At 53.9% G+C, this 57,671-nt stretch carries 43 protein-coding genes and 1 tRNA gene (2 of these 44 running past the window's edge); 16 read left to right on the top strand and 28 right to left on the bottom strand.

Annotated features, from left to right (window positions below; genetic code table 11):
* Both PSR63_RS05575 and PSR63_RS05570 read right to left on the bottom strand, forming a co-directional pair.
* Positions 1-1,608, bottom strand: partial view of a hypothetical protein gene (locus PSR63_RS05575; RefSeq protein ID WP_274331456.1) — the 5' portion only. The gene continues 54 nt to the left of window position 1, outside the view; the window shows 1,608 of its 1,662 coding nt (coding positions 1-1,608); the start codon lies at positions 1,606-1,608; the stop codon falls past the left edge of the window.
* Positions 1,605-2,933, bottom strand: a complete 1,329-nt coding sequence (locus PSR63_RS05570; RefSeq protein ID WP_274331454.1) for a MotA/TolQ/ExbB proton channel family protein — start codon at positions 2,931-2,933, stop codon at positions 1,605-1,607. Before PSR63_RS05570 ends, PSR63_RS05575 begins: the two co-directional genes overlap by 4 nt.
* A gap of 642 nt (positions 2,934-3,575) precedes the next feature.
* Here PSR63_RS05570 and PSR63_RS05565 point away from each other — a divergent pair.
* From PSR63_RS05565 to PSR63_RS05550, 4 genes are all read left to right on the top strand, one after another.
* Positions 3,576-3,914, top strand: a complete 339-nt coding sequence (locus PSR63_RS05565) for a hypothetical protein (RefSeq protein WP_274331452.1) — start codon at positions 3,576-3,578, stop codon at positions 3,912-3,914.
* Positions 3,915-3,969: 55 nt separating this feature from the next.
* Positions 3,970-5,346 (top strand): helix-turn-helix domain-containing protein, encoded by a 1,377-nt coding sequence (locus tag PSR63_RS05560; protein WP_274331450.1) that lies wholly within the window; start codon positions 3,970-3,972, stop codon positions 5,344-5,346.
* A gap of 437 nt (positions 5,347-5,783) precedes the next feature.
* Complete coding sequence (locus PSR63_RS05555; protein WP_274331449.1) at positions 5,784-8,906, top strand: hypothetical protein; 3,123 nt, start codon at positions 5,784-5,786, stop codon at positions 8,904-8,906.
* A gap of 29 nt (positions 8,907-8,935) precedes the next feature.
* Positions 8,936-12,046 (top strand): cytochrome c biogenesis protein, encoded by a 3,111-nt coding sequence (locus PSR63_RS05550; protein WP_274331447.1) that lies wholly within the window; start codon positions 8,936-8,938, stop codon positions 12,044-12,046.
* A 55-nt stretch (positions 12,047-12,101) separates the two neighbouring features.
* Here PSR63_RS05550 and PSR63_RS05545 read toward each other — a convergent pair whose 3' ends face one another.
* Both PSR63_RS05545 and aroC read right to left on the bottom strand, forming a co-directional pair.
* Positions 12,102-13,328, bottom strand: coding sequence for a hypothetical protein (locus tag PSR63_RS05545; protein WP_274331445.1), 1,227 nt, complete (start codon positions 13,326-13,328; stop codon positions 12,102-12,104).
* 45 nt (positions 13,329-13,373) lie between these two features.
* Entirely contained in the window at positions 13,374-14,519 is a 1,146-nt protein-coding gene (gene aroC, locus PSR63_RS05540; protein ID WP_274331443.1) for a chorismate synthase, read from the bottom strand.
* Between the two features lie 205 nt (positions 14,520-14,724).
* Here aroC and PSR63_RS05535 point away from each other — a divergent pair, with 205 nt between their 5' ends.
* Together PSR63_RS05535 and PSR63_RS05530 are read left to right on the top strand one after the other, a co-directional pair.
* On the top strand, positions 14,725-15,756 hold the full coding sequence (locus PSR63_RS05535; RefSeq protein ID WP_274331442.1) for a bile acid:sodium symporter family protein: 1,032 nt from the start codon (positions 14,725-14,727) through the stop codon (positions 15,754-15,756).
* Positions 15,757-15,951: 195 nt separating this feature from the next.
* A tRNA-Glu gene (locus PSR63_RS05530) sits at positions 15,952-16,024 on the top strand.
* Positions 16,025-16,139: 115 nt separating this feature from the next.
* Here the strand turns inward: PSR63_RS05530 and PSR63_RS05525 are convergent.
* The 4 genes from PSR63_RS05525 to PSR63_RS05510 form a co-directional block, all read right to left on the bottom strand.
* Positions 16,140-17,030: an endonuclease/exonuclease/phosphatase family protein gene (locus PSR63_RS05525; protein WP_274331440.1), complete on the bottom strand. Its 891-nt coding sequence runs from the start codon at positions 17,028-17,030 to the stop codon at positions 16,140-16,142.
* 185 nt (positions 17,031-17,215) lie between these two features.
* Positions 17,216-18,343 (bottom strand): AAA family ATPase, encoded by a 1,128-nt coding sequence (locus PSR63_RS05520; RefSeq protein WP_274331439.1) that lies wholly within the window; start codon positions 18,341-18,343, stop codon positions 17,216-17,218.
* Positions 18,340-19,080, bottom strand: coding sequence for an RNA ligase family protein (locus PSR63_RS05515; RefSeq protein ID WP_274331437.1), 741 nt, complete (start codon positions 19,078-19,080; stop codon positions 18,340-18,342). Before PSR63_RS05515 ends, PSR63_RS05520 begins: the two co-directional genes overlap by 4 nt.
* A 117-nt stretch (positions 19,081-19,197) precedes the next feature.
* On the bottom strand, positions 19,198-19,365 hold the full coding sequence (locus tag PSR63_RS05510) for an SEC-C metal-binding domain-containing protein (protein WP_274331435.1): 168 nt from the start codon (positions 19,363-19,365) through the stop codon (positions 19,198-19,200).
* A 323-nt stretch (positions 19,366-19,688) separates the two neighbouring features.
* Here PSR63_RS05510 and PSR63_RS05505 point away from each other — a divergent pair, with 323 nt between their 5' ends.
* Positions 19,689-20,519: a glycerophosphodiester phosphodiesterase gene (locus PSR63_RS05505; protein ID WP_274331433.1), complete on the top strand. Its 831-nt coding sequence runs from the start codon at positions 19,689-19,691 to the stop codon at positions 20,517-20,519.
* A 12-nt stretch (positions 20,520-20,531) separates the two neighbouring features.
* On the opposite strand, the gene PSR63_RS05500 is transcribed toward PSR63_RS05505, so the two are convergent.
* From PSR63_RS05500 to gcvT, 16 genes are all read right to left on the bottom strand, one after another.
* A complete protein-coding gene (locus tag PSR63_RS05500) occupies positions 20,532-23,492 on the bottom strand; it encodes a PAS domain S-box protein (protein ID WP_274331431.1) in 2,961 nt (986 codons plus the stop codon).
* A 128-nt stretch (positions 23,493-23,620) separates the two neighbouring features.
* A complete protein-coding gene (locus tag PSR63_RS05495; protein ID WP_274331429.1) occupies positions 23,621-24,298 on the bottom strand; it encodes a M48 family metalloprotease in 678 nt (225 codons plus the stop codon).
* 299 nt (positions 24,299-24,597) lie between these two features.
* On the bottom strand, positions 24,598-26,220 hold the full coding sequence (gene serA / locus PSR63_RS05490; RefSeq protein ID WP_274331428.1) for a phosphoglycerate dehydrogenase: 1,623 nt from the start codon (positions 26,218-26,220) through the stop codon (positions 24,598-24,600).
* Between the two features lie 54 nt (positions 26,221-26,274).
* Positions 26,275-27,360, bottom strand: a complete 1,086-nt coding sequence (serC, locus tag PSR63_RS05485; RefSeq protein ID WP_274331426.1) for a 3-phosphoserine/phosphohydroxythreonine transaminase — start codon at positions 27,358-27,360, stop codon at positions 26,275-26,277.
* Positions 27,361-27,649: 289 nt separating this feature from the next.
* On the bottom strand, positions 27,650-28,390 hold the full coding sequence (locus PSR63_RS05480; RefSeq protein ID WP_274331425.1) for a tetratricopeptide repeat protein: 741 nt from the start codon (positions 28,388-28,390) through the stop codon (positions 27,650-27,652).
* 169 nt (positions 28,391-28,559) lie between these two features.
* Positions 28,560-29,051 (bottom strand): hypothetical protein, encoded by a 492-nt coding sequence (locus PSR63_RS05475; protein ID WP_274331424.1) that lies wholly within the window; start codon positions 29,049-29,051, stop codon positions 28,560-28,562.
* 254 nt (positions 29,052-29,305) lie between these two features.
* A complete protein-coding gene (locus PSR63_RS05470; RefSeq protein WP_274331423.1) occupies positions 29,306-29,692 on the bottom strand; it encodes a hypothetical protein in 387 nt (128 codons plus the stop codon).
* Between the two features lie 68 nt (positions 29,693-29,760).
* Complete coding sequence (locus PSR63_RS05465) at positions 29,761-30,801, bottom strand: DUF1559 domain-containing protein (RefSeq protein ID WP_274331422.1); 1,041 nt, start codon at positions 30,799-30,801, stop codon at positions 29,761-29,763.
* Between the two features lie 132 nt (positions 30,802-30,933).
* Positions 30,934-31,674 (bottom strand): hypothetical protein, encoded by a 741-nt coding sequence (locus PSR63_RS05460; protein ID WP_274331420.1) that lies wholly within the window; start codon positions 31,672-31,674, stop codon positions 30,934-30,936.
* Positions 31,675-31,713: 39 nt separating this feature from the next.
* Positions 31,714-32,286 (bottom strand): RNA polymerase sigma factor, encoded by a 573-nt coding sequence (locus tag PSR63_RS05455; protein ID WP_274331418.1) that lies wholly within the window; start codon positions 32,284-32,286, stop codon positions 31,714-31,716.
* A gap of 253 nt (positions 32,287-32,539) precedes the next feature.
* Positions 32,540-33,226, bottom strand: a complete 687-nt coding sequence (locus PSR63_RS05450; RefSeq protein WP_274331416.1) for an FHA domain-containing protein — start codon at positions 33,224-33,226, stop codon at positions 32,540-32,542.
* Between the two features lie 372 nt (positions 33,227-33,598).
* The gene (locus PSR63_RS05445) at positions 33,599-34,339 is read right to left on the bottom strand and encodes a lipoate--protein ligase family protein (protein ID WP_274331414.1); all 741 of its coding nucleotides are present in this window, start codon (positions 34,337-34,339) and stop codon (positions 33,599-33,601) included.
* 143 nt (positions 34,340-34,482) lie between these two features.
* A complete protein-coding gene (gene gcvPB / locus PSR63_RS05440; protein ID WP_274331412.1) occupies positions 34,483-35,943 on the bottom strand; it encodes an aminomethyl-transferring glycine dehydrogenase subunit GcvPB in 1,461 nt (486 codons plus the stop codon).
* Complete coding sequence (gene gcvPA / locus PSR63_RS05435) at positions 35,936-37,309, bottom strand: aminomethyl-transferring glycine dehydrogenase subunit GcvPA (RefSeq protein WP_274331410.1); 1,374 nt, start codon at positions 37,307-37,309, stop codon at positions 35,936-35,938. Before gcvPA ends, gcvPB begins: the two co-directional genes overlap by 8 nt.
* Positions 37,310-37,423: 114 nt before the next feature.
* On the bottom strand, positions 37,424-37,819 hold the full coding sequence (gene gcvH, locus PSR63_RS05430) for a glycine cleavage system protein GcvH (protein ID WP_274331408.1): 396 nt from the start codon (positions 37,817-37,819) through the stop codon (positions 37,424-37,426).
* 73 nt (positions 37,820-37,892) lie between these two features.
* Positions 37,893-38,996: a glycine cleavage system aminomethyltransferase GcvT gene (gene gcvT / locus PSR63_RS05425; RefSeq protein WP_274331407.1), complete on the bottom strand. Its 1,104-nt coding sequence runs from the start codon at positions 38,994-38,996 to the stop codon at positions 37,893-37,895.
* A 671-nt stretch (positions 38,997-39,667) separates the two neighbouring features.
* Between gcvT and amt the strand changes: the two genes are divergently transcribed.
* From amt to PSR63_RS05410, 3 genes are all read left to right on the top strand, one after another.
* Positions 39,668-43,510, top strand: a complete 3,843-nt coding sequence (gene amt / locus PSR63_RS05420; protein ID WP_274331406.1) for an ammonium transporter — start codon at positions 39,668-39,670, stop codon at positions 43,508-43,510.
* Positions 43,511-43,888: 378 nt separating this feature from the next.
* Complete coding sequence (locus tag PSR63_RS05415; RefSeq protein WP_274331404.1) at positions 43,889-44,734, top strand: glycosyltransferase; 846 nt, start codon at positions 43,889-43,891, stop codon at positions 44,732-44,734.
* Positions 44,735-44,754: 20 nt separating this feature from the next.
* Positions 44,755-45,930 (top strand): glycosyltransferase 87 family protein, encoded by a 1,176-nt coding sequence (locus tag PSR63_RS05410; protein WP_274331402.1) that lies wholly within the window; start codon positions 44,755-44,757, stop codon positions 45,928-45,930.
* A 179-nt stretch (positions 45,931-46,109) separates the two neighbouring features.
* Here the strand turns inward: PSR63_RS05410 and PSR63_RS05405 are convergent, their stop codons facing one another.
* Positions 46,110-46,607 (bottom strand): DUF1569 domain-containing protein, encoded by a 498-nt coding sequence (locus tag PSR63_RS05405; protein WP_274331400.1) that lies wholly within the window; start codon positions 46,605-46,607, stop codon positions 46,110-46,112.
* A gap of 327 nt (positions 46,608-46,934) precedes the next feature.
* Between PSR63_RS05405 and PSR63_RS05400 the strand changes: the two genes are divergently transcribed.
* The 4 genes from PSR63_RS05400 to PSR63_RS05385 all read left to right on the top strand — a co-directional run bounded on the left by PSR63_RS05400 (position 46,935) and on the right by PSR63_RS05385 (position 50,588).
* Entirely contained in the window at positions 46,935-47,840 is a 906-nt protein-coding gene (locus tag PSR63_RS05400) for a hypothetical protein (protein WP_274331398.1), read from the top strand.
* A 560-nt stretch (positions 47,841-48,400) separates the two neighbouring features.
* Complete coding sequence (locus tag PSR63_RS05395) at positions 48,401-49,039, top strand: sulfotransferase domain-containing protein (RefSeq protein WP_274331396.1); 639 nt, start codon at positions 48,401-48,403, stop codon at positions 49,037-49,039.
* A gap of 178 nt (positions 49,040-49,217) precedes the next feature.
* Positions 49,218-49,991: a hypothetical protein gene (locus PSR63_RS05390; RefSeq protein WP_274331395.1), complete on the top strand. Its 774-nt coding sequence runs from the start codon at positions 49,218-49,220 to the stop codon at positions 49,989-49,991.
* A gap of 186 nt (positions 49,992-50,177) precedes the next feature.
* Positions 50,178-50,588: a hypothetical protein gene (locus tag PSR63_RS05385; RefSeq protein WP_274331394.1), complete on the top strand. Its 411-nt coding sequence runs from the start codon at positions 50,178-50,180 to the stop codon at positions 50,586-50,588.
* 181 nt (positions 50,589-50,769) lie between these two features.
* Here the strand turns inward: PSR63_RS05385 and PSR63_RS05380 are convergent, their stop codons facing one another.
* The gene (locus PSR63_RS05380) at positions 50,770-53,190 is read right to left on the bottom strand and encodes a hypothetical protein (protein ID WP_274331392.1); all 2,421 of its coding nucleotides are present in this window, start codon (positions 53,188-53,190) and stop codon (positions 50,770-50,772) included.
* A 652-nt stretch (positions 53,191-53,842) separates the two neighbouring features.
* Complete coding sequence (locus PSR63_RS05375; protein ID WP_274331391.1) at positions 53,843-54,460, bottom strand: hypothetical protein; 618 nt, start codon at positions 54,458-54,460, stop codon at positions 53,843-53,845.
* A gap of 497 nt (positions 54,461-54,957) precedes the next feature.
* Between PSR63_RS05375 and PSR63_RS05370 the strand changes: the two genes are divergently transcribed.
* Entirely contained in the window at positions 54,958-56,580 is a 1,623-nt protein-coding gene (locus tag PSR63_RS05370; RefSeq protein WP_274331389.1) for a hypothetical protein, read from the top strand.
* Entirely contained in the window at positions 56,558-57,100 is a 543-nt protein-coding gene (locus PSR63_RS05365; RefSeq protein WP_274331387.1) for a hypothetical protein, read from the top strand. The genes PSR63_RS05370 and PSR63_RS05365 overlap by 23 nt, the downstream gene beginning before the upstream one ends.
* A 57-nt stretch (positions 57,101-57,157) precedes the next feature.
* Here the strand turns inward: PSR63_RS05365 and PSR63_RS05360 are convergent, their stop codons facing one another.
* A protein-coding gene (locus PSR63_RS05360) for a hypothetical protein (protein ID WP_274331385.1) crosses the window boundary here: on the bottom strand, positions 57,158-57,671 show its 3' portion. Its footprint extends 35 nt past the window's final position; only the last 514 of its 549 coding nucleotides appear in the window; its start codon lies beyond the right edge, outside the window; the stop codon is at positions 57,158-57,160.

The following is a 57,671-nucleotide window of genomic DNA, read 5'->3' as shown; positions in this document are numbered from 1 at the left end:
TACCACAGGCTCGCCGCCTTGCTCGACGGTGACTTGCAAGATGGGCTTCCAGTAGAAGTTGCGACCAGCCATGCCCCAGCTGTCGATGCGTGTATGAATCAAGCGAACGAGCTTGTCGACCGCCGCTTCCATGTCTCCGTTTACAGGGACCGTTTCAGCGGGACCAAGTACGCCACGCTCTTGCACCAAGGTCATCTGTGCTCCGCTTACTACCAGCGTGACCGGCCGTGTAATCGCCGTGTTTCGAGGTCCTGCCGTCGGTAAAGCCCAGTTGCCGCCTCGTGTGGCTGCGATCGGCTTGGCAGACGAGCGGTTACCACCTGTTCCGCCGGAAGCATCCTTCATGTCGGGACCATTTGGCTGAGCATACTGAGCGCCGTGCTTGCCTTCACCGGTACGTTGTTCTGGAGGAGCCTGCTGAGGATAAAAGCCTTGACCCGATTGTTGATTAGGTGCCCTCTGCTGGGCGTCATTAACCGGAGTGGTCGCTCGGCCGGTTCCCATTTGACCGGAACCACCATAGGTTTCGGCCGGCATTTCGCCGGTACCGTTGCCACGTTCTACGAATCGGTTCTCGAGAAATGCCTCTTCGTCACCCCCGCTACCGACAGCTTGGAAGCCACCGTTGCGTGTTGCCGCGAGGTATTGATCTTCGACGCGGCCGTACTTCTTCGGAGCAGCCATGATCAGAGCGATCTTGCGACGTCGAGCCAGTTCAACCGTTTCAATCAAACGTTTGGCCAAGAAGCGATCGGCAGGCGGATAGGCTAGTTCGGTATCTTCGTCGACCAGCTCATAGCCGAATTCGTCGTCCCAGCCGTTCAGGGCTTCCCGCGCGGCTGCATACGACTCGGCACCACCGGGGCGAACAATCAACAGCGGGTAAGGATTGCCTTGTCCTGGCACGCCTTGCGATTGACGGTACTCACGAATGGTCCGCAGGGATGCTGCCAATGGATTGCCGGGTCCGAGAGGTTCCTGGAAATCGGTACCTGTCAAACCGATCCCTTCTGGTTGGATGATCACGCGATCGGCTGTGCATTCGATGTAGATAGGCTGGCGGCGTGTTCCGCTCTGTCCGTCGTAAGGAACCAAAGCATAGGCTGGTTTGCGTCCCTTGATTTCTTTGCGAACCTTGTCGAGTTCTGCCTGAGCCTCAGCAATCTGTTGATTCAATCGCTGCTTTTGTGTCTCAAAGTCATCGGCACTACCGGTGACGTTCTCGGTTTCCCCTTCCAGCACCGCAATGTCGCCGCGGAGCTTGCGGATCTTTTCGGTCAGGCGGTGACTATGGTCTTCCAGGCCAGAAAGCTGTAGGCGAGCATCTTCCAACTGCTTGAGTCGTGTGAGACGCAGTTGCTCGAGCTCCTGCATCTTCTCGGTGTAGTCTTCGACCGGCTGCGGTTCTGGCGCAGGAGCAGGAGGCTCTGGCTCTGCCGGAGCAGGCACCGAGAGCGCCGGTAGATCGACCGCCACCGCTTCCGTACGAGCCTGGAGGACCATCACCACGAAGAGCACAATCAAGGCTCCCATGGTGCAGATCAACACGGCCAGGAAGGGGAATAGCGAGATCTCGACCGTATGTCGTGCTGAACGACGTCGACTCACGCGGCTTGACCTTTGTCCTTGCGATCGAGTTGAACCGAAGTATGTCCGCTGCCGGACATCCGCGAGTTAAGCAGGTGAATCGTCGCGGCCAGGCTCTGGACGGTCTCTTCAAAGTGCTGCTTACCGGCCAGCGTTTCCAGATTGCGATTGAGGGAGTGTTCCAAGTTGGCGACTTCGCCGGTTGCTTCGACCACTTTCAGTAGGATCGTCCCTTGCTCCGTCAGTTGTTCATGCTGAGCATGGATGGAAGAACTGACTTGGTACAAAGCATCGACAACGCCGTTGAGCTGTTCGGCCGAACGCTGAATCGTATGCTGCTGGGCAGCCGCGAAGGCGTCGGCGTGCGTTTTGAGCGATTCGGTCATGGCATTGTGCAGTGCCGTTTCCATTTGTTCGCTGCTGGCGGAGATCAACCGCTGCCAATGTTGATGAGCGGAGGAGACCGTGTCTCGCCAGAGCTCTGTCTGACGCACGACAAGGTCTTGCGTGGTCTGGATGGTTCGTTCGGCCATCTTCTTAACCGCGAGAACACTTGGATCGGTGGCGCTGCCTTCGGTTTCAAATCGTGCGGTCAACTCGTCAGCCGCCATGGAATCGACGTTGCTCAGCAGTTCCGATTCGACACGGCCAAGGACGAACTGAGCGAACATCAGTCCAATGGAAAGGGTTAATGCAAGCGCGGTGGTATCAAACGCCACGCTGAGTCCCTGAAGCAGGCTCTCCATCGCGACCTTGGGTTCATTCACCAGCGCTTCTGGCGATAGGTTGCCCAGTGCCAGCGTGATACCAATAACGGTACCCAAGAAGCCCAGCATCGGTGTGGCCCAGATCACGATGCGAACCATTGAATAGTCGTGTTCACACTTCTCTTGATCGATATCGGCCAGGTATTTCAGTTCATCCTGTAGATTCGAGGCTGTCTGGCTGGCATGAACATGTTGCAAGCCTTTGGAGAGCCGCTGAAACAAAAGTGTCGGGTGAAATGACTCCGGCAATTGTTGTAAGGCATTGAGCAGCAGCGGGGCCTGTTCGATCTTATCGCGGCCATTCTCTTGCGGCGGCAAATCGACGTGACTCAGCGAGCGGAACTCGCCGATCAACTGGCCGGCCTTCAATAACAAGGCAGCGACACCCACCATAAACATGCCAACTTCGACATACTCGACCGGGTGTGCGGTGACGTAGCGAAGCAGGGGATGGTGGGGGATGATGCCAAAATGGATAGCACCGTAAAACAAGACCGTCAGAGCCGAACCGATAAGAATCGGCCAACCCAGCTTGGCGGCGATGGACTGAGAAATTTTGGGGGCGTCCGTCTCTTGCACAATCGAACTCCTTCTCGATGGCACCGCACTTCCCGGGGTAGGGGGCGGAACAAAAGGGAAACTCGCGTTAATCGTTAGAATCGACATTTCGACCCCTAACTAATCAGACAAAATCGCAACTCGATTTCGAAGGCTGTTAGTCTGGGGAGATACGGAGGGTTGCGATAATGCGATAGATTTTTCGAATTTCGCCCCAAAAGAGCTTCAATAGGGATGCCTTGCGTGCCGATAACTTTATCCGTCGAGGCAATCAACGCTTTCGATAACTACCGCCCACAGGCGGACTTGCTGAAATGCAATCGCGCAATAGCGCGTCGAATTAAATCCCGGGGGGGAAATGAATGTTCGGCCGACGGACTTGTCCGTCGGCCGATGTTCTTTCTTGACCAAAAAATTTTCGGGTAGCCGCCAACACGCTTCTCCCGCGGCAAAATCGATGTTTGTTGGTTCTCTAGGCACTGATAAACTACCCGAATGCTGGGCGAAAACAGGTAATTCATTCCATCCCTTCCCCCGAAGTGGTGGTCGCAGCCCGTTAAATCTCCCTAACTAACCATCAGATAAATAGTTGCATCTCGGAATTGGGCTTCTAGAATAAATCTTGGAGGAACGATTCCGTAAATCGCGTAATCTAGGTGATTTATGTGGAAGCCGCTTCTCTCGGCGATCGTTGTATTGGTCGCTGTAACGCTGAGCGTTGAACTTTTCCGCAGTACTCCGTCTGCAATGGCCCAGAAGCATGTTGGGCTACCGGTCTCCAATGGCCTGATTGTCCATGCGGCCAAGACAGAGGACGGCGGACAGCACGTGATCATGGTAGATCCGGAAGCCCGGGTTATGGCCGTTTATCACGTGGACGGAAGTACGGGGAAAGTTTCCCTGAAAAGCGTTCGCAACTTACAATGGGATTTACTCATCGAGGAATTCAACGGGGGCACGCCAAGCCCACGTGAGATTCGTACACTGCTCAACCAATCGTAGCGACGAAGTCTGAGGTCTTAGGCTTCCCGCTAGGTTGAACCTTTTGGGAGCCATCATGGCCGACTATCTTCCGCTTTCTGAATTCGCTGCCAAGTTAGGCGTATCTGAAGACACGATTCAAGATCTGCGCGAGCGCGGCAAGGTTCGTGCATTCCGCGATGGATCGAGCTGGAAGTTCAAGGAAGACGAACTCGAAAAGGCCCGCGGCATCTTGGCCGAGGAAGGACTCGGTGGAGGTGACAGCGAGAGCCAGGAATTCGAACTTAGCGGTATCACCGATTCGGATGAAGGTTCGTCCGGTTCGATGGACAGCATTCTGATTTCCGATACCGGTGAAGGTGGCGATAGTGGTTCGTCCCATATCATCGGACAAGACTCGGACAGTTCGCTCAGCCTTGATAGCGATATTGGCATAGACGACGCTTCGAGCAGTAGCGTCGATCCTGCTGGTGAGTCCAGTCTGAGCAGCTTGAGCCTGGGTGAAGGCTCGGACATTCTCGAAGGTTCTTCGATCAACAAGCCCCTCGACGACGATGGCTTCAGCCTCGAAGACGATGAACTGACGCTTAGCGAAGAAGGCAGTGATGCCAACATCGATTTGGGCGGCGAACCATCGGATCCGGAAGGAACCGGCAGTGGTTTGAGCCTGGGGCTTGAAGATGAGTCGCTGGATCTTGGTACCAGCGGCATCGGCATGGACGACAACGATAGCAGCGGTGAACTGACGCTCGATATCGAAGATGACGAAGACAGCAGCATGGATCTGTTGGCCTCGGAAGACGATCTTGGTCTGGCCGAAGAACCCGCGGCCAAGTCAAAGGACGATAGCGAAATTAGCCTGATTGATGATGACGGCGGCGACAGCGGGCTAGGTTTGATTGCCGAGGCCGATGACGATGATTTTTCCCTCTCGACCGGAGACAGTGGCCTCGAACTGATCAGTGCTGAAGAAGCGGAAGAAGTCGTTGCCGATAGCACGGACAATGACGAGATTGGTGAGGCACTTACCGGTGGTGCTGCGGAAGATGACTTCCTTTTGACACCAGTCGAAGGCGATCTGGAAGATGACGATAGCGGCTCGCAAGTGATTGCGTTGGACTCGGATTCGATGTCCTCGGAATCTGGCCTATTCGGAAGCGCGACTCTGGAAGGAGGCGATTTCGGTGGGTTGGGTGAAAGCGATGGCCTGGAAGCCGACGACTCGGTCATGGCCGGTACGGGAACGATGGCTGCAGCGGCCCCAGTGGCAGCAGCTCCTTCCGAAGTGCCTTACTCGTTCATGAATGTCCTCAGTCTTGGCGTCACCGCACTGCTGCTCTTGGTGTGTGGCCTGATGGTGACGGACTTGATGTGGAATATGTGGAGCTTCAGCGAGCCCTATTCCCTCACAAGCACGCTGATGGACGGTATTCTGGGTCTGCTACCTTCGTAGTGATTCATTACTAAGCTTGATAACGAAAGAGCCGCGTTTCCTCCCCCAGAGAGACGCGGTTCTTTTTTTGTGATGGGGACCGCTGCCGGGAAGCCGCTTGAGCGGCTACTCCCTAAAATCGTCACCAATTATCGCGACTTCTGGCTGCGGGTTCCCAAAGACCATGTATCCGTTCGGGGCTTCGGCGCTATAATAAGGATAGTGTTGTTACAGTAGGCGGCTGCCTAGTCGTAAGTCGTTGCTGTATTAGACCATTAAGCCAATTGGCGACAGGAGTTGGGCCCCGCTTTCCAATTCCCCAAATCCGCAAGAACTACGAAGCCGCGATCGTGGTGTCTAAGGCGTGGCTCAGGACCGAAATCCTTCCTATTCGGTTTTAATTCCACCCCGCCTTGCTCACCCCGCAATCCGAGCTTCCTGACTTTATGGAATAACTCGTGGCAAGACCGAAACTTGTCTCCCCCGACCAGCCCCTACCGGTACGGCTACTGCTGCATATCTACGAATTCGCCGCCTCACTGAGCTTGGCCGTTGTGCTAATCAGTTTGATGGCGATTTCGTTGATCTTCGCGACATTCGTCGAAGCCACCTTCAACACCGACGTGGTGCAGTTCTACGTCTATCAATCGTGGTGGTTCGGTTTGATCTATGGCTTGTTGGCCGTCAATATTTTCTGTGCTGCCGCCATTCGTTACCCCTGGAAACGTTATCAGACCGGCTTTGTCATCACGCATATCGGCTTGTTGATGCTGCTGTTGAGTGGCGCAATCAGCCGCTCGAAGGGGATCGATGCCCAGGTTCATGTTTGGGAGCACGACTCATCCGAGCTTGCGTTCGATAATTCGTACTACTTTGATCTGCGCGTCGACAATGACGCGAAGGCCATTCCCATGGCGCTTGCCGAGGCCGGCGAAATACAGCGGCACATGATCGACTTTCAGCCAGGCATGTTCAATTGGTCGGCATACGGGGAAGGCTTCTCGAAGTGGAAGGTGGCCGAGCCTGATCTAGCCAGGTGGTTCACGCCCGTATTCTACATCTCGATGCGAAATCGCGCTGGCAATGTGATGTACAACCACGACGGCGTGAAGTTGGAAGTGCTCGATTACTATGCCGACTGCAATTGGTGGGACAATACGCCTACGGTTCAGTTGATGATGAGTATGCCCAAGACGACCGAGCGAGCTGCAGATGGCACTATGAAAGCCGTTGGCGAGCAGTGGGTGCCGATTCGTCTGTCGGTTTTCAAGGCTTCGCAGCAGCCGAAGTATAAGTTCGGCATTGGCGATAGCCAACGCAGTGGTGGTGGTAACATGACGTTCCATATGGCCGGCAGCCGTGCCGCCACCGAGGCATTTCTCAAATGCGTGCCGGAAGAAGGAACGATCGGTGAGAACGGTCAGGCCATTCTTTACGTCGATGGCAAGACAACCGTTATTGATGTGAAAGATCAGCTGGAACAAGAGCCTCAGCCGATTGAAGGTTCGGAGCTCAAGTACCAGGTGAAAGCCTATTACCCGACCGCGCAGCTCGATCAGGTTAACGGCCAGGAGTTCTCCTGGGTTGAAGTTCCGGAAGAAGAAGGAGCCGAGCCGCGTAACCCGACTGTGGTGATCGATGTTCTGGATGGGGATGAGAAAGTTGACCAACTCACGCTGCTGGCGAATATGCCGCAGATGAACATGCAAGGCTTCGCGTCCGATGTCTATGGTCACTTCTGGTACGACTTCGGCGAGAAGTCAACGGCTGAGCTGATGCGTGGTGGAGAAGGCGGTTCTCGTATCGACCTCATACAAGGGGTTGCCGAAGGAGCGAAAGATCCGGACGCACCCGAATCAAAACGGGTTTTCTATCGCTATTGGAATCGCAAGACGGTTGTTGCGTCTGGTGAACTGAAGGATAACGCAACCGAAGTCGATGCGGTTGAAGCGTTCAAGATGCCATTTGCGACCCTTCGCATGTATGTGAAGAGCTTAGTCGCTGCCAGCGAGCCTAAGGCTCAACCTATTCCAGTTGCCTTCGGTGTGTCCGGTCCTATGGGCAATACGCCGGCGGTAAAAGTCCGTCTGACGCTCGACGATAAGTCAGAAGATTTCTGGCTGCGAGCCCACATGAACGAACCAGATGTCGGTCTCGATGACGGTTCGACGCTGCACACGCTAAAGGTGGGTGATCGTGAAGTAAAGCTTTCGATGCCCATTAAGTCGTATCCGATTGGTTTCCGCATTCACCTCGACCAATTCGAACGCCGCCTCGACCCAGGCACCTCGCAGCCGTCGCACTACTCAAGCGACGTGCAATATATCGATCGGCAGCAAGACCGATATATCATGGCTTCGTTGGTCGGTAGCGACGAAATCAGCCACCTCGAAATTGCCGAGGCCCGTAATCCCAGTTCGCTGGGTATGGCTGGCACGATGCTCTACTGGATCGATGATACCGATGACGGTCAAAAGATCCTGGTGAAAGATCTGAGCAAGCCTGATGAGCCTGCCTCCGAAATCGTTACACGGGCCGGTAAGAGTCCGCGAAACCTGGTGATCGATACCTCAGGCAACAAGCTGTGGTGGCTGGCCAAGCAGTCGAGCCGATTGGCACGTTCGGACGTCGATGTCTTGATGCAAGCCGACCTGGTCGGTGGAAGTCCGAAAGCTGTTGCCATGTTCGATCGAGCCCCACGCGGTCTGGCTGTGGATTCCGCCAATGGCTGGGTTTATTTCGGCAACCCGGCCGGCAAGTCGGTCGGTCGTGTGAAGACCGATGGAAGCGAGATGGAAGCCAGCTGGCTTACCGGTGCGGGACTGGTAACCGATGTGGCACTTTATCCAGGCAAGAATAAGTTGTTCTTCACCGATGTGCTGAATAATGCGATCGGCCAATCGTCACTCGACGAGCCACGTGTTTCGTATGTTTACACCTACTCGAAGGACGGGCACCCCAACAGTCTGGTCGTGAGTGACAAGGGACTGTTGTATTGGAGCGATGATACGCCCAATGGTCTCGATCCGAATGCCCGAAAGCACCTGGGCGATCCTTCTCTCGACCGGAGCAAGCCGCAGGAGATCAACACGGTGATCCGCGTGATCGATCTGCAAGGCAAAGACAAAGAACCCAAGATGCTCCATGCCGACTTGATGGCCAAGCCGGACGGATTAGCGATTGATCCAGCCTCAGGCGACTTGCTCTTTAGCCAGACGGCTCTCTTGAAGCGAGATGTCTGGATTACGATGAACGCTCCGGATGATTTTACCGAACCAGCTGGTGGTCGCGACCTGCGTATCTTCCAGGAATCATTCGAAGGGCCATACCTCGCCGGGACACCGCAGTATCGCGAGTTCGTTCCCGAGCGTAGCAACGATTCGGAAGTCTACAAATCGGTGTTCTCGGTCAACTACGATCCAGGAACGGCCCTTCGTTATTGGGGTTGCTTGTTCGTGATCGGGGGCATCGCTTGCATGTTCTACATGCGGGCCTATTTCTTCAAAACTAAACGATCGTCTGACCCGCAGGCCCGAGCCAAGGCTCACCCGGCGAAGATTCAGACAGAAGTGGTTTCGTGATAATGACTAGGTACAAAATGAACAGCGGAATGATTCGCACGACTTGGACCCTTGCACTGGTAATGTGCGGTGTGCTCATCGCTTCGGGTAGCGGCCGTGCCGACGAGGCTTTTCCCGACGATATCTGGCGCGAGATCCCGGTCTATCATCACGGTCGCGTTAAGCCAATCGATGGCTACGCTCGGCAGGTGGTACAGAAGATTACCGACTTCAACAAGTCGAAGCCTAAGTTCAATCTGGTCGACTATTACACCGAAGAGGAACTTCAGAAGCCGGAGTTTAAGGATGCCCTCGAGATCTTCCCGGGTGGCGAACTACGTAAATTCACTCCAAGCGAGCTGGTCTACGAATGGACCGTTCGTCCTGAAAAGTGGGAACGCGTTCCGTTTATCTACCTTGGCCGCGAAGACGTACGCAAAGAGCTCGGGCTACCGATCAACGGCCACAACAGCATGAAGCTGAACTTCGTCTCGCCACACGACATTGCGACGTCCGAGAAGCTGCGCGAGTACCTGAAGGGGATGGAAAAACGCCGCCAGGAACAGGCTGCCAGTGGTGATTTGGAAGAGACCGCGATGGACGCACACATCTGGCGGGAACTGTTGTTCCGGTACGCCGTCTTCCGGGAAGTTTCACTCGATCCACGCAAGGATGTCGTTTCTACCAATCCGCTTCCTTCGCCGGGTGAGCGTGATCGATTTATCGGTCAGGTTTATGCTGCCGGGAAAATCCTCTTTGGTGATCCGAACTCGGGCGAAGAACGCACGTTGAACAGCCAGTTGCAGACGCTACAGCAGTTTGGCGGAGAGCATCCCCTGAGCGTTGCCTCGAAACGCCTGATCGATTCGTATCGAGATCTACACGAATTGTCGTCAGCGGCCTATATGGATCCGATGTCGGTGCTCAATTCGCCAGCCGATGAACCACTCAAACCAGAGTTTGCCCCGACCCCGGCAGAGACTGAACCGCTAGTTCAAGAGTTTCAGGCTGCCGCCAAAGCGATGGGTGACATCCTGGAAGAGCAACGGGATAACGTCAACGACAGCACCACGCTTACCGACGAAGAGTACAACAACATCAAGCCGATGTTTCAGTCGATGCTGGTTCGTGTTCGTCAGCTCGAACACACCGCGATGGAGATCCACCTGGCGTTGTACGAGAACGCCAATGCGGGCGCTTTAACAGCATCGACTTCGATGGATCGCAGCGGCAATCACTTGCAGATTGTTCCTTCCCTCAATCCTTACGCCCTTAGCAAGTCGCGTGATCCAAGTGACCTTTCACAGCCTTGGCTTGGTTTGACGACCGTTCTCTATGGTTCGGACGCTGTGCTTGCCAACTACGACATGGGCTTGATCAACGCCGTGCGTTCCAATTGGAAGGCTGCTAAGGATGCTTACCTGAGCGGCGGCGATGCTCGCCCTGCGATGGAGAAGCTGGCCGAAAGCCTTCAGCGTTTGGGGGAACAGGATACTCAGCAACGTATCGCGGTGATCGAAGACACGATCGGTAACAACGAAAAGGATTCAGGTATCCTGGCGTACACCGCTTACCCAGCCGCGAACAGCTATCGCATTGCAACCGAGGTCCGTTACAACACGATGGACCCATTCATGTACGCTTGGATCTTCACGTTCATCGCCACTATGGGATTCGGGTTGGCTTTTGCCGTCATGCGGAAACCGATGTTTTGGATGGGCATGGTGTTCTTAGTGTTTGGTTTGATCTGGTCGACCTACGGCTTCTACATGCGAGTGGTCGTGACCGGCTGGGCCCCTGTGACCAACATGTACGAAACGGTGATATTCGTTCCATGGGTCGTGTGTAGCCTGGGGCTGATGTTCCTGGTGCTTCCTCTGATCGATCGAGGTCGATTGGCTGCGTGGCGTGCGACGGCTGCTCCTTTCACCTGGGAACAGTCTGAACTGGAGCCGAGCCAACGCGAAATGTTCTCGGCCGGTGTGTGGAATGTGATGAATTGGGTTTCGGTTTTAATTCGTGTTCCGCTGATGCTCGCCATGATTCAGTTCATGACGATGCGTCCCGTGTATGACGGTAACCGCCCGATCATCAATCTGACCGACTTCGGCGAGCAGATGGCAGCTCACGGCGTTATCTACGCTTCGATCTTTTTGTTCGTCAAATTGTTGGTGCTGGGACTGAGCGTCTGGTACATCCCTCGGCTCTTGATTGCCACCATCGCACTGCCGATCTTCTGCGTTTACGACTGGTCGATTGACGCCCAGCTGAAGGATAAGTTTCAGAAGACGTACCACCGTAACTACTACGGCTTGGCGGCATCTGCCTGTGGAACGTTTCTGTTGTGCGTGGCTTCGATCGCTCCGATTGTGGATACCGGTTCGTCACGCGTGCTGAATACCGAGTTCTCGCCGCTGCAGCCAGTTCTGCGTTCCAACGTCTGGCTCACGATTCACGTGCTTACGATTGTCGCTAGTTACGGAGCAGGTATCCTGGCTTGGGGCTTGGGTTGGCTGGCGCTGGGTTACTACATGTTCGGGCGTTACCGTGCCCCTGTGGTCGCCAGTCCGCTGAACGCTGGGCTCGCTCCGGCTCAGGGACACAGCCCACAGATGAGCTATCGTCCGCCAGAAGAGTGCTTTACGCTCGGTCAGCATTGCTATCGCGCTATCCAGGTCGCCGTGTTGCTACTGGCAACTGGGACGATCCTGGGTGGTATTTGGGCCGACGTTTCTTGGGGCCGTTTCTGGGGGTGGGATCCGAAAGAGGTCTGGGCGTTGGTGACGCTCTTGATTTATGTGGCCATCCTGCACGCTCGCTTTGCCGGTTGGTTCAATAACTTCGGCCTGGTTGTGGGAACAATTATTGGCTTCTCAGCAATCGTCGGCAGTTGGTACGGAGTGAACTTCTTGTTGCCGCTGTTTAAAGGTGGCGATGCCGTCGGCCTGCACTCCTACGGAAGTGGTGGTAAGGGGAGCGAAATCATGGTGATGGGCTTCGTTGCCGCCAACTGGATCGCATTAGGCTTTGTTGCCCTGCGGTTCCAACTCTCGAAGCTTTCGGTCGTTGACGAGAACGAGGTGGAAGAAGTCGTAATCAAAGCGGAACTTCCGGACAACAACGATGCTCCGGAAGAAGCAAAGCTCGTTGACAACAACTAGAGCTTTTCCAATGCATTCAACGAGTGCGGGTGTTTCCGCTCGCACTCGTTGAGTACTACCGCTGTATCGGATTGCCTGGACGTTCCGCAATCATCGGAGCGGTCAGCCATCGTGCCAGATCTACCGAAGGCTGCGAGGCCGGCACGGTCGACGAGTAATTGTCGTAGAAGACGCTCGCCAGATTGGTAGCCGGTAGAATACTCACCGGGCTCTCGTAGACTAAAGGATGCTCCAGGCCGGCGAGCATGGTTCCAGCTGGCATGTTATCGCACAGGCCAGTTAGGGTCATCCGCCCATGATCGAAGCGAAAGCCGATCGCCATCTCGTGATAGGCGATCAGGTCTTGATTGCGACTGGGTGGAATGACTTGAACGTTCAGGTGTTGGGCAGCACGATCCAGAAGGCTTCGCGAGAGTTGCCCGTTGCGGGAGAAGATTCCGCCAAATGCTTCCTGCAAGGTATCGTCGCGTACGACAAGCTGTTTGACATGCAGTTCCGCTCCGCCGGCGCCGTGCTGGTAGTTTGTCGCAAGAGCCGACTGCAAATTGATTTGCCGAAACACGCCTGCCATTTCTACATTGGTCGAAGCGTAATTCAGGTCAAACGTAATCTGCCCCATGAAGTTGGCATCGACACCCAGTCCGGCCAATTGTGGCAGGGCAGCACGCAATGGATGTGTGGGAATCGGCTGCTCGGTGGTCGCTAATTGAACCTGCCAATGCTCAGGGTTCGAGGTGTCGACACTAGCCATCAGTGGAGGTGGAATGAGTGAGTCGCCGACCAGCAAAGAACTGGATAAAGCAGGCTGCTGCTGCGGGTCATGTTTCACTTCCAGTTTCTGGAGCGAAGGAAGTACTTCGTCACGAAAGCGAACATGAGCGACGTTTAGTTGTAGGCATTTGCCATCGGTACGCTTCAGAAGCACGCCTTCCTGAAGGGTTTCCCACAGGCGATGTCGCGAAGCCCAGTCTACTTCCACTTCATCCGCTGAGAGCTGCCAGGTATTGTCGATCAGTTCTGCTTTCAGAGCAGGAAAGACGACTGCATCGCTGCCGGCTCGTTCAAGGCGAACGTCTTCGAAGACCCACTTGGTTGGCTTCGGGTTGTAGTACCTTGAGATGTGGCACTTGAGACCGATCGTTTCCGAGAGTTGGTCTTCGACCGCGGCGATCGACCAGGAAGACTGCCGGTACGTAATCCACGAGAGGGTGCAGATCGTCGGTATGACGCATCCCAGCAGGAATGCGACCCGACAGAGCAGGCGTCTCGTAGATTCATGCATGCCGAACATCCTTGCTTGGCGTGCCTGGTAAGTGGTGGCCGCGGATTAACGCTTCCGAGCCATATCCATAAACAGTTGGTAGCGAGCCTTCATTTCCTCTAGGCTATCGCCACCGAATTTGTCGACCAGGGCCGTGGCGATTTCAAACGCCACAACACTCTCCACAATCACACTGGCCGCCGAAACGGCACAGACGTCGCTCCGCTCGTAGGAAGCGGTGTCTGATTCTTTGGTTTCCAGGTTGACGGATTCCAGCGGCTTGCGAAGCGTACTGATCGGCTTCTTCGCGGCACGCACGACAATCGTCTGACCGTTGGTCATCCCCGCTTCCAGCCCACCAGCATTGTTGGTTGGGCGGGTATAGCCGAGGTTGGTCGATTCTTGTTCCATCGGGTCGTAATGAATCGGGTCATGAACCTGAGAGCCCGGCAAGCGAGCGGCCTCAAAGCCCATTCCGATCTCGACCCCTTTGATCGCTTGGACGGCCATAACGGCTTGAGCCAGCTTGCCATCGAGCTTGCGTTCCCATTGAGCATGGGTGCCCAGCCCGAACGGAGCACCAACGACACGGACTTCGACGATTCCGCCGAGTGTGTCGCCTGCCTTGCCGGTCTTGTCGATCAGCTCTTTGAACTGGGGATCTTGTTCGGGATTAAGCGAGTAGATGATGCTCTCGTCACGTTTGGCAATCATGGCATCAACATCGTCCACGTTTTCAGGACGATCGATGGCCACGCCACCTAGCTCGTCGACGAAACCGTAAACCTGAATGCCAAACTCAGCCAGGAGCTGCTTGGCCAAGGCCCCAGCAGCAACACGAACAGCCGTCTCGCGAGCACTGGCTCGTTCAAGGATGGCTCGGATCGGACCGAGGAACTTAATCGCACCGGTCAGGTCGCCATGCCCAGGACGAGGTCGCGGAAGGTCTTCCAGGCGTTCCAGCTTGTAGTCGCGATTGATCACTTGCAGAGCGATCGGGCTGCCGAGCGTGAGACCTTTCCAGATGCCGGTCATCACTTCGACCTTGTCGGTCTCAATTCGCTGTCGTCCGCCACGGCCATACCCTCCCTGGCGACGAGCAAGCTCGCGATTGATGGGTTCTTCGTCGATTGCCAGTCCGGCCGGAAAGCCGTCGATCATGGCAAGAAGGGTTTTACCGTGGGATTCGCCCGCTGTCCAATAACGCAACATTATGCAAAATAAAGACTTTGGTCCTGAGCCAGTGCCCGGCGATCGCTTCGATTTTAGCGCCGCTATCAGGTAAACTTCCCCAGGTACCGAGGTTAAGTGCAAACCGATCTTCGATTCTAACCGCAACCCCGATCGGCAGATAGATCGGTTAGGTAAAAGAGTCTGGCCACCAACCCCCACATTGGAACCGGAAAGCGAGACTTTCGTGCGATCACTCCTCAGACGACATTGGTTCCTTGCAGGCCTGCTAGCGGTGGTGATCGTCGGATTTGCCTTTTCCGAGCCGCTGCGGCAGCTTCCGGACATGAAAATCTTGCGAAATGGGATCGTCGTGACGGTCCTCTTTCTGATGGCCTTTCCGCTGGCGTTTGGCGATCTGCACGGTGCCATCCGCCGTCCGGCCGCGGCTATCTTGGCAACAATCATCAACGCAGGCATCGTGCCCCTGTTGGCCTGGGCGGCGTCGCTGCTCTCTTCAGGGGACTTCGCCATTGGAATCAACCTCATGGCAGCGATTCCCTGTACGTTGGCGTCCGCTGCCGTCTGGACACGTAGGGCAGGGGGGAACGATTCGATTGCCTTGATTGTCACGATCGTGACCAACTCGCTCTGCTTTTTGATCACCCCGTTCTGGCTGCTCTGGACCACCGGAAGTCACATTACGATCACCATTTGGGCAGATCCCGGCGGCAAAGGCCTTTCCCTGGCCGACATGATGACGAAACTCTTCCTTTTGGTTGTGCTACCGATGGCATTCGGCCAGCTTGCTCGACTTATCCCCAAGGCAGGTACCTGGGCGACGCAAAATAAATTCCAGCTAGGAATCGTGGCCCAGATAGGAGTACTTTGCATGGTCCTGCTCGGCTGTATCAGCTGTGGCCTCAAGCTGCGAAGTCTGCCGACCGATCAAATGCCGACATTCCTGTCGTTTGCAGTCATGATTGGCTTGGTTTTGGCTGTCCATATAACGGCGTTGCTGCTGGGGGTCGGAATTGCCAAGCAGCTCCATTTCCCTCGCAGTGAAGAGATCGCAATCGCCTTCGCCGGTAGCCAGAAGACCCTGATGATTGGCCTGGCCATCGCGACCGAGTTTTACACGGCGAACCCATTGGCGATCCTGCCCATGGTCGCGTTCCACGTCGGGCAGCTCTTTCTAGACACCGCGGTAGCCGACCGATACATGGCCGCCGAATTCGACAAAGCCCATCCAGAGGAACCTCTGATCGAAGGAGACTGACTCGCCCCAACGAACCTCGCATGCTCAGCCGTGTCCAAACCCTAGCGGCCCTGCGCGACGGACGATTTTGCCGAGCGGCAGGGCCTAGACACGGACGAAAAACCGTTATAACTTGATTAAGTCTTTGAAGATCACCCTTGGCTGATGAATACGCTCATCCCAAGCCGATACTTCTCCCAAGACAGCACCCACCATGCCCCCTTCGTCTAGTGGCCCAGGACGTCGGGTTCTCAGCCCGAAAACAGGGGTTCGACTCCCCTAGGGGGTGCCTAAAGCCGCACTTGTTGCGGCTTTTTTTATGCGCTGAATGCTACGATTCTGGCGCTTTCAGGGATTTCGGCCTCTTGTCCAGATGTCGACTAGCGGCCTACCAATGGTTCCGCTTACTCAAATATGGCGAGCTGCGGCAAATGATCGCTGAGGGCAAATGACGCAGCGTCGGCGGTGTTGGTGCGAAACGCACCCTCGAATAATGGTCTCGACTCTACGACCTTCTGGCCGATTGGACCAGCGGCCATTACGTAGTCGATTCGTCGATCTGGTGTGTCGGCCTTGATGGTCAGCCCATCTCCTTTGCCGACCTGGGTGAAGGTGTCGGTCCAGCCAGCATCGATCCAGAGCTTGTACTCGTTCGTATCGGGAGTGTGATTAAGATCACCGATCAGAAGCATGGAGCGATCGGCGTCGAGGTCTTTCTTCATGGACTCCAACATGAGTGGAATCTCTCGCAGACGGGTGTCTGGTTCCGGGCTGGGGTGCAGATGAGCGGAATGGACAACGAGCGACTCTCCGTTTGGTAATTTCACGGTGGCTTGCCCCCAGTGTCGAGTGAATAGGTCTTTGGGGCGTTCGCCTTTGAGAAGCGGTGCATTCTTCGGATCGACAATCTCGAATCGGCTAAGCAGCGTTCCAGGCCAGTTGCCTCCGCTTGGGAAGCGGACGTAGTTCATGCCAAGCCGCTCGGCGATCTGCTTCACCACTTCTTCGCTGGGTGACTCAGAGAAGTTAATGATATCAGGATCGTAGAGGGCAAGTTCGTGGGCAAAGCGGTCAGGCATCTGGCCCAAGGCCGTCGCTTTCTTCCCCAACGCCCGATCCTTTGGCCAGCCGGTGCAGTTGTAGACGTTGTAAGCAATCACTCGCAGTGGTTGGCTCTTGTCTTGGGCGGCAAGCACGCTGTTCACGCTACTGGCGGCAATGGCAAGGCTGCCAACTGCTGCTCGTTTCAACACGTCTCGTCGGGTGAGTGATTCGTTCGAGGAAGGTGTGGTCATGGTGTCGAATCCTATTCCGCTTTTTAGGTTGGTTCCGACTTATTCTACCAAGTCCACAACGCATCGTCTTCGTTTTGAAGTTGTGTCGAGGGGAGTGTTTTTCCAACGCGGCATCGTCTCCACAATTTGCATTCATTTCTCTTCGTTCAGAGCCTTAGAGAGAATCAGCACCTAGCCGGTTCAATTCATCCGGTGCGGATGGGCTCGGCTTCAGAAATCAAGGCGTGGCATTCCAGCCAGGTGGGCACTTGGCAGCGGGAAGCCAGTTTCTGGATAACAGCCTCAGGAACGCGTTCTTCTCGCTTCTTGTTTCGCCGAAACAGATCTTCCAGGTTAGGTTCCAGATAGATGATCTCGATTCGTGCGTCATAGTCAGCAAAGAGATTGAGCCAGCGAGAACGCGTCTGTTGCATTGTGTTGGTTGCATTCAGCGCGAAGGAGGTGCCGCTTCGTAAGAATTCTCGGCAACGCTCTTGGGCAAGCTGAGCTACCTGTCCTTGGTTGTCGGTGGGATGGACATCAATCTCCTCGCGGATGTCATCCAAAGAGACGATTGGTAGTTCACTCCGGTGCCGCGCGAGCCACGTATCTTTGCCAGCACCTGGTAGGCCGCATATTAGGGTTGCCTGGCATTTGAAGTTTTCGTGCGGTGAGTAGTGTTGATTGGGCTGCGGTGAGTGAAAGAACGTGAAGCGGCCATGGTCCGAAGCAAACGCGTAGGGGCGATCGAAGCAGTTGGCCTCTTCCGATGCGACTTTCCAGAAGTGAAGGTTTTCCTCTGGTCGCGTCATCGAATCGGTATCGCGACCGCGTGTATCGGCCAGTGCAAACAAGTAAAGCAGTCGGTTGGTAAGTAGCCACGAGTGACGAATCACTTCGTGCACTGGATCGGGTCTTTCCAAAAGGAAAGCTGGTCGCCCATGGTAGCGAACCATGCGGGCAATCTCTTCTCGCGTTTTCAGGTCACAGGTCAAGTCACGGAGGATGTTTCGGGCGAGGTGTTCGCCTTTGACGGCATGTTTAGGAGACGTGACGCGGCCTGTAATCGAATCGACTGCGGTCGTCAGCGGCTTGGCTATGTCGTGGAACAAGGCCGTGAATTTCAACACGGTTTGATCATGAGAAGACAGGTCGGACCATTGGTCGAGAGATTGTAGCTCGTGCAGTACGAGCTTGGTGTGTGTCCAGACGTCGCCTTCGCTGTGCCACTGCGCATCTTGATCGCAGGCTGCCATCGCCTGACACCACGGTTGGGGCTGGGCCCAGGCGATGAGCTCTTTAATCGATGCTGTTTTGAGCTGCGTCCAGTTCATGACCAAATATCGACGTTGTCGGCCAGTTGATTGGGGACCATTGTCTGATGTTGCCAGTGTGTACTTAGCTTGATCTTTTCGACGAACTCCGGTCGGACGAACTTGGCTCGGCCGGTGACTTGGCCAGCGGCTTCCGTGCGAAGGTAGATGCCTTCCATCAGATTGTCGGCCTGGCCGGAAAGTGGATTGTCAAAATGGCTGTCGTACTGCGAAGGGCCAATCAAGTCGGTGAGTTGCTTTCGCGTAACAGGACCTTGGTGGATGACCGGAACGGTATGAATACCACTTCCTTCAAGAAGCTTGATCCTGGCGGCCAGGTCGAGAAACACGTCTGCCTGTTTGTCGAAAACATCAAACTCGAAGAAGTAGTGCGGTAACTTTCGATAGGCGACCGAGTGCCGCGCGTAGACCCACTCTCCAAAGAGCAGGTATCGGGTCGTCAAACGGGATTCCAATTCATGCCGTTTGACGGTAGCCCACTGTTTGAAAAGATCGTACTGCGGGTGCATTCCTTCGGTGATGAGATGCCCTCGGCACTGCAGAATCAACTGGCCATCCTCAGAAAAGTGAATGCCGACATTCGTGCCATCGATCTTCTCCTCGACGATCAGGGATTCGTCCTGGATAAACGCCAGAGAATCCGCCTCGCCCATATGCTTATCGTCGTCGGTGCCTCGGGAACCGAAGAGATGCGGCGTACGCGGATACTTGGTGAAATTTCCGTGGGAGGTACCCATGATCAGGTTCCTAGGCTTGAGTCAGGCGATCCGCGGATGCTGTTATTGCGCGAAACCGATTCCTGCTTACGAATATAGTGGCTTACTCCCTAAAAGTAGTCGTCCCGATTCGTGCCATCAAAAACGGCCCTTTTTCAAGCAGCATTTTTTGAAGCGTTTCATCGATCCACAAGGACAGAGATCGTTTCGGCCGAGCTTTTCTTCCAGTAGCTTATTGCCGCGAACAATCCTGACTCCCCGTTTAACGTTCGTCTCCGAGGGATAGCCGTGGCGGCGTTTGCTCATGGACTCGAAAGGATGGTTGTTCGTCGAAGTTTTTTCGATTCTTGTGACTCATGGGACACCTTGCCATTTCTTTCAAGAAGTTAATAAAAAAATGACGCTGCCGTCGATGCTACGACAAACATCAGGCAAAAGAGGTTCACCGCCAGGTCAAAATGATTGCAGGAATCATCTGTTCGACCTTCCAAGCAGATCCCAGGGAACGTACACCGGAAGTCGGCTACTTCCGTCCATCGTGGGGGCGTGAATGGACGACGTACCGTGGACTATAATTCAGGCATGAATTTTTGAGGCGGCTTAATTCGATGGCCAAGGGAACTTTGACGATGCGAACGATTGTTTATTTGTTTTTGGTAGCGGCATGTTGGGCAGGTGTCGTTGAAACAGGGGAAGCGCAGATGATCGTGGGGCATCGAGGGGCTTCGTTTGACGCACCGGAAAATACATTGGCTGCATTTCAGGAAGCCTGGAAGCAGAAGGCCGACGCGATCGAAGGTGACTTCTACCTGACGAAGGATGGCCATATCGTTTGCCTGCACGATAAGACCACCGAGCGAACCACAGCCGGAGCTGCCAAGTTGAATCCAGCGGAATCGACCCTCGACCAACTGCGAGACCTGGATGTGGGGGCCTGGAAACATGAAAAGTACGCCGGCGAACGCATTCCGCTGTTAGAGGAAGTGCTGGCGACGGTACCGCAAACAGGAAAGATTCTGATCGAAATCAAGTGCGGCCCCGAAATTGTCGAGCCGCTTCGAGTCGCGCTGGAAAAGACGAGCTTGCAAGCAGAGCAAATCGTGATCATTTGTTTTAACGACGAGGTCGTGAAGCAGTGCCGCGAAAAAATGCCACAGTTTAAAGCGAATTGGTTAACCAGCTACAAGCAGAACAAGCTCACTGGGAAGTGGTCGCCTGATCTTGGTAAGGTCTTGAAGACGCTCGGCAGTACCGGCGCGACGGGACTGGGAACGCAGGGACGGGATGAAGTTGTGACCGCCGAGTTTGTTCGCGAGATTCGCAAAGCTGGCGTCGAGTGCCACGTGTGGACGGTCAACGATCCCGCCCAGGCGAAACGTTATGCCGAACTGGGGTTTGATTCGATCACCACGGATAAGCCGGCTGAGATTCGTAAAGCGACTCTCGGTGGTGAATCGTAACTCACGAAACCTCTAGGACATTGTTGACTCGTTGTGGTTGGGCAGGTCATAGGCAGCATCATGGGATGGCATGACCGCAGGCAGTCGTAATCGGAAAGTGCAGCCGTGTCCTTGGCCATCCGAAACGAGTTCGACCGTACCACCATGGAAGTCGACAATTCTTTTGACAATCGCCAAGCCGATCCCAGTTCCCTCTGAGTCGGGATCAAGTTTGTCAAACAGCTGAAAGATGCGATCCTGGTACTCGAGGGCGACCCCGGGGCCGTTGTCAATCACTTCGACCAAAACGAAATCATCTTCGTCGTGCGCCTTGATCGTAACTTGTGGGTTGGCATCGCGATTGTGCTTGATCCCATTGTCGATCAGGTTCTGCATCAGTTGGCGAATTTGAACGGCGTCGCCATATACGTGCACGTCTTCGATATCGCTGCGGACGGTCGCATTCTGGTTCTCGATTTGCCCTGCCAGCAAAGTGATCGCTTCTGAGATCACTTCATCCAGCGAAATCATGGTACGTGATTTGACATTGCGACCAATGCGCGACAATTCCAAAAGATCATCCAGCAATTGCTTCATGCCATCGGCGGCTGATCCGATGATCGCGAGATCTTCTTCAATCGCGGGCTTGTCATCGCTTTCAATGTCCTCGCCCAGAATTCCCAGGAAGCCTTTGATGGTAATCAGCGGTGATTTGAGGTCGTGCGAAACCGTGTAGGTGAATTGCTTCAGTTCGGTATTGGTGGCTTCGAGGTTGCGGATCAAAGATTCGCGAACCTTTTCTGATTCGATGCGTTCGGTGATGTCCGCCAGGGCGAAAACGGCTCCGGCAAACTCTCTTTCTTCATCGAACAATGGAGCACCATTCGCCGAGACGATGACGTACGATTCTGGATCGAATTGAATTCGATACCGTACATCGTTGACGGGCTTAAGCGTGCTTTTGACCCGCGCAAACGGACGATTTTCGACAGGCAGTGGCTTGCCTGCCATGTCGTAGACTTCCCAAGGAAAGACGTAAATGTTTTTCCCTTGAACCTCTTCACGACCGACTCGCAATGTCTTTTCCAAAGCCGCATTGAGAAACTGAATATTGCCTTCGGTATCGACCACCATCACCGCGGCCACGCTGGTTTCCATCACCTGGTCGAGAAGGGCCTTTTCCCAAACAAGCTGTTGCTGGGCAAGAACTCGATCCGTCGTATTGGTGGCAACACCTAAGATCTGCGTGGGTTTTCCATTGGCATCTTTTTGGAAGATCACCCGATGGAATTCGAACCATGCCCATTGCCCGTTGGCATGTCGCAAGCGGAAGGTATCGACGTGAATTTCAGGCTCACCTTCCTCATACCACTTGTTGGATGCCTGTCGCACGCGGGCAACGTCGTCAGGGTGGATGATCTCGGTATAGAAACGTGGTCCTAGTTCTTCCAGGTGCTCCTTGGTGTGTCCGAGTTCCTTTTCGATGTTTTGATTGATAAATACGATCGATTGCGTGGTGAGGTCAAAAATGTAAATGACGCCAGGAGAAGCATTGATCACCTTTTCCGCAAATTCCTTGGCCTGTTTCGTCTGCTTTTCCGCCGCCTTGCGTAGCGTCGCATCGCGCGCGGAGGACATGACCATGGTTTCGCCCTCGCGTTCGATCAGCGTCAAGCGTATTTCCACCGGAAAGGTACTACCGTCTTTTCGGCGGTGAACTCGCTCGACCAGAGGATGATACCGGCCACCTTCACGAGCCAATTTATTCCACAGGCGTTGCGCATCTTCGAGCTTCCAGTCGGTGTCGATGCGAGAAACCGACATGCCTCGAATCTCGTCTCGCTCATAGCCAAGGCTGCGACAGGCTTCCTGGTTTGCGTCGATAATGATCCCGTTGAGGTCGCGCAAGAAGATCGCATCGGCCGCACCATCGAAAAGACGTCGGAATCGATCCTCGCTCGATTCGATTCTCCGTAGGTGTTCCTCTTGCTGGATGCGAGCCTCGTCGAGTTCGTCAGCCATGTGGTTAAAAGACTCGGCTAGAATGGCGTATTCACCGCGGGCTTTCGCGGAAAAACGAGCCGATTGATCTCCCTTGGCGTATTGACGAAACGTTTGAATGATCTGCTGCAGCGGTCGAAGAGTTCGTTCGCTGAAGAAAAGAGCTAAGATCACGGCGGCTGTAATACCACATGCCACCGCGGTAACTTTCGACCATCCAATACGGTTATAAACGCCTTGGACTTCAATTTCCGGGATCGCAACAATCAGGTCCCAGGAAGTGTCTGGTACTCGCGTTGTAGAGACGAGAAAACGAGTGCCCGTATCATCGACGACGGTTGTGTTGCTAACGTCTAGGTCTTGCTGGCGTACAAATTCTGCCTTACTTGATACCGCGATCATCCGATCCGAGTCGTCGACAAGTGCAAGAAAGCCGCCGCGATTGACTTCCATGCTGCGTACAAAAGCGATCAGCTGGCTATCGAGAATTGCAAGCGCGATTGCCCCCTTCAGCGTTCCGTCTTCGGTCCGTACCGGAGCAATCAGCAAGAGAACATCTTTTCCTTTGCCGCGGCTTTGCAAGATCCGGGTGGTGACCTTATTTCCTTTGAGGACTTCTCCAAAGTACTCGCGGTCGAAGACATTGAACGTAACACCATCGGTACCATGAACCGTTCCGTCTAGCTCATCGTAGTAAATACCTTCGATTCGCTGACGGACTGCCAACTCCTGGATTCTGAGGAAATCGAGAATTTCGGCAACACTTCCGTCTTTTACCAGAGGCGTTGCCGCCAAGGTCTCCAGGAGCGAAAAGTGCTTATCCAGAAAGAACCGAACCTCGTTCCGCTTGGCGTCCAGTTTGGCTTCCAGGGTTTGATCGATCTGTTCCCGAAGCAAACGCTGCGTGATCTGATAATCGAGGATGGTCGAAAGTCCCACCGCGATCAGCGCTGGGATTGCGCCGAGCAGGAAGTATTTACGAAGTAGATTCACAGTGGATTGGCTTCAGCTCCGAGGTAGCAATCGAAGAGGCGAGGTGTTCTCGATTATCGAAAAACCAAAGCGAAGCGTCAAAACCGAAACCGGCATCTGACCTCTAAAATTTGCGAACCGCAGACCCCTTAGCCAACAAGGAGGAGTAAGCAGCAGATAATCAGAGCAATCTGGCTAAGAAATGCGGCAGCAAGGAACCAACGCAGGCACGTTTTGAGTCGCGACGAGGATTGCAGGCTGAGAATTGCCCGACGTCTCTGTTCGAAGCTCGGGTACAACCAGGTTCGCTGGTTCGGCTCGATTCCGGAGAGAAGAGTGAGCTGGGACAAGGCTCGGATCAACACCCGGGCACTACGTCGTCGGCCATGATCGCTTTTGCTGAGCAAATCGACGGCAAAGGAGTCTGCCTGGAACTCCAAGAGTGGGGCAATGAAATGCAGCATCAGCGTCATGTAGACAATCGTTCCCACGATCACAATGCTTTGCGTCAGCATCTGCCAATGCCCCAGTTGCTCTCCCAGGTGTACTAGCGTCATGCCCAGAATGCCGCCGGCGAATACGATGCTCAGCCGAATCGGGACGTGCCATAGGCGAAGATGGCCGATCTCATGCGCGACGATGGCCGCGGCATGCCGAGGCGATAAACGGCTGAGCAAAGCGTCACTTACCAGTACGAAGGAGAAGCCGGGAACACATCCCAGTACAGCCGCATTGCATACGCGATCCCCCGTTTCCCAAACTCGGAGTTTGTCGGCCAATTGATCGTCGACACATGGAAGTGCTCGTTGAAGCTTGCGTTTCTGCACACGCGAGAGCTTGGCAAGCCTAAAAAAAGTCTTTGCTAACAAAGGATACGCAACGACTGCCGCAACTGGGATCAGCAACGACAACCACAGCAGCGAGCCCCAGCCCCATGGGATACTTGCAATCGGAAGTAAGGTAAGGAAGTTCGCTAACAATTCAGTTCTTCAAGAATCAAACGAGACGTTCTGCAAGATCTCAAAGTAATTCGCTTCGTAGCGGATACAATTCCCACGAGCGCAAAGAAAAACCGGCCAGCGAATACGCTATGCCGGTTCTTCTATATGTTCCATCTGTAGCGATTCTATCGCATCCAGGTTGGCATCTCGCCAGCGGCAGGAAGCTCGATCACTTTGCAGGAGGTGATGTTGTCGCTTGTCATGACTTCCTTGACAGCGGCTTCGCCTGGCAGACCGTCCAGGTTCAGGACACCAACGGCACTGCCTGGTGTGGTGCTCGAGCGGCCGACAGCCATTTGAGCGATGTTGACCTGGTGGTTACCAAAGATCGTTCCTACCTTGCCGATGATGCCTGGGACATCGTTGTGAGCAAAGACGAACAGCGTTCCGTCGAGGTAAGCTTCCAGACGCTGACCGTCCAGCAAGATCAAGCGAGGCATGTTGCTGCCAAACAGCGTACCGCCGACCTGGTGCGACTTGCCACCTTCTTCAATCGAGGCCGTGATGCTGCTCGCAAAGCTACCCAGTTCGGTGCTCGTTTCGGTCGAAAGGTCAACGCCACGGTCCAGCAGAAGCATCTCGGAGTTGATGATGTTCGGTTCGTCTTCCAGAGCCTTGGCCAGGAATCCGGCACAGAACGAAGCGGTCAACAGCTTCGTGTTCTTGCTGCTGACTTCACCACGGTAGGTCAGCTTGACCGACTTCACGCCACCGGAATGAACCTGGGCGGCAACCAGGCCCAGACGATAAGCCACGTCCAGGTAACCACGAATGCTTTCCAGGGTCTTGGGATCAAGCGGAGCGACGTTGACCGCGTGACGGATTTCGCCGGTCGACAGGTAATTGACCACCAATTGAACCGCCTCGACGGCGACCTGCGTTTGGGCTTCTTCAGTACTCGCACCCAAGTGAGGCGTCGCGACGACATTCTCCATGCCAAACAGCGGGCTGTCGGTGCATGGCTCTTCGGCATAGACGTCCAAGGCGACACCACCGAGGTGCCCTGACTTGAGGCCTTCGACGAGCGCTTCTTCGTTGTAGATACCACCGCGAGCACAGTTGATCAGGCGAGCACCTGGCTTCAAGGTCTTGATCGACTCTGCGTTGATCATGTCCTTGGTTTCCGGTGTCAGCGGGGTGTGCACCGTCAGGTAATCGATGTGGGGAAGCATGCCCGGGACGGTTTCGGAAAGCTCGATGCCCAGTTCGGCAGCACGTTCTGGGCTGACGAACGGATCGTAGGCGATCACGCGCATCTCGAAAGCCAATGCACGCTTGGCGACTTCCATCCCGATGCGACCGAGACCGACAACCCCCAGGGTCTTGTCGGCCAGCTGCGTACCCATGTACTTCTTACGATCCCAACGACCTTCTACCAGGCTTTGGTTGGCGGCCGGCACGTTTCGCGAGAGAGCCATCATCAAGCAGAAAGCATGTTCGGCGGTGCTGATGGTGTTCCCGGTGGGGGTATTCATCACGACGATGCCATGCCGAGCTGCCGCTTTGGAGTCGATGTTATCAGTACCGACACCGGCACGAGCGATCACCTTCAAGTTGGTGTTGCCTTCGAGAGACTCGGCGGTAATCTTGACGCCGCTGCGGCAGATAGCCCCATCGAACTCGTTGAGGGCACTTCGTAGTTCTTCACCTTTGAGACCGGTGCGAACTTCGTATTCAATCCCAGGGGCCTGATCCAACAGGTCCAGACCTTCCTGAGCGAGCGTATCCAAAACAATGACTTTAGGCATGATGCGTTTCTTTGGCTGAGGGTTTGCCAGCGAAGTTAGGGTAGTGAGGGGTGTTTACTTCTTGAAATCAAGCATGAAGTCGCGAAGCTTTTCGACGCCTTCGACAGGCATCGCGTTATAGATCGAAGCACGCACACCACCAACGCTACGGTGACCGCCCAATTGGGTCAGGCCGATTTCGTTAGCAGCGGCTAGGAACTTCTTGTCTGATTCGTCGTCGCCCAGTTTGAAGGTGACGTTCATCTTCGAGCGAACTTCCGGAACGGCGTGGCCGATGTAGAAGCCGCCGGATTGATCGATGGCGTCGTACAACAGCTGAGCCTTGGCTTCGTTTTGAGCTTGAATCTTTTCCAGGCTGCCGAAGTCTTCCTGCAGCCACTTGCATACAAGACCAAGCAGGTAGATGCCGAACGTGGGTGGCGTGTTCCACATCGAATCGGCTTCGGCGTGATTGCGATAGACCATGTAGCCGGGCAGGTCGCTACTGGCGTGCTCCATCAAGTCTTTGCGAATGATCACGACGGTCACGCCTGCTGGGCCGGCGTTCTTCTGGGCACAGGCATAGATGATGCCATACTTCGAGACGTCGACGGGACGGCTCAGGAAGTCGGACGACAGGTCGGCGACCAGCGGCACGTTACCCACTTCTGGTTCGCTCTGGAACTGAACACCTTGAATGGTTTCGTTCGAGGTGATGTGCACGTAGGCAGCGTCCGACGTCAGTTTCAGATCGCTTTGGCTTGGCAGATTGTTGTAGTTGCTTGGCTTACCATCCCAGGCGACGTTGGTCTTGCCTTCTTTGACGGCTTCTTCCAAGGCCTTTTTGCCCCAGCTACCGGTCAAGACGTAGTCGGCCGTCTTGTCGGTGCCCTTGAGCAGGTTCATCGGGATCATCGAAAACTGCAGCCGCGACCCGCCCTGCAGAAAGAGGACATCGTGGGTGTCGGGAATGTTCAGCAGTGAAACGAGCCGGGCCTTGGCGTCTGCGTGGATGTCCATGTAGGTCTTACCGCGGTGGCTCAGTTCCATGACGGAACTACCAACGCCTGGCAAAGCGACCAAGTCGCGCTGGGCTTCTTCAAGCACAGGAAGGGGCATTACGGCAGGACCGGCAGAGAAATTGAATACGCGTTCTGGCATGACAGTCGGCTCAAAGGAAGATGGTCAACCGATTGGGGCCGCCTGTGTCTTTCGCAAGACATCCCAGACGGAACCGGCAGGTAGCAAGTAAACCCAGATTTTAAGGGGAATTCCTCTTCGATAGAAGCGGCCCCCGCGCGACTGCGAAAGAATTGAATTCGCTGGGCGCAAATCGGGTAGTACAAGAAGGATACAGATGCCCCAAAAGGGTTCAGATCCGTCGATACCGCTGGGTTAGAATGGATCGAAAATGCTCAATCCCCCAGCGTATGCTGCGCGTTAGCACACATTAATACCGTTTGCGGGTATTTGGCTGATTTGCCAATTGCGTGCCGTTGGTGGGTGCCATGGGGACTTCGCTTTGAATTCCCTGGCGTTGCAAGGCGGCAATTCGAGAGCCAACGCCTGCATCGAGATTGTTCAGTTGGTACGACCGCTGGTAGTTAGCCAAGGCTTGGCCGAGTTCTCCGTTCTGTTCACGCAGGCTACCAATCGCCGCCCAGGCACGCGAGTTATTGGCATCGACGGCCAGGGCCTGGTTCAACTGGTTCATGGCGTTTTCTTTATCGCCAAACTCCTGGTAGAGACGAGCCAGTTCGATTTTTGGATCGGCCAACTGTGGCGAGCGCTGTTCCCAGCGTTCCATCAGCGTGAAGGCCTTATCGCTACGTTTTGTATCAACCAGCAGGACGGCCAGCCCACGGTGGCATTCGGTATGATTGGGATTCAGATCCAGGCACTGGTTGTAGAGGGCTTCGGCCTGGTGCAACGTGTTTTGGTCGCCAGACTGTTTACCCATCTGATGGTAAGTTGCCGCCAAGTTGTAATAGGCGTCAGGATTCGTGGGATCGTGCCCCAAAGCTTTCTGAAACTGATTCACCGCGACCTGTGGCTGACCTTCTTCCACCGCGCGGACGCCGGCCACGTTGTAACCCGAAGCGGCCATCTGGCAGCCGGCACTTGCGATCACAAGCGGAGCAACGAGTGTGAAGAGAATCAGTTGTCGGCGAAGAGTCGTTTGTCGATGCACGTCATCAACCCCATAATCCTGTTGTCAGGCGACTTATTTTCATGCGTCGGGGGAGAATAGTGGCGACTTCTTCCTTAATCAAGACGAATTCGCTCAAGAAAAGACCTCGGGAGGCCGAAAAGCCTCCCGAGGTCGCTAGCAACGTTGGTTTGTCGCAGTGGCTGGTGTGCTAGTCTTCGATGGCAGGAACTTCGTCTGAGAAGGCTGGCATTTGTTCTTCGGCTTGTGCTTCTTCAGCCGTTTCCGGCAGTGTGCTACCACCGCGGCTGTAACCCAGGCCGCGAATCACTTCCAGGATTTCGCTACAAGTCGGGAACATGCGACCGCTCGAACGCTTGTACGCGTCCAGAGCTTGCATGAACTCGATTTCGTCGTTGGTGTAGTCGCGCTCGCAAGTAGTCGGATCGATTTGACGGCGACGATTCACCTTGGCCCGACGTTCCATCTTCGGTTCGGCCTCTTCTGGGCCCTTGGCTACTTCGACGGCAACTTCCGGCTTTTTGGTCTTTTCAGCAGCGGCCTTGCTGCGGCGATCGGATCGGCGACGATCCATCACGACTTCTTTCTCTCCGACGCTGCTCTTGGTCGATTTGGTGGACTTCGTCTTGGTCGAAGTCTTGGAAGCAGTCGTCTTGCGGGTCGTCGTTTTTGCTTTGGCCACGTTGGTAAGCTCCGTTGACTTGGATGGTTGGGGAGGATGCGTTGGGAATACTCAACTCATCGGTGTCCCATGTGGGAACTTTGCAACATTCCGTAAAGCTTGCAGGTTGTGCAGGTTGTTCCGATTAGCGGGACCCTCGTGGCTGCGCAAAGACTGCATTAACCCTTCTTCTAGGAGGCCAAGCCCACAAAAAAAGGCCATGCGAATCAGATCGCATGGCCTTGGTAAAGCAAGGTTGAACGTTAGTCGAGATGCTATTCCGCAGGGGGAGCATCCTGGGAAACAGGTTCCGGCTCTGGCTTGGCCGGCATCTTTTTGAGCGTCTCCTTGGCGACCTTCGCGCGGCTGCTTGGGTTCTCGCGGATCTTTTTAAACGCTTCGGCCAGGATGTCAGCGACCTCGGGGTTTTCCTTGCGGACCCCCTCGACGACTGCATCGAACGAGTCTGCCTCACTCGTGATCGGCGCTCCCTGGGAATAGTTTTCCAGGATGGACCGCGCATTGTTCATCGAGGCGGAAGCTTTGAGCGGAATCACACGTTCCTGTTGACTTGACTGAGAGCAGCCAACAAGTGGAAGTGTGCCTAGGCAGGCCGCGACAACAAGCCGCAGACAAAGGGAATTGAGGGAACGTGGACGCATTGCAAATCTCCAGCAACGTAGGGGGAGTCACTCATCAAGGTGAATTGAGTCGAACGTCATGCGAAGATTTACGGTAGTGTCACTACCTGACCGTCGCGTCGGTTCCCCATTCGCTGCCAGGTAAGCAAATCGATGGTTTCAGCTGCAAAGCGAACCGAACCATCCCCCATGGCTGCGTTCACACCGCCAGGATGCATACTACGAGCCCCAATGAACCCTCGTCCCCAGTCATGAGCACCACCGGGACAGCAATTACCGCCTGAAGATGGATAGCGCCAGTTGGGCGGAGTCGCCGTATTCAGGATGGATTGACCATGGGAATACCAAGCCCACAGTGTGCCGTTGTTGCTGCGTTCGCCCGAGGCGCCACTTTCAACCGATTGCCCAATTGCGTCGATTTCGGCCTGGGTGGGGAAGTCCTTGTTAACGATGTTGTTGTACGGTGTGTCATCCCCGGTATAGAGAATGTCAAACGGATATTTGGGCGTACTGCCGTTTCCGTCGCCAGACAGGAATTCTGAAACAAAGATGGTGTTGGAAAGACCGTCAGTCGTATCCGCCATCCGGGTTTCGTCTTTGGTGGTGATCATGCCGTTGCAATTGTTACTCGTACACGAGTGAGCGGTATAAGGCGAACTGCCGGAGCTCCAACCATAGTTGGAACCTGGTCCGCCCCAGCCAATCGTGCTGGCGTCTGGAGCTGGCGGAGCCGAAGGGCACTTGAATGCTTCCAGGGATACGTTCATCGGGCCACTTTGATTGGCTCCCCACGTTCCATTGAGATCGAACTGATCGTAGAGGTTTTCCTGCTCGATGAACGGCAGAAGCTTGTAATTGGCGCTAAACAGATGCCATCCGCTCCAGGAGACTCCCGCGTTGGGGCCGTAGGTGTTTTTAGGGAAGGTGTTGTTCGTATCGTGGAAGTTGTGCATCGCTAAGGCGAGCTGCTTGAGATTGTTCAAGCACTGGCTGCGGCGAGCAGCTTCACGGGCCTGTTGAACGGCCGGGAGAAGCAGGGCGATCAGCACACCAATAATGGCGATGACCACCAGGAGTTCAACAAGAGTGAACCCACGTCGAGACTGCGGAGGCGTGGTGGAGACATACATAGACATTTCTTCCGGAGGGTATGAGGAATAGGAAAAGAATGTAGATGCTGGCAGGTAAAGCAATATTTCCAAGGTAATGGAAAAAATATAAAAAGGATATCCCACGGTAGGTGGGGTATTTTCCCGTTATATCTAGCTAACGACGGGATTTTGCTCAGCAGTGGGCAAAAGAGGGCTCGACTCTTGCTCTTGAGTCGGCGCGGCCGGTTCGATGGCCGTTTCATGTAGGACCGAGAAAGCATTGCTCAACGATCGCGTCCCAGGCAGAAAGCCGCGCGTGAGCGTATCGATCAGAGGCGCAGCTTCCTCGTAAGCAGAGAACTGATCATCGATAGGGTTCAGATCGGTAGCGACACGATTAATCGACTTGAGGGCAAGGTCGGTCCGGCTCACCATACTGCGAGCCAATGGCTCGAACGAAGCCGTGGCAAATCTCGTGAAGTCCGTTTCCCGGGAAGCAATTTGAACTGCCGGAGAAAGCTGGGGGAGGGGACTCGGCTGAACATCGACTGGCTGCGGAATGGTTACCAAGGTCTGTGGGGACGGTGCGGTAACCGAATCGGTTTGCGAGAAGATACCCGGGACTGCGGCAATCAGCGTCAAGCACAAGGCCAAGCCCATGGCAATCGCTGGCATGGAAAGCTCTTTCCACGCGCTACTTGCATCCTGGGACGCAGGGGAGACCATGTTCGATGAAACGTCCGCTGGAGAAGCGGATTTGAGTCCAGCGAAGAGTGCCTGATAGGTGAATAAGAGTTCTTCACACTCAGCCTGATCGGCTTCACATACCAGCGGTAACAACGATTCCACCTCGTCGAGGCGGCCTTCGTCGAGCCAGTCTTGCAGCGTGTTTTCAAACTCTTCAAACTTCACGAATCGTTTCCTGATCGTAGCCTGTAGGAACGTTGGGATCTAATCGGCTGTTCTCGCGAGCTGGCTCGCACGGTATTCCTGGGTGACGCCACGACTGGCAAGTCGCTGGACTAGCTCACGGCGAGCTCTATGGACCCAGGTTTTTACGGTTCCCAGCGGACAATCCATCTGCTCGGCGATCTCGCCATAACTTAGCTGGTGATCGTGGAACAGAAGAAATGCCCTGCGGTATTCTTCTCGGACGTGGGAAAGGGCCAACTGAACCTCTTCGGCTAACAGTTCGCCACGGGTATCGACCCCTCGATGGTCTTCGACATGATCCTGCGTCTCGCAAGCGATCGGTCGACGATTTCTTTGGGCCAGGTGGGTCCGGCAGCGGTTGCCGGCAATGGTCATGATCCAAGGTTCGATCGGACGACTTCGATCCCATCGATGGAGATTCCGGAACACGCGCAGGAAGGTCTCCTGGGCCATATCCTCGGCCTCGTGGTGTTCCCCCACCATCCGATAGCACAGCAGGTATACCTGATTTCGAAATCGACGCACGAACTCAGAGACTGCGCTCTGGTTCCCTTCCATGCATTGGTCGACTAGCAGGCTGAAATTCGTCAAAGGACCGCTCCTGGACTGATCACATCCACTCTGCATACTTATACCCACGACTGGAATAGACGGTTTCGCGGAATTAGAGAAAGTGAGCGAGATTGACCAGTTATTCCCAGCTTAGCGGGTAATCTTGGGGGCTGCGAGCGAGAATTGTCCGTTTTGCCAGTTCAGCCGTAGATAACCTACAAAAAAAGCCACTCAGTACTGAGTGGCTTAAGTGGTTTGTAACGAAGCGTTTACATTAGCGCGGAAGCGGGCTTTAACGACGGTTATCCATCAGTCGACGAATCGCGTCGTTGGCAGCCGATTGGCTATCCTTGGAGCCAGCATTCTCGACCTGAGGCAATTTGCCATAGGCCTTCTTCTTCGACCCAAACATGCCCAGTAGGCCAGTCTTGGTCTTGCCATCCTTTGTGTCGCCATTGGCCGCTTCTTCCTCTTCCAACTCACGGAGTTCGTCGAGAGAAACGGTACGCGTTTCGTCCACGCGGAACTGACGCGTTTCCGGATTATCCATCCGCATCTGGCGTTCTTCTTCGTCGGCTTCTTCCAGCCAGCTTGCGACATCGTTGCCAATACCGCTCGCTTCTGCCACGCGACTGGCAGCTTCTTTCACACTGCTAACCTTCGAGCGTTTGGCCGCACCCAAGGTGTGGTCAATCAGAATCAGAAAGTCGAGTGGTCCTACGCGGAGCTCGTCTCCCATCTTCAACTCGATGGTGCCCTCGACGCGTTCGCCGTTAACGTAAGTCCCGTTCTTGCTTCCGAAGTCTTCCAGAAACAGCTTGGAATCACGTACCGCGAGTGCGCAGTGCTTGCGACTAACCATGTCGCTTTTAGGCTTAAGGTGACATCCATCACCTCGACCGATGACGAAGTTGTCGACGGGGAGCTTGAACTCCTTGCCGGCACTTGGTCCTCGGATCACTTGTAGCATGACTTGCATATTTAAATCCTTCCTGTGCAACGGCTAATCCCACCTTTGAGAAACTCAAATAATGGCGGTTAAAAGGATTGGTATCGGGATTCACCGAGCCGACCGAAGGGGTCAATCTGTTCCGATGCAATCAGCGCGCCGAGAGCGAAGACAATTGAGAATAAATCGGCATACTGACGCCACAGAAAAGTCCTATTACATTAACGGTTTCAAGCATGATTGCAAATGGTTTCTTTGGGGGTGCGGTAAACCACGTGAGATGATTTTTTCCGCATCCAACCAGGGATAACTCCAAAACTTATATCGGCAATCTGGCTTTCGTCCTTAAATAAGCATATGTCGCCATTAGGCCTAGGTCAACGGTTTTGAAATTGATATTGGTTACCGTTTATGCGTCCATTCGGAATGTGCGAATTTAACCGATTCAATCTCTTGGGCGGATTCTACTTCCTTGGCCGTCAGAGGGGTGTCGGTGTAACTACTTTGGAACGTGTCCTTTAGGGTGTCTTTCCACTGATCGATCAGCATTTCGGCGGAAATCTTCTGCCCAGTAATTTCTTCGAGCCCCAGCAGCTCAGGGGCACAGGGCGATTGTTGTAAAATCACACTCCCATGTTGCAAAACGGCAACCTGGTGACGCCGCTGGGCACTGCCACAAATCTTGTTGTTATCAACGATTACGTCGACTTCATGGCGACGCAGAAAGCACAGAAACGGCTCTGGGTCGGAACTGGCCTGCGGCTTACCGCTCAAGTGGGCGTTGATACCCCAGTTTGCTAGCACGTCGATCAACGTCTCGTGGAACAGATCAAACCAACGCGTTGTTTCTTCGGAACGCGAATCGCGCACCGGGGCGACAAAGCTATAGGTCAATTCGCGATCGTGCATGATCGCACCACCGCCAGAGGCCCGGCGGACGCATGCACAACTCGCGCTGGCCTCGTGCTGTTGGCGATCGACGTACTTCTGGAAATAACCCAGCGAGAGCGTCGGTTCGCTCCAGCCGTAGAATCGCAGGGTAGGCATCCCCAGATCAACCGCGCCGCGCAAGATTGCTTCATCGACCGCCATATTCCAAGTGCCGCGTGCAGGTGGATCGATGATTAAACGCATCTCTTTCATGGAAACTCGTTCGGGGCTCGGCTTCGTCTTCAACGCAGAGAACTGCGTTGAAGTGGCAAGCAATGGGAAAGACCTCCCATTTCAAGATTGTAATCACTCACCCTGACCCTCTCCCGTGATGGGAGAGGGTGCTAGGAAGGCGATTAGCTGCTGCAGAAGTCAGCTCGCAGGCAAGGGCTTCTTGCTGCTTGGACTTCGTTGGGACGGCTGATTGGTGTCGTGTGCGGAGCTTCGTGCAGAAGCTCGGCGTCCTCTTCAGTGATCTTGAAGAGGGTTTGGACGAACGCATCGAGCGTTTCCTTACTTTCGGTTTCCGTTGGCTCGATCATGATTGCTTCCGGAATCGTCAACGGGAAGTAGACCGTTGGAGCGTGGAAGCCATAGTCGAGCAGACGCTTGCCGATATCCATCGCCGTGATGCCCCGTTCCTTCTTCAGCTCGGAAGCCGAAGCAACGAACTCGTGCATGCAGCGTTCGCCACGCGGAACTGGCAGGAAATGCTTGACCTTGCTCAGCAGATAGTTTGCGTTGAGCACGGCATTCTCGGAGACTTCTCGCAGCCCCACTGGACCATGCGAAAGGATGTAGCAGTAGGCTCGAACGAGGACGCCCGTGTTGCCAAAGAAGCTTCGCACTCGGCCAATCGAATCGGGGCGATCGAAGTCGAGCTTGTAGCGGTCGCCTTCCTTCTCCACGATGGGCGAAGGGAGGAACGGCTTGAGCTTCTCGGTCACACAAATCGGACCGGCACCGGGACCACCGCCACCATGTGGACCACTGAAGGTCTTGTGCGGGTTGTAGTGCATCATGTCGGCGCCGAAGTCACCTGGACGGGCAATGCCGAGGATGGCATTCATGTTGGCACCATCCAGGTAAACGAGCCCACCCTTTTCGTGCACCGCGTCGGCGATCTCACGCATGTTCTTCTCGAACAGGCCCAAGGTGCTCGGGTTGGTGATCATCAGTACGGCGATGTCGTCGGTCAACTTCTTGCGGAAGTCGTCCATGTCGACGCCACCGTTGGGATCGCTCTTGATGCTGACGGCTTTGAACCCAGCCATCTGAGCACTGGCCGGATTGGTGCCGTGCGAGCTGTCTGGGGCCAGCACAACCTTGCGGTCTTCGCCGATGCTCTTGAAGTACTTGGCAGCGGCCATCAGTGCCGTCAGCTCTCCGTGAGCCCCAGCCGCTGGTTGCAGCGAACAAGCTGGCAGGCCAGAGATCTCCGAGAAGATGCCCTGCAATTCATAAAGCAATTGCAGCATTCCCTGGATCGTCGATTCGTCCTGGTAGGGATGCAGGTCAACGATACCAGGCAGCGAAGCCAGACGCTCGTTCCGCTTCGGGTTGTACTTCATCGTGCACGAACCGAGCGGGTAATAGTGCGTATCGACCGACATGTTCTTGGTCGACAGGTTCGTGTAGTGACGAACGACTTCCCCTTCGGTCAGTTCCGGCAGCTTCGGTTCTTCATCCGCGAGGTAATTCGTCGGAATGATATCTTCGATCGGTTGCTCCGGCACATCACACGCCGGCCAGTGAACGGCCACGCGGCCCGGTCGGGAAAGCTCGGACAGAAGTTGGGTTGCTTGTTGGTTACGCATGGATCGTGGAACTCCCGGTGTGACAGAGGGAGAAAGTTCGGGTCAAGGCGTCGATTTCGGTCTTGGTGCGTTTCTCGGTCACGCAAACCAGGAAGCAGTCGTCCATCTCAGGGAAGAATTGTCCCAGTGGCACGCCGCCGAGGAAGCCAGCTTCGCGTGCTTCGGCCAACAGGCCTTCGACGTTGCCTTGCGTATCGCGAAGGACGAACTCTTTGAAGAACGGACTGCCTCCGAAAACCGGTTCGAGCCGATCGACTTCGGTCAGTGTTTGCTGAGCGTAATGTGCTTTCTGTACGCAAAGCGTGGCGGCTTGCTTCAGACCACTTGGTCCCAGCAGCGACAAATAGATTGAAGCACGCAAGGCGAACAGGCCTTGGTTGGTGCAGATGTTGCTGGTCGCTTTCTCACGGCGAATGTGTTGTTCCCGCGTTTGCAGGGTTAGTACCCAGCAGCGTTTGCCGCGGCGGTCTTCTGTTTGACCAACAATACGGCCCGGCAAGCGGCGAACAAACTGATCGCTACAAGCCATGATTCCCAGGTAAGGTCCGCCGTACTGCATCGGCGAACCGAGTGAATGGCCTTCGGCGACGGCGATGTCGGCTCCCAGGTCGCCAGGTCGCTTGAGTAAGCCAAGGCTGATCGGATCGAAGCTTTGAATGACGACCGCATCATTCTTGTGGGCAATCTCCGCAATCGCTGCGACATCTTCGATTCCGCCAAAGAAGTTCGGCGACTGAATGACGACGCAGTTCGTGCTGGCGTCGATTGATTCTTCGACCTTGGCCAGATCGGCGATGCCATCAGGGCAGGCGACTTCGACGATCTCGATTCCCAGATCAGTGAAGTACGTCTGCAAGATCTGGCGGTATTCTGGATGAACCGTGCCAAGGACGACGACCTTCTCGCCGCGTTTGCCGGTGTTAAGCGCCATGATGACCGCTTCGGCCAAGGCACTTCCGCCGTCGTACAGACTGGCGTTGGAAAGGTCCATGCCGGTCAAGTCGCAGATCAATGTTTGGTATTCAAACATGGCTTGCAAGTTGCCTTGCGAGACTTCCGGCTGATAGGGCGTGTACGAAGTGTAGAACTCGCCGCGTGATGCCAAGGCGTCAACGGCGGCCGGCACGAAGTGATCGTAACTTCCACCACCCAGGAAACAGGCATGGGTCGCCGGAGAAGCATTCTTGGCGGCCAGGGCCGAAAGATGCTGCGTCAGTTCCAGCTCGCCCATCTGGGGCGGAAGATCCAGGTCGCGTTTGAGCCGCAGGTCTTCCGGAATGGTGCTAAACAGCTCTTCAATCGAATCGACTCCGATCGACTTCAGCATGGCTGCCTGATCGTCCGGAGTGTTGTAGAGATAGCTCATCCAATCTGTTCCAAAAAATAGTGTTCAGTTTTCAGTATTCAGTTTTCAGCGGGGAGAGAGGTGAAGCATGTCTAACGGAGCGCTTCACACTGAAAACTAAAAACAAAGAGGGCATTAGCCCTCTTCCGCACACATCTTGTCGTAGCCGGCTTTGTCCATCAGGTCGGAAAGAGCCGAGTCGTCGCTGATTTTGATCTTGGCAATCCAACCATTGTCATACGCATCTTCATGCAGCGAATCGAGATTGTCAGGCAGGCCCGAGTTGGCTTCGATCACTTCGCCGGTTACCGGTGCATAGATATCACTAACCGCTTTGACCGACTCGATTTCACCGAACGATTCGCCGGCCGTGACTTCTTTGCCAACTTCAGGAAGTTCCAAGTAGACCAGGTCGTTCAGGGCTTCGATCGCGTGGGCACTAATGCCGACCGTGGCAATCTTCGCGCCGTCCGACTCTTCCACTTTGACCCATTCGTGCGTCTTGGCGAAAAGTAAATTGTCCGTGGACATGATCGGGAAACTCCTAAACTAACCTGCGTGGAAATTGCGTTGAATTGAATGAAGGGGAGGGGAGCGGTTTTGATTACTTCCGCTTGTAAAATGGCAGCGGAACGACCTTTGCCGGGTGACGTTTGCCCCGGACGTCGACATCGACCACTGTTCCCTCGGCTGCATACTGCCGAGCAACGTAACCCATTGCGATGGGGGCCGCCAGGGTTGGCGATTGAGAACCACTGGTTACTTCGCCGATTCGTTCGTCGCCCAAGTAAAGTGGGTAATGCTCGCGTGGTACGCGTCGATCTTGCATCACTAGCCCGACACGTACGGGAAGCGAATCCTTGTCGATGGCTTCCAGTGCGGTCTTGCCGATGAATTCATGATCCCATGACATGGCGAAGCCGAGGCCTGCCTGGAGTGGTGTAATATCTTCGGAGAGCTCGTGCCCATAGAGCGGCATCGCGGCTTCCAAACGTAGAGTGTCTCGAGCACCGAGGCCGACCGCATGACCACCCACTTCGGCGGCCGCCACATGCAAGGCTTCCCACACAGCGATCGCATTTTTTGCGGGAACGGTAAGCTCGACACCATCTTCGCCGGTGTAGCCAGTTCGGCTGACCAGTCCGTGGTGGCTGAGAATGGTCGCTTCACGACCTTGGTAGTACTTCAGGTCGGAGATATCGCCTTCGATCAGTTCCTGGGCGATCGCCATTGCCCTGGGGCCTTGCACGGCGATCATCGCGGTCTGCTCGGTATAGTCTGTGAACGTTACGTCGTCTGGCAGGCGAGCGTTGATCCAATCGGCAATCTTTTCGCGATTGCCGGCGTTGACCACCATCCAGGTGTAAGACTTGCCGTCGCCGTCTTGCAGGTGGTAGGTGAGGATGTCGTCGAGAATACCGCCATCTTCCTTGCAGACCAGCCCGTAGCGAATACGGCCAGGCTTCAAATCAGCCACCTTGCGGGTGACCAATCCATCAATGAATTCAAGAGCGTTTGCCCCGTCGAACCGAAAACGGGCCATGTGCGAAACGTCGAATAGACCGACGGCGTTTCGAGTGGCGTTGTGCTCGTTAATGATCGAAGTGTACTGAACCGGCATTGACCAGCCGGTAAAGTCGACCATTCGTCCCCCGTTCGCGGCGTGCCAGTCGTAGAGTGGTGTCTTTTTCAGTGTTTCGGTCGTCATCCGTCGAACGTCTCGTTTTCTCGTCCAGGCCAGTCACCGCGCAAGTAGAGTGCTCTGGTCGATTCCCCTTTTGAGAAAAAGCCAGTGACGGTGACCGCGTCGCCGCGAAAAGTGCGGGGCTCAGTCGAGCTAAGATGCCAATAAGCAAAGGAACAAAGTGATAGCTTGCGATTGTATACGATCCGGCGCGAGTGAACAGGGGCAAGCTTTAGGAGAAAGTGGGGGTAACAGTTGGGATTGTTACCATTGCGTACGCTAATAGAGGATTAGCGGTTACTGGTCCCCAAATAATGCCTGACGAACCAACCGGATCCAAGGGATCTGCAGCCGAAGGGTTTGTGTTGCGGTCTTCCGCCAATTCTTTGGTGGTGCCCTCAGTTCTTGCTGGAGAGGGGGGCTTCTAAGGCAATCAGCACAAACGTCCTAATCCGGTCAATTCAAATAGGTTATCGATTCCCGTTTGTTTACCCGAAACTTAAACAAAATAGGGGAATCGCTTGGCTAGACGACGCGAGATCTCAACCGCTCGCGTCCATCAACCGATCTTCTCATAGCGGCGTTTTTTATTGGGGAGCTTCCTTTGGGCGTCTCTCGGCTGTCATGGTCGTTGGGGCTGACGAAGGACCGTTAAGGGCGGAAAACGTTGTAGCTATCTCATCCAGGGGCAGTTTGTGGAGATTTCTTCGAGCACGTTCAACGACGTATGGCTGGTAGGCTGTGCGGCTTTGGTTTTCCTGATGCAGGCTGGCTTCTGCTGCCTGGAAGCCGGATCGGTACGTTCGAAGAACAGTATTAACGTTGCCGCCAAGAACCTGGCCGACTTCGCTCTGTCGGGGATCATCTTCTGGGCAATTGGCTTTGGCCTGATCTTTGGTGCTTCCTATTGGGGATGGTTCGGCACCAGCGATTTCTTCTTTGATGGCGACTCACATGCTGGAAGCATCGAGGCGTTCTTTCTCTTTCAACTGATGTTCTGTGGAACAGCGACCACGATCATTGGCGGCGCCGTTTCCGAGCGCATGCGATTCGTCAGCTACTTGATCACCGCAGCGGTTGTTTCCTTACTGATTTATCCTTTGTATGCCCATTGGGTCTGGGGCGATGGTGGCTGGTTGGCCGACCTGGGATTTGTCGACTTTGCTGGAAGCTCGGTAGTTCATGGTGTGGGAGGTTGGATCAGCCTGGCGGTTTGCCTCATCGTCGGGCCACGAATTGGCCGCTTTGGCGACAAGGATTCAACGATCTGCAACGGTCACAACTTGCCCATGGCGGCACTCGGGGCCATGCTTCTGGCGTTTGGTTGGATTGGCTTTAATGCTGGAAGCACTTTTCAGCTAGAAGGACGGATTCCGCATATCGTTACGGCCACCATGCTTTCTGGGGTAGCCGGTGCGATGACTTCCTTGGCAGTTGCCCGCCTGTTGCACATTCGCAAAGAGTTGGAGCTCTTGATCAACGGTCTTCTAGCTGGTTTGGTGGCGATCACGGCCTGCTGCCACGTGGTGACGTTGTTTGATGCTATGGTCATTGGGTTCGTGGCCAGCCTGGCGATGATGGCCAGTTCGCATCTGCTTGAGAAGTTTAAAATCGATGATGTCGTGGGGGCAGTTCCTGTGCATGCCGTCGCTGGTGTCTGGGGGACTTTGTCCGTTGCTCTATTTGGCAACCTGGCGGCAATCGACACCGGTTTAGGACGCTGGGAACAGTTGTGGGTGCAACTGCTAGGCGTGAGCGTCTGTTTTGCGTGGTCTTTCCTCGTTGGCTTCGGCGTTTTGTGGTGTATCAATCGCTTCAGTCCATTTCGTGTCGACGCTCAAACGGAATCGGTTGGGCTGAACGTCGCCGAACACGGCGATAAGTCCGAACTCTACGACCTGTTGCAGGTTATGGAACAACATTCGGAGACGGGCAACTTTGAGATTGAAATCGACCTGCAATCGCACACCGATGTTGGACAGATCGCTCAAGCATATAACAGTGTCCTGACATCACTGAAAGAGAAGCAGCGGCAAGTTGAAATCGCGATCGAAGAACTCTATCACGCCAAGAAAGAACTGCGTGAGTCTAGCCGGCAGATCCACTCGCTCAAATCGGCCCTCGACAAACACACGCTTTATTCGATTTCTGATCGCTCCGGCAAGATCATCGAGGTCAACGAAGGCTTCTGCCGGATTTCAGGGTACAGCCAAGAGGAGCTGCTCGGAAAGGATCACCGCGTTCTGAATTCCGGCTACCATCCCAAGTCGTTCTGGAAGGAAATGTGGCAAACGATTCATGCTGGCGAGACCTGGCGTGGCGAAGTTTGCAATCGAGCGAAGGATGGCCATCTGTATTGGGTCGATGCGACCAATATTCCTTTCCATGACAGTGAAGGGAAGATCGAAAAGTTCGTCTCGCTGCGGTTCGATATCACCGACCGTAAGCGTGCCGAAGAAAGCTCCATCGCAGCTAAGACTGAATTACAGGGTGTTTTAGGCGCCGCCACGCGGGTCTCGATCATTGCAGCCGACTGTGAGGGAATTATTTCCACCTTCAATGCCGGAGCCGAAGCGATGCTGGGGTACACGGCCGAAGAAATGGTCGGAAAGCAAACGCCAGCAATTATTCACCTGGAATCGGAAGTCATTGCTCGTGGAAAGGAATTGAGCGAACAACTAGGCGAGCCGATTGAAGGTTTCCAGGTTTTCGTCAATCAGGCCATGCACCATGGGCACGAAGAGCGGGAGTGGACCTACATTCGCAAAGATGGATCGACCTTGAGCGTATCCCTGACCGTTACCGCCAGATACGACGACGAGGGCCAGATCATTGGTTACCTCGGCATTGCCCAGGACATTTCCGATCGAAAGGAAGCCGAAGAGGAGAACCGTCGATTAACGGAACGCCTTGACCTGGCCCTTCGCGGCTCGAATACAGGGCTCTGGGACTGGGTTGTGACGACCGGTGAGACGGTATTCAACGACGTATGGTATACGATGCTTGGGTACGAACCTGGCGAACTGCCGATGTGCGTTGAGACTTGGGTCGACCTATGCCATCCCGATGATCTACTGATGGCTCAGGAAGCAATTCAGCGGCATTTTCAAGGTGAAGATCCTGTCTATTGCTGCGAACATCGCGTTCGATGCAAAGATGGCTCGTGGCTCTGGATTCGCGATATTGGCGAAGTCGTAGCATGGAACGAAGATGGTTCGCCGAAACGAATGGTCGGTGTTCATATTGAAGTCCAAAAGCTTCGCCAGGCGATCGAACAAGCGAATGCAGCCAATCAGGCCAAGAGCGAATTCCTCGCGAACATGTCTCACGAGATTCGTACACCGATGACAGCAATCCTGGGCTATTCCGAATTGCTGCTCAACGACCTGTCGATAAATGATCTAACTGATGAGCATCGCAATGCCTTAGAGACAATCAATCGCAATGGCGAACATCTTCTCGCGATCATCAACGACATCCTGGATATGTCGAAGATCGATGCCGGAAAACTTTCCATTGAAGTTCTTCCGACCCGGCCGCACGCAATTGTCGAAGAGGTCATCTCCCTGCTCAACGTACGAGCTGTGGGCAAGGGGATTGCGCTTCGCGTCCGACAGGACACTCCTTTCCCGGAAACGATTCAATCGGATCCAACTCGGTTGCGGCAGATCTTATTGAACATTGTGGGCAACGCGATCAAGTTCACTGAGATTGGCGAAGTCGCTATTTCACTTTCGTACCTGCCTGACCAAAGCATCATGCAGTTCCGTGTTACCGATACGGGGCTGGGCATGACGCCGGAACAGTTAGAGAAGATCGCTAATTTCGAGCCGTTTAGTCAGGCTGATTCATCCACCACGCGAGAGTTCGGCGGAACGGGGCTTGGGCTTCGTATTTCGAATTGTCTGGCGAGTATGCTTGGTGGAAATATTGTCGTAGAATCCGAGCAAGGTTTCGGGAGCACCTTTACCGTGACCGTTGGGACCGGAGATATCGGTTCAACGCCGATGGTGGATCGGCTCAAAGTCGAAACGTCAAGCGATGTCACCTCGACTGAAGATTCTCAGGCACAGAATGCTTCTGCGACGAATGAGTCTGAGGAGCCTGGCAAATCGCTCGAGGGAATTCACGTACTTCTCGCTGAGGATGGCCTTGATAACCAGCGCTTGATTTCTTTCGTTCTCCGCAAGGCAGGAGCTGAGGTTAAGGTCGTCGAAAACGGTCAGCTTGCCTACGACGCGGCCCTGGACGCAGTCGAAAGAGGCTCCGCATATCATGTCGTTTTGATGGACATGCAGATGCCCGTGCTTGACGGCTATTCGGCAGTTGCCAAGCTGCGAGAAGCGGATTACCAAGGCGTCATTGTGGCACTGACCGCGCACGCAATGGTTGGCGATCGTCAGAAGTGTATCGAGGCCGGCTGCAACGATTTCGCCACCAAACCAATCAATCGCCATCACTTGATTCAGCTGATCGGTGAACTAGCCGACAATTCCGCCATGCAGCGGGCTACCCGTTCGGATGAAGTGACTTCTTAGTGGGCCTACGATCCGTCTGAACTGCCAAATGACGAAGGTCTAGAAGGGAAGCAGGCATTCGCGGCAGTATTTCTTTGAATGCTCCATTAATCGTCGTTGGGGCAACGCTTCCGGTGCGATCTCTCATAACTGGCAATCACCCAACAGCATGAAATGCTATATTGCGACTGGTAGATCTCTCTAATTCCCTATACCGCTTGACTTTGCGTCTGACAGGCCAGGTGAATCATCAATTGACACTGATTTGGCCAATACAGTACTATCTCCGCCAGAAATTGGGGAAGGTCTTCCCCTGTCCGTTGGGTAGAGCCAATTGATCCTTGGCTATGACGGATGTCTATTGCCACTTGGCGGCAAATCAATGGAAGGAAGTCACGGATGATACCCATTCATATGGTCGTCCCTTGCTATAACGAGGAGAAACGACTCGAGAGGCATCGATTTCTTGATTTCGCGGCCGAACATCGTCATGTCCGTTTCACCGTAGTCGACGATGGCAGCACGGACGAAACGGCTAAGATTCTTCGCGAACTTCAGCAGCAATCCAACGATCGGATCCAATTTCTGCAGTGCTCGGAAAACGGAGGCAAGTCCGAAGCGGTTCGGCGCGGCATGCGACATGTGATCGAAGCTGACTCCGGAGAACACGCGATCGGCTTTATCGATGCCGACCTCTCGGCACCGCTTCAGTCGTGCTTGAGCCTTGCGGATGTGTTGGCACGCAACCCAGAAGTCGAAATCGTCTTGGGATCGCGGTTTCCGCTGGTTGGTCGGCAGATTCAACGGCACTGGGCGCGGAAGTGGCTGGGATTCAGTTTTTCATCGGTTGCCTCGCTGGCCATCGGACTGCCGCTTCGAGATACCCAATGCGGCGTGAAACTATTCCGTGTGACGCCTGCCCTGAAGTTAGCGATCGAAGAGCCGTTCAGCAGTCGCTGGATCTTTGATGTTGAGTTGCTGGCGCGATACCTGGCCAATAGCCCCCAGGTAGATTGCCATCGCACCATCTATGAATTCCCCCTCGACCAATGGAGGGAAGTCGTCGGCTCGAAGTTGAAACCGAGCGACTTTCTTCGCGCCATCTACGAACTGGGAAGCATTGCTTGGAGTTACCGGTGTGGGCATTTCGTCGTCGACACTGAAGCCGACATCATCAAGTTCCCATCGTCCGTCTTCGATGCCAATGAAGTTGTCACACCGACCGAAATTCGCAAATCTGCCTGATCTTCCTTGAAGGATTTTCCATGTTTGCCATCGTGAGACGCCACCCGGCCAATATCGCGTGGATTGCGTTAAATGTCGCTTTACTGATCGTTGTGGCGGGGCTCTTGGTCGCCGGGTCGCGTGTTTCCGTAACCGGGTATTACTCGGAAGCTGCATGGAATTGGATGGCCGGTCAGTCGATGTACGATACGACCGGAACCGGCTTTCTCTATCTGCCTCATTCGGCGATCGCCTATATTCCCTTTGCGGTTCAGGCCCATCCTCAGGGAGACGTTGCGTGGCGGATTATCAGCCTGATCCTATTTGTCCTGGGGTGTTATCGTTTCTTCCGTCTTTCGCCGCAGAAGTCCGAGTTCTTCAATCTCTCGGCTGGCTTTGTCGCTCTGTTGCTGTGTGCCGATTGTATGCGAAACGGCCAGGCGACCGTGATCATGACGGCCACGATGCTACTTGCCATCGATGCGATCCGCCGTGAAAACTGGCACCTATGCACGTGGTTGCTCATGTTGGGATTTGCGGTCAAGCCTCTCTCGATCGTCTTGATTTTGCTGGTTGGCGCGCTCTACGCCCCAATGCGCTGGCGGCTGGGCGTTGGGATTATCGTGCTCGCTTTGGTTCCGTTCGCTTTTCAATCGCCGGACTACGTGTGGCAGCAATACGAAGAGTTCGGTCTCTGCCTATTTCACTCGAACCGGATCGGATACGAAAAATGGTGGGCCCAACTGTTCGGAATGCTGAAGGCATTCGGTCTCGAAGTACCTGATTCCATTCAAACGGCGAGCCGGTTGCTTTGTGCCGTCGGTACGCTGGCCATTTGCTTTGTGCTCAAGCAGAAGCTCGACTCGAAACGCTTCTTAGTATGGCTTTACACGCTGACTGCGATTTACCTGATGCTATTTAACCCCAGGACTGAGAATTGCACTTATTGCGTTCTTGGGCCGGCGTTGGGGCTGTTCTACGCCGAAGCACTATGCGGACGTCGCTGGTTCGCCGCAGGCTCGATGATGGCCTTGGCTGTAGTTATTCTCGGTTCGTTTGAACTAGGCCAACACATCACACCGCAGGGAGTGCCGCCGGTCTGGTTAGCCCCGTTAGCGTGCTGCTTCTTCACGCTCTATGCCGCATTTCGATTGACGAGTGAGCTCAATCGCCTGGAGCCTCCTCCAAGTCGCGAGGCACAACCAGTGCTCGAGTAAGCAAAATCAAAGAAGGGCGTCTCTCGCACGATTCTAAGTCGTATCCTCAATCTCCATAAATTGCTTGAGATACCCAGATGCGTATGAAGCGAGTGCATTGCGGGCCATATGCCAAACGCAAAACAGAGGGTCCGTTATCGTCAACGCTGCGCTACACAAGTGCCGAATTTCGTACCTGCTTAGGATTCGCCCTTCGTTTGCAGGAAGCGTAAGTGATGCGCGGCATGAGCAGCATGAACACGATGCAGTGTATCCCGGTCTAAACGACCGAAGCCGGGGTGCGGATGGAAGGCGCCGTGATGTTGTAGGAACCGCTCGACGCTCTTCTCGAACGCAACGACTTCCTCTTCATCGTGCAGTTCTTTCGCAGGAACGAAGATGGGGGCCGTGCGAATTCCTCGGGGAGAGTTACCACTGAGGATCTTGGGCAATAGCAAGCGACGAACGATCGGTCGAAGAAAGGCAAACAAGCCAAAGAACCACGGATAGCCATCGATACTCGGGTCCTGGACGGTACGCAAATGCCAGCAGATCTGCCCCAGGCTCCAGTTTCCGTGGCGAACGTAACCGGATTCCAGAAGCTGCCGAGCATCGACCACAGCCTCTTCAAGTGTGGTGAACTGCAGGTCCCGTAGCGGGGACGCATCATTGGTTGTGCTCGTGGATTGGATTGCCATCAAGCAACTCCGATGCGTTAAAAGAAAAGTGGCCGAGGCGGGGATCGAACCCGCACGAGGGTTACCCCTCGCAGGATTTTAAGCCGCGTGTGCTGGTAGGCCCAGACCCCGCAAAGAACGGCATCGATGGGATTCTGAACGCCTCGGTTTGCACAAGAGTTTGCACACAATCTAAGCTAGGGGCCTTATTTGGCCGCCTCGAACAGCCTACCCCCACGCTTTGTTGGTTCTGGAGTACCTTAGGGGCTAGAGATCGCTAAACCACTGTGCTAGATTCGACTTCTCTTTCAACCACACAAGATTTCCGACGAGCGGGAAAGCTCTTAAATGGCGAAAAAGCAGGGCAAAAGCGGAAACGAAGGTAACGGGGCCAACGGACCACAACAAAACGTTTCGGCGGTAGCAACGGACAATTCGCAGGAAGATTTACGTGATCTTGTTACGTCTCTTCATTGGCAACTCAAGTTTGCGAGTTGGGGGCTTCCAATACTTGGTGCAGTCGTAGGTGGTTTCATTACCTACCTTATGTCGTATCCGGTTGCCAAAATTTACGATAATGCCGAATCGATTGGAATCTTGGTGGGGAAGATTGACGACGTCTCTGCGTTGCAGAGTGACATTAAGGACGTTACCAAGACTCTGACTGAGGAGAGCAAAAAGATCGCCAAAGTCGAGGATTACGGCGACAAATTCGACCAGACCCACAAGGATTTCATCGAGTCAAAGTTGAAGTTTGATGCTGCAACCAAATCGTTTAATGGTGCGGCTAACGAGATTAACGAGTTCTCTATGCTGGCCAAGGATCTAAAGACTGATCTGGACGCCAGCCGCAAGGCTTCGGAGCAAGCGATTGCCAAGACCAATGAATTATCTGATCGACTAGATTCCGTCTCAGAGCAGTTAGCCACGATCGGGAAATCCGAAACCCGACCTGGCACCTTGGTTTCTCTGACTTTGCCAACAACTAAGCCTGAGAACAACAAAGATCATCTGGTATTCACTTATGCGAAGGTGATTCCCCCAAATGTGAACTACGCCTCTGCAGAATTGAAGACCGTCGAGGTTCTGTGGGATGAGGACCCGCTTCCGCTTACGCTCAGCGTTTCGGTGGCAAAGGAAAGTGGTGAAATCCAGATCCTGTTAGCGGCCTCAGAAGAGAACTTGGGAAAGTTCATGGAGAGATTGGAAGCTTCATCCCCGCCGCAATTTCATCTAGAACTGATGGCGAATTAGTTATGCTTTCGCGTCTTCTTTAACAGACGCTCCGCTCGTCCCATCTTCTTAGAGAGTGTGGCGAGATGCAGAGTGACCGCAGCCAGAAAAACGGCTAGTAGCAACCCAGCTATTATCAAATTTTGCATTGATCCGCCCTTTGGTTTCCGTCCTTGGAACTGAGGCAATGGTAGTAGTACCAAAAATCCCCAATCTAAAGCGATAGGAACTCTGGCTCCCATCCATGGGCAAATCCTGTGCCCCCTTGTGTCTTCGGTTTTAGAGGGCGACTTCATCACAGCTTTCCACCTTAAGGACTCTGATTATTCCCTAAGGTTCAGATCAGCCGGTTTATTGTACTCGGAATAGGCACGGAAAGCTTCAAAAGCTAGCAATTTGGCCCCAAAAGCCGACAGACACTCACTCGACACTCTCGTGTCAAATCTAAAGTGGTCGTTAAACGGGAGGCTGGTTCCTGTATCCCTTTCCCAGCCTCCCGTTCTCTCAAAACAACTGCCAAGGCCCAGGTCGCACCGGTATCGTTCAAACCGCGACCTGGGCCTCTCTTATGGAACAAACAAATGCCCTGCCACAAATTCCTCATCGACGGACTCTACCGCACCGGCAGCCACATGCTCCGATCAGCAATGCTCCAACACCCACAAATCCGAACCCTCATGCTAGAACCCCTAGCCAAAATCCAAAAACCAAATAACGCCAGAAAGAAAATCCTCGAACTCTACTGCCAATACCACGGCTTCACCCTCCACGCCCAACACGGCATCAAAAACAACGCCTACCAATACCTCCCCAAAAAACTAAGAATCATCCGGCTCAACAGAAACCCATTCCACCGAGCAATCAGCGAACTAATCGCCAACCGCAGAAGAACCTGGGTGCAATACAAGAACGACCCAGGAGCCGAAGTCAAACCCTTCTACATAGGCGACCTCGAATTCCAAAGAACCATCAACACCGCAAAGCGATCACGGCAGCAAGCCAAAGAAGCCATCGGAGATAGACCAGTCCTAGATATCCACTACGAAGACCAGCAGGAGAGATGGAACGAAGTCTTTGCCGAAGTCTGCCAGTTCTTAGACGTGAAAGTGATCAAGGTAGCACCTACGACGAAGAAGCAGGTGGTGCATCCCGAGGAGATCGTGCTGAATTATTCTTACCTGACTGAGCAGTTCAGGGATTTGTTGGGAGAGGAATCCTAGATACGTTGCGAGCCACAGGAAGAGTTATTCCTCCTGTGGCTCGGAAAAATCGCAACGCCTAACATCATCGTAGCTGAAGCAGCCGAAATATCGGAACTTCTGCTCCACATCTATTTACGCTCTGACAGGTGAGATCCGAGACAAAGATATGGAAACAGTCCCCACACGGAGTTTCCCTATGCGAATTATTATTGCTCTTGTCTTTGTCCTTGCACTGTCGTCAGTCGTTCTCGGTCAGAGATGTCGTAGGAATCTGTGCGTTCAACCACAGAGGATTGTTCACCATCAGCCTGAGTTTGTCCGTGCTCGGACGACGGTAGTGAATAATCTGGTGGGTATCCCTGTGCCAGTAAGTAACACGCAGCCTATCGCGGCTCAGGGGACGAGTGTTTACGGGTATTCTTCGCTGGCTGGATCGTACAACCAGGTTGATCTTGGTTTGCTATATAACCAGGCTGCTCGATTATCAGATCAGGCCCAGCAGTTGGCAGGTCAGGCTCATCTTGATTTTGCTGGTCTTGTCCAGGCTGAGTCGCAGTCTCGTGCGGAGGTTGCTGAGATTGTGGCGAGGGGGCAGGCGGCTGCTTTAGCCTTACAGGCGACTCAGGGTGGGCCTTCGTTTAACCGGGAACCGCGTTCCTTTAGCTTCCGTGCGTCTCAGGATGCTCAGGGCGGCTGGAGCGTCGAACCTTTGACTGAGGCCAAGGGGAAGCCTTCTTTTGAGCTTGCGGAGGTGCCATTGGAAACCAGGGCTTCGGAACTGCTCAAGTCGAAGTGTGTTCGCTGCCACAATGATTCCTCGCAGCAGGGTGGCCTCAACTTGCTTGGTCCTGTGACACCTGATCAGCAGGAAGCGATTTGGGACGAGGTGAGTTCTGGCTCGATGCCTCAGAGTGGTCCTGCTCTGTCGGCTGCGGAGCTTGAGGTCCTGAGGGTTGTTCTAGGGAAGTAGTCTGGGAGCTTTTCTTTTCGGTTACCTTGAAGTTGGCTGATTTCCGTCATGGGAAAGTAACCCTCGGAATGCCGTAGTTAAAGTCTGCATAGCTTGCATAATACCACCTGGATGGTATAACTCACTTAGCACCATTGGGTGCCGTAGGTCAGCTGGGTTTCGCACTTTTTTACGGAGTATCTATAGATGCGAACGTTAATTGCAATCGGAGTCGTGGCAGTACTGGTTTTGGGCATGAATATTGGTACTGCGGAAGCGGCGACCAAAGTTCAAGCGGCAGTTGGAGGTATCCTTGAGGAAGAGTTGAAGTTAGAACTCGTTCCTCCGACAGATGGGAGAGTTGGTGGTCCGATGACCTACAAGGTTACTGATAAGACGATTAAGCACCTTCAAGCGATGAAAGAACCGATCAAGGTTAAGAATGTGGACGAGGATTCTGCGACTATCCGTGACACCCTTAAGAAGTTGGGGCTCAAGGATGCGTCCGAGATGAAACCTGGGGCGGACTACGAGTTGAAGGTGGTTAAGAAGACGATCGAAAAGCTGAAAGGCAAGACCGTCGTTCTCGGCAGCGATGGCAAGGTTAAGATCAAATAACCATCTCTGATTGCTGAAAAATCAAATAGCCCCGAGAAAACCTCGGGGCTATTTTCGTTAAAGGCTAATAAATTCTTCCTCGGATTTAAGTTAGCGTTCGAAGCAGTGAGCAGTTCCGCTACTGATTCCACTGAGTTGCGGACCGGACATCGTCATTTTGCAAACTCACTGCCAATCTCCGTTAGGCTGGATCCCCCTTGGCCAGCCTCAGCTTCTTACAATTGCAGACAAAGGTGCCATTGTCATACTTTGCATATCCGGTGCACTTTTCCTCGGAGCACTTAACCATTGCAACAATGTTCTTCCAGATTCTTAGCACCTCACGCACTTCTTGTGTGGTAATAGGGCTTGATGGAGTTTTCCAGTGAGCACAAAAGTTTCGGAAGGCCGAGTTTGCATCGAGGTCGTTAAGCATCACTGTCAGCTTGTGTGCCGACTTCAGCTTTTCCTTAACCCTTACGATCAATCGAGTGAGTAGGGGTTTCAATGTGTATTCATTCCGCCGGTTGTAGGCGACCGATGCCTCAAACGCTTCGCACATCTCTTGAAGTTCCCGTTCAAGCATTGGTCCGAGCAATTGCCCCGCCCTCGAAGGCAAGTCATCGTCTAAATCTTTCTCGACCTTCTCTAAATCGCACAATCCGTCCTGGATGATAGGACCAGTGGTCACGTCGTATCGCGTAATACGTTTGCGAACCCATTGCGGGAAATTAGAGAACAATTGCTCGCACCACACTTCATCATGTGTCAATAGAAGGAACTGGAAATCTCCAAACTCGGACTTCAGCAACCTAATAAGTTGAGGCCGCTTGTAAGCATCGAAACTGTTGACGATGTCGTCCAGTAGCAAAAAACGAAAACCGACATTGAAGCGACGTGCCGCAGCGAGGAACAACGCCAGTCCAAAGCTATTGAGTTGAGATTCACTCAAGTACTTATATGCCGGACTGATTGGCTCGCCACGGAACTCGATTTCCAAAGTAACCGCGCGGTCCTGGTCCATCTGTAATCGCAGCACCGGTCGACCTACACCTTCTGTGTGCTCCTCAAGGATCCCGAAATACTTCTCCACATCGGCCGAGATGCTGTTGAACTTTGCCTCAATATCTGCATTGCTCGTGCTAATATAGTTGATAGTAATTGCCTCGAAATCGCGGCGTTTCTTCATAACAGCAAGTAAACATGCTTTTGCGCCGATATACTCGTCCCACTGATTCATCGCCAACGTGATTTGGCTCGCTGCGTTGACAAGTTTCTCGCGTGAGCCATCATCTCTCAAGGATTCGATTTCCGCATCAATCTTTTCTAACAATCCCTTTTGTAAAGCGTCGAATGCACTGGCGTTATCTGCAATGCTAGTGACCGCTCTGCGTATCTGAGTGGATGTGTCCGCCGTCACTTTATCGGGCGTTACCTTAAGCAAATCACTCAACTCGCTGAAACAAGCATCTAACGCCTTGCAAGCGTCAGTGATCTCTTTTAGCAGTAGCTCGGTTGCGACCTTATTGCCCTTGGTGCCAACTTTCAACGCTTTTGCGAGCGTCCCGTATGATGAGATGCTCGTGACCTGCCTTAATCTAGATGCTTCAAGCTTGTCCTTCGCCGACTTAAGCGAATGCAATGATTCCAACTCGCCTTGAATGTGTTCTGCGAGGCTCCCTTGGAAGATGTTTCCGCATAACGGACAGGGTGCGTCTTCGCCAAGATCGCGTTTTTCTATTACCTCTTGCCCTTTTTCATAGAGCCCAATCAGCATCAAGTCGACTGCGTCTCGCTCGGTGTTTTTAAATGTTTCAACTTCGGCGGAGTACATAGCGAGATCAGCTTCAACTACCGCCCCAGAATTGAGGTCGTCAATGCACTTACGCAGGCTGATATGATCTGCCAAGGATGCTGCTCGCGGATCGCTTTTGATTGCTTCCGTAAGTCCTTCTAGTGCCTTCGTCGCTTCCGACACCGTCGCCGGGGACTCTGCGTTGGCGTCAATAAACTTCCCCTGGAGAAACTTAAGTAGCTTAGTCGCATCAGGTTTCTCTCCAATGATTTCCGCCAACTTTGTCTCTTCTCGATCTGCGACCGCTGTCTGCTTGTTACTCTCTTCTTCTAGCTTGCGACTTACTCGACGGAGCATCTTTTGGTATTCGACCTGCGGGGTAAAACTCATCAAAACCGCTAGAGCGTCGTACTGCTCTGCCTTTGTGGAATAGACAAATTGCGTCAAGTCCTCGTATCGCAATGTGCAAGGGTATGGTGCTGCTTGGCGGAACGCGTCGATCACCCCATCCCGCGATGGCATCGTGACCTTTTTCTGATTGAATATAATCTTTCCAAGACCCAAATTAGCAAACTCTACTTCAACGAAAGAATCGCCATCGGCTGCATCTCGATGAGGAAACGCATTGGGACCTGCACCCTCGCGACCTAGTCGAACAATGCGGTCCGTTTGCATCCACTCCCAAGCGTCGGTCAGCGAGATTTTGCCGAAGCCATTTCGGCCAAATAGAACCATTGACGTGGTACTACCACCTTTGACGAACGAGAGTTCCAGCGGAGTCACTATTCCCCGAAAGCCGGATACAGTGATTCGTTTAATGGATTTCATCAGACTCCCCCGATTTGGGCGTCAGCTTAAGCACAGACTTCAGGATTTTGTCATCTGTGGCCGTCCCGTTTTTCTGGTGATCTGACAGAATTTCAACTATTTCTTGGTTCAGAGTGGCATCTGAAATCGCGTTTAATAGCCATCTCGCCACGAAATCATTCGGTTTTGGAGATTCGGTAGACATATTACGCTCGATGAATGAGCAGTCTGCATGCTGCCAGAATGCGTGCCATTAGCAGACTAGCTAAAAGGAGGTACCGGGAGCCCCTAAGTTTACTGCAGGGAGAACTTAAGAGCCAGTCGTCAAAATCATGGCGCCTGCTAACTGTTAGAGGCGACAATTTGTCGTGCACATGTAGCCACGACCTTGGTCATGATGACTTATCGATATTCCCCGCTGAAGCTACCGAAACATGTCATGGCGATCCCAATTGAGATCAAAAGCGAAATTGAATCACAGGCTGTCTCGACTTAGTTGAGTACATTGACACCCTAGCTAGAGTAACGTGCGACAAACCTTCTTAGAGCTTTGACCTGATGAATGGTGCACTGCTAGTGAGTGTGTTTTCATGTTCAGGAAGTAGAGGATGCTAGATCGGTGCGTCATTCCGAAGAGATAGAAAGCTCTAATCACTCCGGAGCTTGGGGGTGCTTACTCAGTACAGCCCCCCAGGACCTTGATATCCGCGACGATTGAAAGCATGTCGTCATTTGGGAAGTGGCGTTTGGCGAAGTTGGCGAAGCTGCAGACGATCTGGACGTTGCCTGCGACGTACCCTAGCGAACTGTCAATTCGATCGATCGAGGCACTGCGGAGGCTGTTGAATTTGTGCTCCATCTCCAAACCTGAGATAGCACACCGCCCTTCCTGTTGCTTGAAGAGATTGACGACGAAATCGAGGTCAATTTCGTAATCTCGCTGTGGCCCAGACTTGGCGTCATGAGGTCCAGGCTTCTTACATTTTGCTCTGATTGTTGACAGGACGTGGCCGAGCCAACTTCTGGGTGTTCGCTCAACTCGTGCGACGTGCAGGGCCTTTCCTTCTGGCGTGTTGTACCGTTCTCGTGTCTTCTTTTGGTAGTGTGCGCGGTTGGTGTCTTTCCAGTCTTGAACTTGGCCTCTGATCTTCTCGCGGTTTCTTTTGCGGTACGCGCGCATATATTCCTGGTTGCAGGGGACGCAGATGTTGGCCTTGGGCTTGAAATCTATTTCTGAGTCATCCTTGCCGCATTCCCGACAGATTCTTGGTGCGTAGATATTTCCAGACATCGCTGGTACTCCTGATACCGGTGAAGGTTGAGAGAAGCCCAGTTACAGCTGGGCTTTTCGCTTATGTACTCAGGCAATTGGCGAGAAAAAGACGCTAGGCCGGAGCGTCACACCGGAGGGGATAGAATGCTCTCGGCCTAGCTAATGCGAGAGCATTTCACCAGGACTCCCGCTTTACTACTTAAATACGTCCGAGAGGTGTGGGACCCCCTGCAAATCCTCTAGAAACCTTGGCCGGACAACGGCGGCCAACAGTGGACACGAGAAAAATAGCGTGCGTTCTGGGCAAACCTAAATGGTAGATAGAGAAAACGCGGGGCTAGGCTGTCATCCTAACCCCACGTCCCAAACCAAGACTGATACCAAAAGTCAGCAACTAAAATACGCACACAACCGCACAAGCGAACAAGGTATTCCTCCCCGTGCAAGTTGTTGACTCTGGGGTGGCGAGATGACAGCTCGCCACCCCAACTCTTTTTCCACAGGAGTTAACAACAATGGAACAAACCGTTCTAAACAACCAAGTAGCGGCTAAGGCCAAATCCCCTATCGGCCCACCACCATTCATCCTCGTCGAACCAGACATCATCCAAGAGGCCGGTTCGCCAAAGAAACTCTCCTGGCCAGAGATCAAGTTAGTCATCAACCTACGGGATGCCGCAGGCGAACACGAAGGAAAATCCAACGTCGTCCTTCGTTCCCCTGAACGGCTCAAAGCTGCCGCAGGATTCAAGAGCAACGGCAAATTCAAGGCAGCAATCCACAAGCTAAAGAGCTGGCCATCTCGCCGACGATCTGTCATCGAGAAAATCGACCGCAAGACCGGCGAAATCCAGCTGCGCGATGTCAGCCACCTCGCCAAAAAACGCCATCACAAGAAAGGCGTCAAGTTCATCAAGGTCTACCGCTGGTTCTGGTACTCCCAAGCTCCTGATTCCCTCAAGAGCATCGTCCTGTTCGCTCGGACGAATTTTGAACGCAAGGATAAGGAGGGCGAAATCTTCAGCCTGCCTATCAAGAACGGAGTATTGCGGCATTGCTATTTGGCTGGTACCCACTCGCGGCAACGTACAAAAACGGCCTCTGAAATGGTTTCTCTCGGGGAAACCAGTGGTTTGTTCACGGTCGTGGCGCGGTCAACTTCCAACCGAGCTATGGTTCTCCGCTTGAACGACTCGACACGGACGAAAACGGCATCAGAAGCATTTGCGAAATTCCGAGGGCACCAGCAAGAGCAAGTCGGGGCACCTACAAGAACCAAGAAGGGCACCACCAAGAAATCATCGAGGGCACCAGCACCTGCTTCTGAGGGCACCACTCTTCAGAGTCCTTTTTCAGAGTCCATTAAACAGAACCCATCGCAGATCCCTCCCCAGACGCGAGGGCGGGAGGCAGAGCCTAAGCAAGACGAGGTTAACCTGAAGGAAGAGAACAAAGCCGTAATCGAAGAGGTGGAATCATTCCTGGATTTCTCTCAAGTTCCCTGGGGAGAAACGAAGCGGAACCCAGAATCATTCCTCCCAGCACTTGAAGCTCTCCTGGAGGAAGCGAGAGCTATCATCAACGAGGTTCCTGAGAAGTTCCAGCCTTGCCTGGCTTCGGTTCTGTTCCAGGCCATCAGCTCCGATAATTTCAAGGGCTTGAAATCCTTGAGCTGGGGTTTTCTGCTCTCCAAGGCTTTCCTGAGTCGCTTCTCTGATGCGGTTGGTTCCGCGCTGTCTGAGGCCCTGGAGCCGTTCAGACTTCAGGAGGAGCGAAAGAAGAAGGCGGAGGAGGCTCTGGTGGCTGATTCTGGTTCGCCTGATCCTACGGTTCGCCGTGCTGCGTTCGAGAAGGTGAAGGCGGCTGATCCCGGTTCCGCTGTGAAAATCATGGCGGTTGAGACCGATACGGAGTTGGCTCTGGAGATGGGTCGCAGCTTGGTTTCTCACTTTGCTCTCATGGAGAAGCGAATCTGTCCTGGCCTTGGGAAGGCTATTAAGCATGTTGCCGGTCTGCCTGGGGCGAAGGGCTGCGAGGGGTGGTGGTTGTTCGCTTATGCGGTTCGTGCGTATTCAAAACTACAGCAGCAACAGTACACCAAACCGGAGAGTGACAATGACCGACAAGCTCAAGACTAAATGGATCGCGGTTGAGCCAGAATTATTCCTCGCGGATATCTCGACCGAGGCGAAAAAGCTGGCCGTTTACATTCGCGATAACTGCGGTCTGTATGACCCTTGGGACCCTGAGATGGAGATTTTCATTCCGTTCAAGCTGAACCGCAAGGCCGATAAGATTTGTGCCGATCTCGGTTTCTCTCGGGAGCAGTTGGAACTGGCGGTTAAGGATCTTCGGCGGTTTCCTACGAAGTCGAAGCGTTTTCTGGAGGGGTGCAATGCTAAGCGTGATGCTTACCTGTGTTCTCCTTTGCGTTCCGGGTACATCAAGGTGTATCGCTGGCTTCTTGAGTCGCCTTTGCCTTGGAAGGTCAAGGAAGCTGTTTTCGTGGCTAAGGCTGGTGGTCAGATCAAGAACGCGAAGGTGTTGGAGGCTGTTACTCGTCTGGGCCTGATCCAGGAAGACGGGACCGTAACTGACGAGGGGGCAACCTTCGCCTGTTTGAAGTTCATCGCTAAGCTTGAGAACACTAAAGCTTAATTGGGGGCAAGAATTCCAATTCAGTATTTCGGTGGGATGGCGGGTCGTCAAGAAAGACTAAGCTTTGCGTTCGTTGTCTAGCAGCGACTGGATTTGCTGGGCTAATTGGTTGAGACCTTCAATGGACCCTTCGTAGTCAATTCGCCTATTACCTTCCTCGGTTGTCTTGGTCTTGCGGGACTCCAAAATAATACTAATCCGCACATTCTCGTTCTGCGGTGTCACATCAGATGACGTAGGTGTGACGATCTCTGTTAGCCAATTCGCTATTACACCTAGACTTACACTGACGATGTGCTGGTTCTCAGAAGTCGCAGCCGCACTAAAAAATAATGTCGGCGCTATCCAACCTCCAGCCTCAATCATGGCCTGTATTGAAGGTGCAAAGTTCAAAGGTGCAACACTAGCTTCGTTCGACAATGTGCTTACTGGAAGGCGCGATTCTCGCAATCTTCTCACAAGGTCGAAATCACTCTGGCTGTAATTAAAGCCAAGAACGGGTAAAGTGCCGTCTGAATCACTTGGCAGAAGGATCAGGTCCGTTGCCGGTATCTCCTGTAAAAAAGCAGCA

Origin of the sequence: Bremerella sp. P1 (assembly GCF_028748185.1) — a bacterium.
Lineage (GTDB): Bacteria > Planctomycetota > Planctomycetia > Pirellulales > Pirellulaceae > Bremerella.
The sequence above is the reverse complement of the archived record's forward strand: the minus strand, read 5'-3'. Positions and strand labels throughout refer to the sequence as shown.

Coding starts and splice junctions, on each gene's coding strand:
- PSR63_RS05565 (WP_274331452.1), top strand. CDS start 3,576: ATGTGGAAGCCGCTTCTCTCGGCGATCGTTGTATTGGTCGCTGTAACG.
- PSR63_RS05560 (WP_274331450.1), top strand. CDS start 3,970: ATGGCCGACTATCTTCCGCTTTCTGAATTCGCTGCCAAGTTAGGCGTA.
- PSR63_RS05550 (WP_274331447.1), top strand. CDS start 8,936: ATGATTCGCACGACTTGGACCCTTGCACTGGTAATGTGCGGTGTGCTC.
- PSR63_RS05545 (WP_274331445.1), bottom strand. CDS start 13,328: ATGCATGAATCTACGAGACGCCTGCTCTGTCGGGTCGCATTCCTGCTG.
- aroC (WP_274331443.1), bottom strand. CDS start 14,519: ATGTTGCGTTATTGGACAGCGGGCGAATCCCACGGTAAAACCCTTCTT.
- PSR63_RS05525 (WP_274331440.1), bottom strand. CDS start 17,030: ATGACCACACCTTCCTCGAACGAATCACTCACCCGACGAGACGTGTTG.
- PSR63_RS05520 (WP_274331439.1), bottom strand. CDS start 18,343: ATGAACTGGACGCAGCTCAAAACAGCATCGATTAAAGAGCTCATCGCC.
- PSR63_RS05515 (WP_274331437.1), bottom strand. CDS start 19,080: ATGGGTACCTCCCACGGAAATTTCACCAAGTATCCGCGTACGCCGCAT.
- PSR63_RS05510 (WP_274331435.1), bottom strand. CDS start 19,365: ATGAGCAAACGCCGCCACGGCTATCCCTCGGAGACGAACGTTAAACGG.
- PSR63_RS05505 (WP_274331433.1), top strand. CDS start 19,689: ATGCGAACGATTGTTTATTTGTTTTTGGTAGCGGCATGTTGGGCAGGT.
- serA (WP_274331428.1), bottom strand. CDS start 26,220: ATGCCTAAAGTCATTGTTTTGGATACGCTCGCTCAGGAAGGTCTGGAC.
- serC (WP_274331426.1), bottom strand. CDS start 27,360: ATGCCAGAACGCGTATTCAATTTCTCTGCCGGTCCTGCCGTAATGCCC.
- PSR63_RS05470 (WP_274331423.1), bottom strand. CDS start 29,692: ATGCGTCCACGTTCCCTCAATTCCCTTTGTCTGCGGCTTGTTGTCGCG.
- PSR63_RS05465 (WP_274331422.1), bottom strand. CDS start 30,801: ATGTATGTCTCCACCACGCCTCCGCAGTCTCGACGTGGGTTCACTCTT.
- PSR63_RS05450 (WP_274331416.1), bottom strand. CDS start 33,226: ATGCAAGTCATGCTACAAGTGATCCGAGGACCAAGTGCCGGCAAGGAG.
- PSR63_RS05445 (WP_274331414.1), bottom strand. CDS start 34,339: ATGAAAGAGATGCGTTTAATCATCGATCCACCTGCACGCGGCACTTGG.
- gcvPB (WP_274331412.1), bottom strand. CDS start 35,943: ATGCGTAACCAACAAGCAACCCAACTTCTGTCCGAGCTTTCCCGACCG.
- gcvPA (WP_274331410.1), bottom strand. CDS start 37,309: ATGAGCTATCTCTACAACACTCCGGACGATCAGGCAGCCATGCTGAAG.
- gcvH (WP_274331408.1), bottom strand. CDS start 37,819: ATGTCCACGGACAATTTACTTTTCGCCAAGACGCACGAATGGGTCAAA.
- gcvT (WP_274331407.1), bottom strand. CDS start 38,996: ATGACGACCGAAACACTGAAAAAGACACCACTCTACGACTGGCACGCC.
- PSR63_RS05415 (WP_274331404.1), top strand. CDS start 43,889: ATGATACCCATTCATATGGTCGTCCCTTGCTATAACGAGGAGAAACGA.
- PSR63_RS05410 (WP_274331402.1), top strand. CDS start 44,755: ATGTTTGCCATCGTGAGACGCCACCCGGCCAATATCGCGTGGATTGCG.
- PSR63_RS05405 (WP_274331400.1), bottom strand. CDS start 46,607: ATGGCAATCCAATCCACGAGCACAACCAATGATGCGTCCCCGCTACGG.
- PSR63_RS05400 (WP_274331398.1), top strand. CDS start 46,935: ATGGCGAAAAAGCAGGGCAAAAGCGGAAACGAAGGTAACGGGGCCAAC.
- PSR63_RS05395 (WP_274331396.1), top strand. CDS start 48,401: ATGCCCTGCCACAAATTCCTCATCGACGGACTCTACCGCACCGGCAGC.
- PSR63_RS05390 (WP_274331395.1), top strand. CDS start 49,218: ATGCGAATTATTATTGCTCTTGTCTTTGTCCTTGCACTGTCGTCAGTC.
- PSR63_RS05385 (WP_274331394.1), top strand. CDS start 50,178: ATGCGAACGTTAATTGCAATCGGAGTCGTGGCAGTACTGGTTTTGGGC.
- PSR63_RS05380 (WP_274331392.1), bottom strand. CDS start 53,190: ATGAAATCCATTAAACGAATCACTGTATCCGGCTTTCGGGGAATAGTG.
- PSR63_RS05375 (WP_274331391.1), bottom strand. CDS start 54,460: ATGTCTGGAAATATCTACGCACCAAGAATCTGTCGGGAATGCGGCAAG.
- PSR63_RS05370 (WP_274331389.1), top strand. CDS start 54,958: ATGGAACAAACCGTTCTAAACAACCAAGTAGCGGCTAAGGCCAAATCC.
- PSR63_RS05365 (WP_274331387.1), top strand. CDS start 56,558: ATGACCGACAAGCTCAAGACTAAATGGATCGCGGTTGAGCCAGAATTA.